49 protein-coding genes and 9 pseudogenes (2 of these 58 only partly in view) are annotated in these 57671 nt (G+C 66.0%); 36 read left to right on the forward strand and 22 right to left on the reverse strand.

From position 1 onward, the window contains the following. The 4 genes and pseudogenes from E5P3_RS32340 to E5P3_RS32355 form a co-directional block, all read right to left on the reverse strand. Positions 1-176 (reverse strand): annotated as a pseudogene (locus E5P3_RS32340) (ATP-binding protein); its annotated part reaches 7 nt to the left of the window's first position; the annotation flags it as partial. Positions 177-312: 136 nt separating this feature from the next. Further along, positions 313-636 (reverse strand): hypothetical protein, encoded by a 324-nt coding sequence (locus E5P3_RS32345; protein WP_162590149.1) that lies wholly within the window; start codon positions 634-636, stop codon positions 313-315. Positions 637-844: 208 nt separating this feature from the next. Then, positions 845-2292: pseudogene (locus tag E5P3_RS32350) on the reverse strand (IS1182 family transposase). Between the two features lie 363 nt (positions 2293-2655). Further along, positions 2656-2961: pseudogene (locus E5P3_RS32355) on the reverse strand (PAS domain S-box protein); the annotation flags it as partial. Between the two features lie 222 nt (positions 2962-3183). Between E5P3_RS32355 and E5P3_RS32360 the strand changes: the two are divergent. The 8 genes from E5P3_RS32360 to E5P3_RS32395 all read left to right on the forward strand — a co-directional run bounded on the left by E5P3_RS32360 (position 3184) and on the right by E5P3_RS32395 (position 10649). Then, positions 3184-4377, forward strand: coding sequence for an MFS transporter (locus E5P3_RS32360; protein WP_269474020.1), 1194 nt, complete (start codon positions 3184-3186; stop codon positions 4375-4377). Positions 4378-4463: 86 nt separating this feature from the next. Beyond that, a complete protein-coding gene (locus E5P3_RS32365) occupies positions 4464-5312 on the forward strand; it encodes a dihydroorotate dehydrogenase electron transfer subunit (RefSeq protein WP_162590287.1) in 849 nt (282 codons plus the stop codon). Then, positions 5305-6255 carry a dihydroorotate dehydrogenase gene (locus E5P3_RS32370; RefSeq protein WP_162590150.1) on the forward strand — a complete coding sequence of 317 codons (951 nt, stop codon included), beginning with the start codon at positions 5305-5307 and terminating at the stop codon, positions 6253-6255. Before E5P3_RS32365 ends, E5P3_RS32370 begins: the two co-directional genes overlap by 8 nt. Positions 6256-6257: 2 nt before the next feature. Further along, on the forward strand, positions 6258-7514 hold the full coding sequence (locus E5P3_RS32375) for a Zn-dependent hydrolase (RefSeq protein WP_162590151.1): 1257 nt from the start codon (positions 6258-6260) through the stop codon (positions 7512-7514). Between the two features lie 10 nt (positions 7515-7524). Then, positions 7525-8586 (forward strand): dihydroorotase, encoded by a 1062-nt coding sequence (gene pyrC, locus E5P3_RS32380; RefSeq protein WP_162590152.1) that lies wholly within the window; start codon positions 7525-7527, stop codon positions 8584-8586. Between the two features lie 109 nt (positions 8587-8695). After that, positions 8696-9601 carry a helix-turn-helix domain-containing protein gene (locus E5P3_RS32385; protein WP_162590288.1) on the forward strand — a complete coding sequence of 302 codons (906 nt, stop codon included), beginning with the start codon at positions 8696-8698 and terminating at the stop codon, positions 9599-9601. A 16-nt stretch (positions 9602-9617) separates the two neighbouring features. Further along, positions 9618-10310 (forward strand): orotate phosphoribosyltransferase, encoded by a 693-nt coding sequence (locus E5P3_RS32390; protein ID WP_232073574.1) that lies wholly within the window; start codon positions 9618-9620, stop codon positions 10308-10310. Positions 10311-10322: 12 nt separating this feature from the next. Next, positions 10323-10649 (forward strand): hypothetical protein, encoded by a 327-nt coding sequence (locus E5P3_RS32395; RefSeq protein ID WP_162590153.1) that lies wholly within the window; start codon positions 10323-10325, stop codon positions 10647-10649. Between the two features lie 59 nt (positions 10650-10708). Here the strand turns inward: E5P3_RS32395 and E5P3_RS36565 are convergent. From E5P3_RS36565 to E5P3_RS32415, 4 genes and pseudogenes are all read right to left on the reverse strand, one after another. Further along, a pseudogene (locus E5P3_RS36565) lies at positions 10709-11757 on the reverse strand (Bug family tripartite tricarboxylate transporter substrate binding protein). Then, complete coding sequence (locus E5P3_RS32405) at positions 11712-12683, reverse strand: PDR/VanB family oxidoreductase (RefSeq protein WP_162590154.1); 972 nt, start codon at positions 12681-12683, stop codon at positions 11712-11714. The pseudogene E5P3_RS36565 and the gene E5P3_RS32405 overlap by 46 nt, the downstream one beginning before the upstream one ends. 24 nt (positions 12684-12707) lie before the next feature. Further along, positions 12708-14246: a molybdopterin-containing oxidoreductase family protein gene (locus E5P3_RS32410; RefSeq protein WP_162590155.1), complete on the reverse strand. Its 1539-nt coding sequence runs from the start codon at positions 14244-14246 to the stop codon at positions 12708-12710. Continuing rightward, on the reverse strand, positions 14129-15052 hold the full coding sequence (locus E5P3_RS32415) for a molybdopterin-dependent oxidoreductase (RefSeq protein ID WP_162590156.1): 924 nt from the start codon (positions 15050-15052) through the stop codon (positions 14129-14131). The genes E5P3_RS32410 and E5P3_RS32415 overlap by 118 nt, the downstream gene beginning before the upstream one ends. 93 nt (positions 15053-15145) lie before the next feature. Between E5P3_RS32415 and E5P3_RS32420 the strand changes: the two genes are divergently transcribed. Together E5P3_RS32420 and E5P3_RS32425 are read left to right on the forward strand one after the other, a co-directional pair. Continuing rightward, positions 15146-15811, forward strand: a complete 666-nt coding sequence (locus E5P3_RS32420; RefSeq protein ID WP_162590157.1) for a GntR family transcriptional regulator — start codon at positions 15146-15148, stop codon at positions 15809-15811. Positions 15812-15821: 10 nt separating this feature from the next. Next, complete coding sequence (locus E5P3_RS32425; protein ID WP_162590158.1) at positions 15822-16382, forward strand: DNA-binding protein; 561 nt, start codon at positions 15822-15824, stop codon at positions 16380-16382. On the opposite strand, the gene E5P3_RS32430 is transcribed toward E5P3_RS32425, so the two are convergent. From E5P3_RS32430 to E5P3_RS32450, 5 genes and pseudogenes are all read right to left on the reverse strand, one after another. Further along, complete coding sequence (locus E5P3_RS32430) at positions 16354-16626, reverse strand: hypothetical protein (RefSeq protein WP_232073577.1); 273 nt, start codon at positions 16624-16626, stop codon at positions 16354-16356. The two genes, E5P3_RS32425 and E5P3_RS32430, sit on opposite strands and share 29 nt — an antisense overlap. A 386-nt stretch (positions 16627-17012) precedes the next feature. Continuing rightward, positions 17013-18047: pseudogene (locus tag E5P3_RS32435) on the reverse strand (IS110 family transposase). A gap of 69 nt (positions 18048-18116) precedes the next feature. Then, positions 18117-18482 carry a hypothetical protein gene (locus E5P3_RS32440; RefSeq protein WP_162590160.1) on the reverse strand — a complete coding sequence of 122 codons (366 nt, stop codon included), beginning with the start codon at positions 18480-18482 and terminating at the stop codon, positions 18117-18119. 226 nt (positions 18483-18708) lie between these two features. Continuing rightward, positions 18709-19275, reverse strand: a pseudogene (locus E5P3_RS32445) (phosphotransferase); the annotation flags it as partial. Between the two features lie 67 nt (positions 19276-19342). Further along, complete coding sequence (locus tag E5P3_RS32450; RefSeq protein WP_162590162.1) at positions 19343-19642, reverse strand: phosphatase PAP2 family protein; 300 nt, start codon at positions 19640-19642, stop codon at positions 19343-19345. 686 nt (positions 19643-20328) lie between these two features. Between E5P3_RS32450 and E5P3_RS32455 the strand changes: the two genes are divergently transcribed. From E5P3_RS32455 to E5P3_RS32490, 8 genes are all read left to right on the forward strand, one after another. After that, a complete protein-coding gene (locus tag E5P3_RS32455; RefSeq protein ID WP_162590163.1) occupies positions 20329-22044 on the forward strand; it encodes an ArnT family glycosyltransferase in 1716 nt (571 codons plus the stop codon). Beyond that, the gene (locus E5P3_RS32460; RefSeq protein ID WP_162590164.1) at positions 22041-22430 is read left to right on the forward strand and encodes a DMT family transporter; all 390 of its coding nucleotides are present in this window, start codon (positions 22041-22043) and stop codon (positions 22428-22430) included. The genes E5P3_RS32455 and E5P3_RS32460 overlap by 4 nt, the downstream gene beginning before the upstream one ends. Positions 22431-22521: 91 nt before the next feature. After that, positions 22522-23652 (forward strand): DegT/DnrJ/EryC1/StrS family aminotransferase, encoded by a 1131-nt coding sequence (locus E5P3_RS32465; protein WP_162590165.1) that lies wholly within the window; start codon positions 22522-22524, stop codon positions 23650-23652. Between the two features lie 18 nt (positions 23653-23670). Beyond that, on the forward strand, positions 23671-24654 hold the full coding sequence (locus E5P3_RS32470; RefSeq protein WP_162590290.1) for a glycosyltransferase: 984 nt from the start codon (positions 23671-23673) through the stop codon (positions 24652-24654). After that, positions 24651-25610: a formyltransferase gene (locus E5P3_RS32475; protein WP_162590166.1), complete on the forward strand. Its 960-nt coding sequence runs from the start codon at positions 24651-24653 to the stop codon at positions 25608-25610. Before E5P3_RS32470 ends, E5P3_RS32475 begins: the two co-directional genes overlap by 4 nt. Positions 25611-25638: 28 nt before the next feature. Next, the gene (locus E5P3_RS32480; RefSeq protein WP_162590167.1) at positions 25639-26682 is read left to right on the forward strand and encodes a bifunctional UDP-4-keto-pentose/UDP-xylose synthase; all 1044 of its coding nucleotides are present in this window, start codon (positions 25639-25641) and stop codon (positions 26680-26682) included. 5 nt (positions 26683-26687) lie between these two features. Further along, the gene (locus tag E5P3_RS32485; protein ID WP_162590168.1) at positions 26688-27599 is read left to right on the forward strand and encodes a 4-deoxy-4-formamido-L-arabinose-phosphoundecaprenol deformylase; all 912 of its coding nucleotides are present in this window, start codon (positions 26688-26690) and stop codon (positions 27597-27599) included. A gap of 96 nt (positions 27600-27695) precedes the next feature. After that, the gene (locus tag E5P3_RS32490; protein WP_162590169.1) at positions 27696-28235 is read left to right on the forward strand and encodes a hypothetical protein; all 540 of its coding nucleotides are present in this window, start codon (positions 27696-27698) and stop codon (positions 28233-28235) included. A gap of 184 nt (positions 28236-28419) precedes the next feature. Here E5P3_RS32490 and E5P3_RS35990 read toward each other — a convergent pair. From E5P3_RS35990 to E5P3_RS32500, 3 genes and pseudogenes are all read right to left on the reverse strand, one after another. Beyond that, positions 28420-28665 (reverse strand): annotated as a pseudogene (locus tag E5P3_RS35990) (phosphatase PAP2 family protein); the annotation flags it as partial. 29 nt (positions 28666-28694) lie between these two features. After that, the gene (locus E5P3_RS32495) at positions 28695-30470 is read right to left on the reverse strand and encodes a phosphoethanolamine transferase (RefSeq protein WP_162590170.1); all 1776 of its coding nucleotides are present in this window, start codon (positions 30468-30470) and stop codon (positions 28695-28697) included. A 46-nt stretch (positions 30471-30516) separates the two neighbouring features. Then, on the reverse strand, positions 30517-31233 hold the full coding sequence (locus E5P3_RS32500) for a phosphatase PAP2 family protein (protein ID WP_162590171.1): 717 nt from the start codon (positions 31231-31233) through the stop codon (positions 30517-30519). Between the two features lie 88 nt (positions 31234-31321). Between E5P3_RS32500 and E5P3_RS32505 the strand changes: the two genes are divergently transcribed. Next, the gene (locus tag E5P3_RS32505; RefSeq protein ID WP_162590172.1) at positions 31322-32002 is read left to right on the forward strand and encodes a response regulator; all 681 of its coding nucleotides are present in this window, start codon (positions 31322-31324) and stop codon (positions 32000-32002) included. A 93-nt stretch (positions 32003-32095) separates the two neighbouring features. On the opposite strand, the pseudogene E5P3_RS32510 reads toward E5P3_RS32505, so the two are convergent. After that, positions 32096-33258: pseudogene (locus E5P3_RS32510) on the reverse strand (IS1182 family transposase); the annotation flags it as partial. 537 nt (positions 33259-33795) lie between these two features. On the opposite strand from E5P3_RS32510, the gene E5P3_RS32515 reads away from it, so the two are divergent. Next, a complete protein-coding gene (locus tag E5P3_RS32515; RefSeq protein ID WP_162590173.1) occupies positions 33796-34176 on the forward strand; it encodes a hypothetical protein in 381 nt (126 codons plus the stop codon). A gap of 65 nt (positions 34177-34241) precedes the next feature. On the opposite strand, the gene E5P3_RS36360 is transcribed toward E5P3_RS32515, so the two are convergent. Then, complete coding sequence (locus tag E5P3_RS36360; RefSeq protein WP_162590174.1) at positions 34242-34646, reverse strand: hypothetical protein; 405 nt, start codon at positions 34644-34646, stop codon at positions 34242-34244. A gap of 7 nt (positions 34647-34653) precedes the next feature. Then, positions 34654-34854, reverse strand: coding sequence for a hypothetical protein (locus tag E5P3_RS32525; protein ID WP_162590175.1), 201 nt, complete (start codon positions 34852-34854; stop codon positions 34654-34656). Positions 34855-35327: 473 nt separating this feature from the next. Here E5P3_RS32525 and E5P3_RS32530 point away from each other — a divergent pair, with 473 nt between their 5' ends. Beyond that, positions 35328-35657, forward strand: coding sequence for a hypothetical protein (locus tag E5P3_RS32530; protein ID WP_162590176.1), 330 nt, complete (start codon positions 35328-35330; stop codon positions 35655-35657). 1322 nt (positions 35658-36979) lie between these two features. Then, entirely contained in the window at positions 36980-37489 is a 510-nt protein-coding gene (locus E5P3_RS32535) for a hypothetical protein (protein ID WP_162590177.1), read from the forward strand. 1109 nt (positions 37490-38598) lie between these two features. Here the strand turns inward: E5P3_RS32535 and E5P3_RS32540 are convergent. Continuing rightward, positions 38599-39633 (reverse strand): annotated as a pseudogene (locus E5P3_RS32540) (IS110 family transposase). Positions 39634-40215: 582 nt separating this feature from the next. On the opposite strand from E5P3_RS32540, the gene E5P3_RS32545 reads away from it, so the two are divergent. The 7 genes from E5P3_RS32545 (at position 40216) to E5P3_RS32575 (ending at position 50489) form a co-directional block, all read left to right on the forward strand. Next, entirely contained in the window at positions 40216-41022 is an 807-nt protein-coding gene (locus tag E5P3_RS32545) for an IclR family transcriptional regulator (protein ID WP_162590178.1), read from the forward strand. A 13-nt stretch (positions 41023-41035) separates the two neighbouring features. Next, positions 41036-42427, forward strand: a complete 1392-nt coding sequence (locus tag E5P3_RS32550) for an amidohydrolase family protein (RefSeq protein ID WP_162590179.1) — start codon at positions 41036-41038, stop codon at positions 42425-42427. 49 nt (positions 42428-42476) lie between these two features. Next, positions 42477-44546, forward strand: coding sequence for a hydantoinase/oxoprolinase family protein (locus E5P3_RS32555; protein ID WP_162590180.1), 2070 nt, complete (start codon positions 42477-42479; stop codon positions 44544-44546). Further along, positions 44543-46606, forward strand: coding sequence for a hydantoinase B/oxoprolinase family protein (locus tag E5P3_RS32560; protein WP_162590181.1), 2064 nt, complete (start codon positions 44543-44545; stop codon positions 46604-46606). Before E5P3_RS32555 ends, E5P3_RS32560 begins: the two co-directional genes overlap by 4 nt. A 10-nt stretch (positions 46607-46616) precedes the next feature. Then, positions 46617-47807 carry a M20 family metallopeptidase gene (locus E5P3_RS32565; protein ID WP_162590182.1) on the forward strand — a complete coding sequence of 397 codons (1191 nt, stop codon included), beginning with the start codon at positions 46617-46619 and terminating at the stop codon, positions 47805-47807. Positions 47808-47820: 13 nt separating this feature from the next. Next, the gene (locus E5P3_RS32570) at positions 47821-48807 is read left to right on the forward strand and encodes a Bug family tripartite tricarboxylate transporter substrate binding protein (RefSeq protein ID WP_162590183.1); all 987 of its coding nucleotides are present in this window, start codon (positions 47821-47823) and stop codon (positions 48805-48807) included. Positions 48808-49637: 830 nt separating this feature from the next. Continuing rightward, positions 49638-50489, forward strand: coding sequence for a tyrosine-type recombinase/integrase (locus E5P3_RS32575; protein WP_232073609.1), 852 nt, complete (start codon positions 49638-49640; stop codon positions 50487-50489). Positions 50490-50549: 60 nt separating this feature from the next. Here E5P3_RS32575 and E5P3_RS32580 read toward each other — a convergent pair whose 3' ends face one another. Both E5P3_RS32580 and E5P3_RS32585 read right to left on the reverse strand, forming a co-directional pair. Continuing rightward, a complete protein-coding gene (locus E5P3_RS32580; RefSeq protein ID WP_162590185.1) occupies positions 50550-51455 on the reverse strand; it encodes a ParB/RepB/Spo0J family partition protein in 906 nt (301 codons plus the stop codon). Continuing rightward, positions 51452-52255, reverse strand: a complete 804-nt coding sequence (locus E5P3_RS32585) for a ParA family protein (RefSeq protein WP_162590186.1) — start codon at positions 52253-52255, stop codon at positions 51452-51454. Before E5P3_RS32585 ends, E5P3_RS32580 begins: the two co-directional genes overlap by 4 nt. A 239-nt stretch (positions 52256-52494) precedes the next feature. Here E5P3_RS32585 and E5P3_RS32590 point away from each other — a divergent pair, with 239 nt between their 5' ends. The 7 genes from E5P3_RS32590 to E5P3_RS32620 all read left to right on the forward strand — a co-directional run. Beyond that, positions 52495-53016 (forward strand): hypothetical protein, encoded by a 522-nt coding sequence (locus E5P3_RS32590; protein ID WP_162590187.1) that lies wholly within the window; start codon positions 52495-52497, stop codon positions 53014-53016. A gap of 163 nt (positions 53017-53179) precedes the next feature. Next, on the forward strand, positions 53180-53476 hold the full coding sequence (locus E5P3_RS32595; protein ID WP_232073578.1) for a TrbC/VirB2 family protein: 297 nt from the start codon (positions 53180-53182) through the stop codon (positions 53474-53476). Positions 53477-53487: 11 nt separating this feature from the next. Continuing rightward, positions 53488-53871 (forward strand): type IV secretion system protein VirB3, encoded by a 384-nt coding sequence (locus tag E5P3_RS32600; RefSeq protein WP_162590188.1) that lies wholly within the window; start codon positions 53488-53490, stop codon positions 53869-53871. A 14-nt stretch (positions 53872-53885) separates the two neighbouring features. Then, on the forward strand, positions 53886-56393 hold the full coding sequence (locus E5P3_RS32605; RefSeq protein ID WP_162590189.1) for a VirB4 family type IV secretion/conjugal transfer ATPase: 2508 nt from the start codon (positions 53886-53888) through the stop codon (positions 56391-56393). Continuing rightward, positions 56386-57120, forward strand: a complete 735-nt coding sequence (locus E5P3_RS32610; protein ID WP_162590190.1) for a type IV secretion system protein — start codon at positions 56386-56388, stop codon at positions 57118-57120. Before E5P3_RS32605 ends, E5P3_RS32610 begins: the two co-directional genes overlap by 8 nt. An 18-nt stretch (positions 57121-57138) precedes the next feature. Next, positions 57139-57381, forward strand: a complete 243-nt coding sequence (locus E5P3_RS32615; protein WP_162590191.1) for a hypothetical protein — start codon at positions 57139-57141, stop codon at positions 57379-57381. A 265-nt stretch (positions 57382-57646) separates the two neighbouring features. Continuing rightward, the gene (locus E5P3_RS32620) for an IS3 family transposase (RefSeq protein ID WP_162584305.1) occupies positions 57647-57671 on the forward strand; it runs 1111 nt beyond the window's last position. Within the gene, positions 57647-57671 belong to an annotated coding region that runs on past the window's edge; the region does not span the whole gene.

Consider the following 57671-nt stretch of genomic DNA (forward strand, 5'->3'; position numbering starts at 1 on the left):
GGGGAGAAGTTCTTGGTTTTCTCCTTCTTTCTGGGTTGGTCTGCCTTAACGGGTTGAGCCGAGCTGTGCTTGAAGCGGAAGCTGTCGTTGCCGGTCTCCAGGATGTGGCAATGATGCGTGAGCCGGTCCAGCAGCGCCGTCGTCATCTTCGCATCGCCGAACACGCTGGCCCACTCGCACGGATACCGCGGAAGTTTTCGATTTTTAGATTGGCTACTCTCATATCGTGCTCAACGATTTGCAACTGGCGCACATAGCCGTCTCGCCCCTTCGCTTCCTCACGCCGCCCAACGTCTCACGGAAGCAGGCTTCTCAGCGGAAAGAGTACTGGGCATAGGGCGAAAGGTCCGGGAAGTCGAACGCGTCTTCGACACTTTCTCGCATGGCGCTCACTACCCGCAACGACATAGCCTTTGGTGCTTCTGGCACGAGCGCGAGCACTTCCGCCTTGCTGCGCCCTTGGGAACGAAGCGCACCTGCAACCAAGGTCGACTTCGCCTGGTCGAGACAGAGGGCGTTGGATGCCTTGACCATCTCGTCCGGGTCCGGCAGCAGCCACCGTTCAAGAGGTTGAGCGTATGACGTAGCCATGACGATGGCGCCGGCTAGAAAGGCGATGGACTTGATGGCTTTCAAGGCTGTGGCATCCAACTAGAAGGAGGAGTGGAAGGTCCGGTTCTGGCCGAGGTCGTGTGCAAACGGCTCTTGACTCGCGAGTATGCCGGCCATGCGGCGCTGTGGTCGTCATCGGCGCCACGGAGTCATCCAGTGGTCCCGTCGCACAGACAGCGGTTTGCCTCGGGGCAGAGTCGCTGCGCAAACTGCGAAGGGCACTTGAAGAGGCTCACGCCCCCACCAGCCTGACCGCCTTCATCGTTCTGGCAATACCCAGGATCGCGATCACCCGCTTCAGGTTGTATGCCAGCACGTGCAGACTCATCTCAGTGTTCACGTGCTCCAGCTTCTTCGTCAGGAAGTGCGTCCAGCCCATCCAGTGCTTGAGTGTTCCGAACACGTGCTCCACGGTGCACCTTCGCAGCGTCATCGCGACGGGCTTGCGATCGAGGCGTTGCTGGACACGCTCGAGGATCTCTTCATGCTCCCATCGGCGGATGCGGCGATAGTCGCCGGTCGTGCACTGCTTTTTCAATGGGCATGAGGGACAGGCACTGGTCCAGTAGAGGCGCGCTTGGAGGCCATTTCTCTCGATCGTGCTGAACCTGTAGATGGCCCGTTCGCCCGCAGGGCACTGATACTCGTCAGCCTTCGCGATGTAGATGAAGTCGCTCTTGTCGAAGCGTCCCTCGGCCTTGGCGCCCGAGGTCATCGGCTTGGGCACGTAGGTCGTGATACCAGCGTCCTCGCAGGCCTTGAGTTCCGTGCCGTTGAAGTAGCCGCGGTCGGCGAGGGCCTGCAGCTTGGTCTTGCCCATCGCCTCGCGCGCGGCCTTGGCCATGTTGCTGAGTTGTGCGCGGTCGTGGCCGGCGTTGATCACCTCGTGGGCCACGATCAGGTGGTGCCTGGCGTCGACCGCCGCCTGCACGTTGTAGCCCACCAGGCCCGAGCCCTTGGCTTGCGAGTTCATCGAACGCGCATCGGGATCGGTGAGCGAGCGTTGCCCATCGGGTTCCTTCTTCAACTCTTCCTTAGTGCGATCGAGCTGCTTCATCTGCTCGCGCAGCTTCTTGATCTTCTCCTGCATCGCTCGGTCTTGGCTTCGACCTCCGCCGGTTGCGTGCGGTCGGCCGTCTCCAGGGCGTCGAGGTATCGCTGGATGCTCTGCTCGATCTGCCGCTGACGCGCGTCGATCTTGCCCGCGGTGAAGTTGCGATCGCGGCTGTTGACCGCTTTGAACTTGCTGCCGTCGATGGCCACGATGGCATGAGAGAACAACTTGAGGTCGCGGCACAGACCGACGAAGCGGCGGCAAACGTTGCGAATACCGGTTCCGTTATCGTGGCGGAAGTCGGCGATGGTCTTGAAGTCCGGGGCGAGCCGGCCGGTGAGCCACATCAGCTCGACGTTGCGCTGCGCCTCGCGCTCCAGGCGCCGGCTCGATTGGATACGGTTCAGGTAGCCGTAGATGTAGAGCTTCAGCAGGACCGAGGGGTGGTACGAAGGTCGGCCGGTGGCTGCCGGATCGACGCCTTCAAAACCCAGTGCATGCAGATCCAGTTCCTCGACGAAGGCATCGACAACCCGCACCGGGTTGTCTTCGCCTATATAGTCGTCAAGGCACTCTGGCAGCAGAGTGACCTGCTGTCGATCCTCGCCTTCGATGAATCGCTTCATGTGGCTGCCCTTCAGTAGCGTTGCCACAATCTAGGCGAGCACCGTCACCTATTCAACCCGTTTTCACACAGGCTCGGCCGACTGTAGCCGGTCGCGGCCTTGTTCTTCTTGGCCGCCTACTCCGAAGCCGACCGTCGACGCCGTCAGGGGGCTGTTCTAGGCTGCGCGAGGGACCTCGATCGGCTGCATACCGCGCTGAGTGCGGAGAGCGCGCGGCGGCGTAGGTTTGAAGCCTAGTTTTCCGGGCGAACAGATTTAAGTGGTCTGCCCTCTCCTGCGCACGAGCGGACATAACGGAGAGACTCAGCGCGAACTCAGCACTGTGCGCCTCTGGGTGGCGTTTACAAGCGTGGCGAAAGACTTCGTCAACGGGTTGCGCAGTTCGTGACCCAACATGGCCAGGAAGGCCGAAATGCGCCGACCTTCATCCTCAAGCGCTGTGACCCGCCGCCGCTCGATCAGGTCGCGGGTCGCCTTGGCGAACCCGCGGTGCTTGCCTGTGTTATCGAAAAGCGCGCTGATCACGACGCTTGCCCAAAAGCGAGTCCCATCCTTGCGCAGGCGCCGACCTTCATCGTCGAAACGGCCTGTTTCCACAGCCGACTTCAGCTCCATGTCGGGGAATCCGGTGGCAACCACCTCCGGCGGATAGAACACGGAGAAGTGCTTGCAGACCGCTGGGTTTACACCTACAACAAAATCTCTTTCATTATCTCTTTTTTGATACTAGTATCGAAACACGAAACAGCTGATGGTCGGCATCGGGCAACCGATCACCCCATCAGCCCTTCAGAAAGCGCAGGAGCTGCGCCCCGCCAAGGAGACAAAGACGTGGAAGCAAGAGTGATCCCTGCGACCGGCGCCGCACACGGCGCAGCAGAGAAGGACAAAGTGACCGGCTACGGCTGGAAGGCCCTTGCCGGGTCCGCAATCGGCTACGCCATGGACGGCTTCGACCTGCTGATCCTGGGCTTCATGCTCACGGCGATCTCGGCCGACCTGCACCTCACGCCGGGTCAGGCGGGATCCCTGGTCACGTGGACGCTGGTCGGCGCGGTGGCCGGCGGCATCATCTTCGGGTCGCTCAGCGACCATTACGGTCGTATCCGCGTATTGACCTGGACGATCATGCTGTTCGCCGTCTTCACGGGCCTGTGCGCCTTCGCGCAAGGATATTGGGACTTGCTGGCCTACAGAACCATTGCTGGCATCGGCCTGGGCGGTGAGTTCGGCATCGGCATGGCGCTCGCCGCGGAGGCTTGGCCTGCGAAGCACCGCGCCCGCGTCTCCTCCTACGTCGCGCTCGGCTGGCAGACCGGCGTGCTGGGCGCCGCGCTGCTGACGCCGCTGCTCTTGCCGCACATCGGTTGGCGCGGCATGTTTCTGGTGGGTGTCGTTCCGGCTATCGTGGCTTGGGTCATCCGCAACAAGCTGCACGAACCCGAAGTGTTCGTTCGAAAGGCCAAGGCCAAGGGCTCCAAGACAAAGGCCTTCAAGCTGCTCGTCAAGGACGCTCGCACCACCCGCACCAGCTTCGGCATCATGATCCTGTGCGCGGTCCAGAACTTCGGCTACTACGGCATCATGATCTGGATGCCCAGCTTTCTCGCCAGCAAGCTCGGCTTCAGCCTGACCAAGTCAGCCATGTGGACTTCGGTCACCATTCTCGGGATGATGGCCGGCATCTTCGTCTTCGGCCAACTTGCGGACCGCATCGGTCGAAGGCCCAGCTTCCTGCTGTTCCAGGCTGGGGCCGTTGCGATGGTGCTGACCTATGCGCAGCTCTCCGATCCGGTCGCGATGCTTTGGGCTGGCGCCGTCCTCGGAATGTTTGTCAACGGCATGCTCGGCGGCTACGGCGCCTTGATATCGGAAGCTTATCCCACCGAAGCTCGCGCTACAGCGCAGAACGTGCTCTTCAACATCGGCCGGGGAGTCGGTGGTTTCGGACCGGTCGTGATCGGAGCGCTGGCCACCGCCTACTCGTTCCAGACCGCGATCGCCTTGTTGGCGGCGATCTACGTGCTGGACATGATCGCCACGCTGTTCCTGATTCCCGAACTCAAGGACAAGGAGCTGGAGTGACGCCGCACGCTGCTTGCGGCGGCATGTCGGCCGCCGCTCCCACCCTCGCCTCTTCCTGCTCCAAGCCCTCGCAGCCGGGACAAGCCATGAACGCCGCCTCCTGTTTCCAGCGCAATGCCGAAAGCGTCGCCTCGCATCGATGCGACGTCGCCGAGCACCGCTGGGTCAACAATCGCTACAAGTACCTGCGCCTGAGCGCCAAGGCCGACCTCGCCGGCACCACCAAGGCCGGCCAGTTCTACCAGCTCAAGTGCCCTGGCACCAGCGATCTGCAGCCCTTTCTGCTGCGCCCCATGAGCGTCTACGGCGTTGGGCCGGAGGCCGGCACGATCGAGTTTCTCTACAACGTGACCGGCCTCGGCACCCATGCGCTGTCCCGGCTCGAGGTGGGCGACTCCATGGACATCGTCGGTCCTCTCGGGAACACCTTCGTGCTGGAAGCCGGCTGCCAACGCATCCTGGTGGTGGCGCGTGGAGTCGGCCTGGCGACGATGGCGCCCTTGTTGCAGCACGCTGCGCGCGCTGGTATCCAGATCACCGCGATCATGTCGGCGCGGGCGCCGAAGGATCTCATGCAAGACGAGTTCCTGCGCGGCGTAGAGGCCGAGGTGCACTGCGTCTACGACAGCGACGGCACTTCCTCGGTGGAGGCGGTTGACGCGCTGGTGCGCCGCCTGCTCGACACCGAGCACCATGACGTCGTCTACACCTGCGGCTCCCACCGCCTCCTCATGCTGCTGCAGCGCTTGCTCGAGGACTATCCAGGCACCCGCGGCGAAGTTGCCATGGAGCAGCGCATGGCCTGCGGAATGGGCGTGTGCCTGTCCTGTGTGCGCCTGTTCCACTCTGGCGGCGACAAGCAATTCCTTCGGGTCTGCCGCGAGGGCCCGGTGTTCCCCATCCGCGACGTCGTCGGGGAGGTGGAATTTGGCTGACCTCAACGTCAAGATCGGCGAACTGAGTCTTCGCAACCCGGTGATGCCCGCCTCGGGCTGCTTCGCTATCGAATACAGCGAGGCGCTGGACCTTCGCAACCTGGGTGCGCTCGTGATCAAGAGCGTGTCGCCTAAGCGCCGCGCCGGCAATCCGACACCACGCGTGAGCGAGACCTGCAGCGGCATGCTCAACTCGATCGGCATCCCAAGCAAGGGGCTGCAGTACTACCGGCAATCCGTGCTGCCGCCCTATACGCAGTTCGACACTCCGGTGGTGGTCTCCATTTCTGCCGACACTGTCGACGAATTCGCTGAAGCCATTGCCGAGATGTCGCTGCCGGAGGTGGCAGTGATCGAGGCCAACATCTCGTGCCCCAACCTCGAGGCAGACGGCATGGCCTTCGCGATGACCCCCGAGACCACCTACAAAGTCGTGAGCGCAATGCGCCGCCGAACAGATCATCCGCTCTGGGCCAAGCTCACGCCCAACGCCTCGCACATTGCAGTTGTCGCCAAGGCCGCCGAAGAGGCTGGAGCAGACGCACTGGTGATGGGCAACACGGTGCTGGGCATGTCGATCGACGTGCGCACGCGCAAGCCCAAGCTCGGCAACGTGATGGGAGGCTTGTCTGGACCCGCCATCAAGCCGATTGCGGTGCGCATGGTGCATCAGTGCTACCGCAGCGTCCGGATCCCGATCATCGGCTGCGGCGGCATCTCCACTGCGGAGGATGCCGTCGAGTTCATGCTCGCCGGCGCGAGCGCCGTTCAAGTCGGCACCGCTTCCTTCCTGGATCCCGGCGCGATGCAAAAGATCATCGATGGGCTGGACACATACTGTCGTGAGATGGACGTGGAGAGCATCCGCGACCTCACGGGCCAGGTCAAGCTGGACAGGCAGCTGTCCGACCGCTGGCTCCGTTTCGCGCAGCAGTCGGGTTGATCATGAGCTTACTGGCACTCAGGCCCGCGGCCGAGAAGCTCTTCCGCGATGTGCGCGAACTGTCCTTCGACGGCATCGGCGTGACGCGCGAGAGCTATGGCCGCGGCGAGTCGGCTGCAGCCGACTACCTGCGGGGATTCGCACTGAGCGAGGGACTTTCCGTCGAGGCCGATCGCGCTGCCAACCTGGTCTTCCGCCTTCCGGACCTGCCGGCGGACGCGCCTGCCGTGTGGATGGGCTCGCACCTCGATTCGGTGCCGCAGGGCGGCAATTTCGACGGGTTGGCCGGCATCGTCGCGGGCCTCCTCTGTCTGGTCGAGCAAAGGCACAACGGCCGCGCCGGCAAGCTGCCGCTGGAGGTCATTGCCTTCCGTGGTGAAGAGAGCGCCTGGTTTGGCAAGGCCTACATGGGCTCGGGTGCCCTGCTCGGCAAGGTGAGCCAGGCAGACCTCGAGCTCAAGCGGCGCGCCACCGACGAGACCTTGGCCGACTGCATGCAGAAGTGCGGCGCTGATGTGGACGCGATCGGCGCCCAGCAAGGGCTGCTCGACAAGTCGCGCGTCAAGGCGTACCTGGAGCTGCATATCGAGCAGGGGCCGGTCATGATCGCGCGGAAGCTGCCGTTGGCTGTCGTCTCGGGCATTCGCGGCAACGTGCGCCACAACCGCATCGTCTGCCGCGGCGACGCGCAGCACTCCGGCGTCGTGCCGCGCTGGCTGCGCCATGACGCGATGTTTGCCGTCGCCGACCTCATCATGCGGCTCGACGAGCACTGGCGCGTGTTGCTTGAGCGTGGCAGCGACCTGGTCGTGACCACGGGCATCGTCTCCACCGATGCCGCAGAGCATTCGATCTCGCGCATTCCGGGGCAGGTCAACTTCAGCCTCGAAGCGCGCAGCAAGAGTACCGACACACTGGACGCTTTCTACCAGCTGATGCGTGCCGAATGCACGGCCATCAGCCGCGAGCGGGGCGTGAGCTTCGAGTTCGATCGACGCCTGCTCAGCGCGCCGGCGACGATGGACGAGAACGTCTGCAACCTGCTGTCGAAGGCCTGCAGTGCGCAAGGCACGCCATTCGAAGTGATCCCTAGCGGAGCCGGCCACGATGCGTCCCTGTTCGCCAATGCCGGCATTCCGAGCGGCATGCTCTTCGTGCGCAATCAGAACGGCTCCCACAACCCGCACGAGGCAATGGACATGGACGACTTCATGCTCGGCGTACAGGCGATGGGCCATGCCGTCGATCAGCTGTCATGAGGCTGCCATCGTGACTCAGACCTTGAGCCTGCGCCGGCCTGACGACTGGCACGTGCACTTGCGCGACGGGGAGACCATGAATGCCGTGCTCCGCTACACGACACGGCAGTTCGCCCGTGCCATCGTGATGCCCAACCTGAAGCCGCCCGTCACCACTGCCGCGCTGGCGCGCGCCTACCGCGAACGCATCATCGCGGCGCTGGAACCGGACGCGCAGTTCACGCCCCTGATGACCGCCTACCTCTGCGACAAGACCCCAGCCGACGAACTGCGCAGGGGGTTCGAAGAAGGCGTCTTCACTGCGGTCAAGTTGTACCCGGCCGGCGCGACCACGCACTCCGAGTTCGGCGTGACATCAACGGCCAAGGTCGGCAAGGCGCTCGAGGCCATGCAGGCGATCGGGATGCCCTTGCTGATCCACGGCGAAAGCACGGACCCGACAGTGGACGTCTTCGACCGCGAGGCGGTGTTCATCGAGACCGTGCTGCAACCCTTGCTGATGGAGTTCCCGGCTCTCAAGGTCGTGATGGAGCACATCACCACAGAGGAGGCTGCCGACTTCGTCTCGGCCGACACCAGCGGCCGGCTCGCTGCCACGGTGACTCCGCAGCACCTCATCTTCAGTCGCAATGCCCTGTTCACGGGAGGCATCCGGCCGCACCACTACTGCCTGCCCGTACTCAAGCGCGAGCGGCACCGGCTGGCACTGCGTCGCGCCGCAACTTCGGGAGACCCGCGCTTTTTTCTCGGTACCGATTCCGCGCCTCACCAGCGCGTGCTCAAAGAGTCGAGCTGCGGCTGCGCGGGGATCTTCAATGCACCTGGCGCTTTGCAGAGCTACCTGATGGTGTTTGACGAAGAGGGCGCTCTCGATCGCTTCGAGGCCTTCGCCAGCGTGAACGGCGCGCGCTTCTATGGTCTTCGACTCAACGAGGGCAGGATCACGCTGCAGCGGCACCCTTCAGAAGTGCCCGAGGACATCTTTCTACCAGGCGGCGGCGCGATTCATCCCTTTCTGGGTGGGACCTTCCTTCCCTGGACGCTCGTCGAGCAGGGTGCCGAGAGCTCCTGAGGCGCTTGTCCATCAACGAAACGCTCGACACAAGGCGTCAAGGTTCCCGATGCAGCATGCCCAGACTTCATCCATGGTATCTTTTTCGATCCAGCCATTGGAAAACGAGATGGACGCTGCCAATCAGACCTTCAAGTCGTCGATCGACTATTCGGCGCTGGGCGATCGCCTCCGCGCCTACCGGATCGGCGCCTCGCTGCTGGCGGAGGATGTGGCCGAGCAACTCGGCGTCTCTCGCGCGGTCGTGTATCGACTCGAAAAGGGCGAGATCGTCAAGATCGAAACCCTGGAGCGCCTGGCCCACCTGCTTGACACATCGGTGGCGTCGTTGCTGGGCGTCGAGGTCGAGTACTACTCGACGGCGCTGGGGTTGTTCGAACGCATGCGCCAATTGGAAGAGTCGTCGGACCGCATCCTCGCGCACTTCGAGCCGATCTCGCTGTTGCTGACCTCCGACGACTACCTGCCCCATCTTCGCTCCATGCTGCTCGAAGCCTCGCCGCGAGGACCCGGTAAAGGCCCCAAGGCGGCGGACATCGACAAGATGCTGCAGATCATGGCCGAGCGCAGAGCCTTCTTCGAGAAACGGCGCCCCCAGATCGTGAGCTTGATCGGCCTGCGCGAGCTCGAGCGCTTTGTGCACACCGGATTGGTCGGCCGGGTGGATTTGCCGGAAGAGGTCCGTGTCGAGCGCGTCCAGGCGGCGCGGCGCGAGGTGGACCGCATCGCGGACCTCATGGAAAGCGAACCGTTCCACGTGCAGATCGGCCTGATCGACGACGCCATGCCGGCATCCACCTTTCAGGTTTTCTCTGGCCCGAAGCACAACGTCCTGGCGGTCAGCCCGTTTCGTCTCGGCGAGCTTCCCAACGTGCGCAATGGCATTGCCACTGTCACCGCGTCGCCCGAGGCCGTCCGCATGCACGAAGAGATGATTGGCAGGCTCTGGAAGGCCGCCTACAAGGGCAAGACGGGTGCGCAGCACCTGCGCAAGCTGCTCGAACGCATTCACTAGGCTGACTGGAGACAACTTGGAATCCTTCCACGCCTCGGCGCCCGCGGCTCACGCAGTGGCGCGACACCTGATCGATTGCGGCTGTGTCGCCGTCCGCACCGACGAGCCGTTTCGCTTGCCTTCGGGCTGGGCCAGTCCTGTCTACATGGATGCACGGCGTCTCATCTCGTTCCCGCGGGAGCGCCGTGACGTGGTCGCGCATGGCATCGGATTGCTCGAGCGACAGGGCTGCCTGGAGGGGCTCGCATCCGTTGCCGCAGGCGAGGCGAGCGGCATCGCACTGGGCGCCTGGATCGCGCAAGCGCTCGACGTGCCGCTTCAATACGTTCGCAAGCGCCCGGTTGGGCAAAGCCAGATAGAAGGCGAGATTCGCCCGGGCGACAAGGTGCTGCTCGTCGACGACATGATGGCAGCAGGTCATTCCAAGGCACGGTTCGGCAAAGCGTTGACGGCGGTAGGTGCGAAAGTCGAGGACGTGTTCGTGGTGTTCGACTACGGCACATTCCCCACCGCAGAGTTGCTTTCGCCGTTGGGTTTGACGGTGCACGCATTGGCCACATGGCACGACGTACTCGCGGTCGCGTGCGAGCGCGGCGACTTCTCGGACCGTGCGCTCAAAGAGCTGCAGGATTTTCTGCACGAACCGCCTGCATGGTCGCAAGCGCACGGCGGGCTCGGTGCTGCTGCACCAGTCTTCTCGACAACGTAGGAAAGGGAACTCATGGATTTCAAGGACATCGCGCAGCGCTTCGAGCGCGCGGAATCGGGGACCGACGCGTTCAAGGCGTTCTACAAAGAGGCCTTTCAGCTCATGAAGACCGATCCGGAGAACGCCAGCTTGTATTTCGTCGTCGGCATTGCGGCGCAATCGTACGTGCGCACATACGAGGACCAGGGCGTCGCGGCCGAGTTCGCGGACCGCGCCAAGGCCACGCTTGTCGGCTTCAACGCGAAGCTCATTGAAGCTCTGGCTTCGGAGCCGGCGATGAGGCTAAAGCTGCTCAGCGAAGTCGCCACCGACTACGAGTGGCACGTGGCAGACTTCTAAGCACCTAGCACGAGGTCCACTTGGCGCGCCCCTCCCCGGACAGGGCAGCGCTGCATCGCTCAGTCCGGCTTGATGCCGGCGTCCTTGATCGTCCTGGCCCAGCGCAGCGTGTCTCGCTTCACGAGCGCGTCGAGATCTCCCGGCGACAGGTAGTGCAGTTCGATGCCGGCTGAAGTCGCCCGTTCCTTCATCTGCGGCGACTCCAGTGCTGTCTTGATGGCGGCACTCAGCTTCTTCACGTTGCCGGCATCCATTGCCGATGGCCCGAAGATCCCGACCCAGGCATCGAGGTCGAGGTCTTTCAGGCCAGCCTCGGTCGTGGTGGGTACATTGGGAAGCGACGGATGGCGCTGCGGGCCCGTGATGGCGAGTGCCCTCAACTTGCCAGACTGGATGAATGACACCACCGATGGCGGCGTCGCAACGAAGATCTGTACCCGGCCCGCCAGCAAGTCCTGCACCACCTGCCCGGACCCGCGGTAGGGAATGTGCACGATGCTGGTCTGGGTGAGACTCTTCAGCATCTCGGTCGCAATGTGGGAGGTGGAGCCATTGCCTTGGGACGCGTAGCTCAGTTTTCCCGGGTTGGCGCGAAGATGCAGGATGAGTTCCTGCAGGGAGTTCGCGGGAACGCTCGGATGCACGACAACGACATGCGGGCCGAGCTCACCAGCGCGATGGGCGTGTAATCGTTTTGCGACCACGGCAAGCTCGCGAAGAGACTTGGGTTCCCGACGTGGAACGCCGACAGAGATCCGAGCAGCGTGTAGCCATCGGCCTTCGATCGTGCAACGTACTGATAGGCGACATTGCCGCTGCCGCCTGCTCGGTTGTCGACCAGGACCGCCTGGCCCAACGCCGGCGCGATCGCGTCCGCCAGTAGCCGAACGGATGTGTCGACGATTCCCCCTGGCGGGTTTGGAACGACGATCGAGATGGCCTTGCCGGGATAGCCCTGTGCATTGGCGGCGTGCGCAAGACAAGCCGAAAGACAAAGAGCCGCGATCCTTCGGAGTAGATCGAGTGACTTCATCGTGGAATATCCAGGTGGGGTTGGAAGGATCAGAGATTGAGGACAAGGCGCGGAGAACAGCTGCGGGAGACGCATGGAAGGATGCGATTGCCTGCCGCGCGTTCGTCCGCGGTGAGGAAGGAATCGCGGTGTTCCGGCCGACCTTCGAGCACCTCCGTCATGCAGGTTCCGCAATGGCCCTCCTCGCACGAGGTTTCGATATGCACGCCATTGGCGCGCAGCGCCTGCACGATGCTCTCGGTGGGCTGCACGTGAAAAGTAACGCCGGAAGCGGCGGCGCAGACTTCGAACGCCGTTTCGCCAGCGGCCGCCGGCGCTTCAATGCGTGCCGCGTCCGCTCCGAAGTACTCGAATCGAACATTGGCGATGGGCCAGTCCGCGGTCGACTGTCGCACGAGTTCCATGAATGGGCGTGGCCCGCAGAGATACAGATATGTCTGCGGAGCGGGCGCACGCGCGATGGACGCGATGATGTCCCCAAGCTCATCCGGCGCGTGCCCCAGGTGATACCGGACCGATGGAGCGAGAGAGCTGGTCTGCAGGCGATCCCGGAACGCCACGTGCTCGGTCGATTGCGCGAAGTAGTGCAGCTCGACATCCTTGCCGGTCCGGATCAGCTGCATCGCCATGCACAGCAGCGGCGTGATGCCGATCCCGCCCGCCAGAAGAATGAAGCGCTGACCTTCCGGTGCGATCGGGAAATGATTCCTCGGCGAACCGATCGAGAGCACATCGCCCTCTTGGAGGTCGGCGTGCATGAACAGCGACCCGCCCCGGGACTTCGGATCGCGCTTCACGCCGATGAGGTAGTGGTTCTCCTCGTAAGGCGTGCACAGAGAGTACTGCCGCACCTCGCCACCCCCGACGTCGACATCGATGTGTGCGCCGGGTTCGTACTGCGGTAGCGTCTGCGGCTCCAGGGGCACCAGTTCGAAGGAGGCGATGTCGATGGCTTCGGCGCTCTTGCGCCGTACTCTGACTTGGATGAGGGGTGATTGCATGAGGTTTGTTCGGCTGGATTGGATTTAGGCTGTGGGCGGATCGGGCGCGATTTCGCAGATGTAGGACCGGTGCGGCGCCGATCCGCTGATGGGATCGAGATCCCCATCGTCGATGAGCAGGTTGAAGTTCGAGCCGTGGGCGGAAAGCGGCGCGTGTCCCGGGAGGTTCAACGGATCGTTGGCTTCCCACCACCCGTACTGCGCGCAGACCACGCGCGGGTCCAGGCCCGGGTCGAGCGTCGCATTGAAACGAACCGAGCCCGTGGGTGTGCTGACCCGCACCCACGTGCCCGCCTTGATGCCGCGCGCGAGTGCAGCCGACGGATGCAGGGCGACCAGCGGCTCGGGCGCCTTGCTGCGAAGCGAGGCGATCTGCCGGTGCTGGCTGTGGCAGTACTGAGGCAGCTTGGCGGAGGTCAGCACCAGCGGATAGCGCGCTGCGGCTTCCTGCTGCCGCAATCGCGGCAACGGCGCCACGTAGACCGGGAGCGGGTCGTAGTGGTGCCGGTGAAGGTGCTCCGAGTAGATCTCGATCTTCCCTGTGTCGGTCGCGAACCTGAACCCCGGCGCACAGTGCTTCTGGTACTGCATCTCCAGCGGATAGCGGACGCCGCCCGGGTTCTGTCTCAGGTCTTCGAGACTGATCCCCAGCGGCTGCAGGATGTAGCGCATGCCATCGTCGATGCTGCCGTTCCAGAACATGTCGGCGAGTCCCAGCCGCTTGGCGAGTTCGAAGACGACCCAGGCATCGGATCGGCTCTCGCCGGCCGCCTGCACCATCTGCGGTCGCAACTGGACGAGTTCTTCAGCCGCCTGAGTCACCTCGAATCCCACCCGCAGCGCCTCGCGTTCCCAAGGCGTGCTGATGGGGAGCACCACATCGGCGTACCGCGCCGTGGGGGTCAGGGTCACGTCGGCGTGCGCGAAGAATTCGAGCTTCTGCAGGGCCTGCTCGCCTCGAAGGGGGTTCGCGTGCGCCAGCACCAGGTTGGCGCCGAAGCCGACGACGCCGCGGATCGCGTAGGGCTCTTCGCCGAGGATGGCGCGATACAGCGCGTCGCTCCCGATGCAGCCCTGCGCGGCCGGCCCGATCGGCAGGTCGCCGATGCCGACGCACTTCTTCAGTTGTTCCTTCGACAGCAGTTCCTTGCCCGAGGCCTTTCTGGCGGGCGGGTGCGCGAAGTCGACGTTTCCGCCCGGGGCGTCGAAGCTACCCGTCAACGCGTAGAGGAGCGCGATGGCCCGGTCGGTCTGCGTCGCATTCGTGTGCTGACCGACCCCCGACCAGGCGTAGTAGCTCACCGGTCGATTCGAGAACAGCAACTGCGCCGTCTCGCGCACCTGCTGAGCGGGCACCCAGCACAGCGCTTCGGCGCGCTCGGGGGGATATTCGCTGCACAGCTCGGCGTACGTCTGGAAGGCCGGCTTGCAATTCACCGTTCCGGTCAGCGTCCTGATGGCTCGTGCGCCGAACAGGGCGAGGGCCCCGCTGTGCTCGTCGTAGGCACCAGTGCCTGGGTCATACACGACGAGCGCGCCCGTGTCCTCATCGATCGCGACCAATCGCTCCGATTCGACGCTCGCGAGATCGCGCCCGTGTCTTCCCGCACCAGCAGCGGCCCGTTGGAAAAGTCGCGAATGAAGGCGTGGTCGTACCAGCCATTGCGGATCATTTCGCCGGCGATCGACAGCGCCAGTGCGCCGTCCGAACCAGGCCGCACGCGCAACCACTGATGCGCCCGCATGGCGAACCCTGCTTTGCGCGGGTCGACGACGACGATCTTCGCGCCGCGTGCGAAGGCCTCGGTGACGCCCGTCGCGTGATCCAGCCAGGTGGCCGAGGGGTTGTGGCCCCACAGCACGATGCACTGCGTGTTCGAAAAATCCGGTGAGGCGATGCCTCTGCCGAACGTGAACGCGTGGGCCACATCCTTGTGCCAATTGCAGATCTCGGTGCCACGACAGAGGTTCGGGCTGCCGAAGGCATTGACCAGTCTTTCGATCCAGGTGACGCCATCCGACAGGGGTGATCCACTGGGCGAGGTGATCGCGAAGGACACCGCCTCCGCTCCGTGCTTGTCGCGGATGCGCCCGATCGAGGTGGAGATCAGGTCCAGCGCTTCTTCCCACGACGCCTGCCGCCAGGCCGGATCGGGCGCGTCCTTGGGCGCAGTCCGGATGAGCGGGTGGAGCAGTCGCTGCGGATTCGCCACCATCTCCGGCGCCGCCCGGCCCTTGACGCACAGGGCCTTGCCCGTCGGGTGATTGGGGTTCGGCTCATGGGCGGTCAGGATGCCGTCTTCGACAACGCTGATCGATCCGCATCTGGAGCGGCAGAGAGCGCAAAACCCGGGGATCTTTTCGACCATAGTAGTAGCTGTCGATGTTCGCGGCAGATCTGCCGCCGAACCTAATAATATATAATCTGTGTGCAGTATATATAATCCTCGCAAAGGCGCAAGATGAATGAAGCCAGCGCGCAAGCGGGCGCCAAATCGGTCTATGAAGTTCTGCGGTCGGAGATCGCCGTGGCCGCGCTGGGACCCGGGGTCGCACTGAAGCAGGACCACTTGGCGGCCCGCTTCGGTGTCAGTCACGTGCCGATTCGCGAGGCGCTCTCCCGCCTCGTGGCCGAAGGACTCGCCATCTCCCGCCCGAACAAGGGGACTTCGGTGTCATCGCTGAGCGCGGCTGCAGCCGCCGAGCTCGTGGAACTCCGCTGGCTTCTCGAGGGCCGCCTCATCGAACTTGCGGTGCCCAATCTGTCGCGCGCGGACATCGGCCGCGCATCGGAGTTGCTGGACCAGTTGGAGCAGGCCGCCGGTATCGAGGACATCGTCCGGCTCAACCACGCCTTTCATACCGCGCTGTATGCCAAAGCGGATCGGCCCGTCCTGCTGCAAACGGTGGAATCAGCCCGGCTCAACCTGGGCCGATACCTGTACCTGCCGTGGCGATCGAAAGGCAACGTGGATCGCTCGGAAGCCGAGCACCGAAAGCTGCTGAAGCTGTGTCTGGCGGGTGATGCCGCGCGAGCCAAAGCGCTGGTGATCGAACACGTCGTCGGCACCGGCCATCGGATCGTGGACACCATCAACGAAGAGCTTGCGCGAAGCGCGGACAACTAGGCGAGGGCCGATGGCAATCGTGGGCGTTATGGGCTCGGGGGTTGACGAATGGGCGGCGCTGGCGACGCCCGTGGGCGTTCTGATCGCCAACAGCCATCACGATCTGCTGACGGGTGCAGGCCGGGGCGTCATGACCTCCGTGGCACGTGCCTTCTGCAGCGTGCCCGGAAGGTGGGGCCGGTCGATCGGCATCGTGCCCACGCAGGAGGACGGCGCTGGTGGGTTTGTTGCCCTGCAGGGCTACCCCAATCCCTTCGTGGATCTGCCGATCCTGACGCCGTTGCCGCGCAAAGATCCACGCTCGCCGCCAGGAACGCTCACACGCAATCACGTCAACGTCCTGAGCAGCGATGTCTTGATCGCCTTGCCGGGCCGCGCCGGTACGTGGGATGAGATTGCACTGTGCCTTCGCTTTCGCAAGCCCCTAGTGTGTTTCGGCGAGGCCGCGGCGTTCGCTGTCGACACGCCGGGCCTCGTGACGACGACCTCGCTGGAAGATGTTGCGGCGTTCCTGAGCGCTCACCTTGCGCCCCGAGCCCCACCTATCGAGCCGCTCCATCCGCATGGATGAGCTCGCGCATCAGCGCAGCGATGAATGCCGCGAGCGCCTGCGCCCCATCCGGCCCCACGCCAGGCGGACTCCCGAAGCTGACCCTCGCGACCAGATCGCGGTAGCGTGGCAGCATCACCTGCAACGTTGCAGCGATGCGCTCCTTGTTGCGTGCCCTTCGGTACAACCGCGTGAGCGGATGCCGCTGTGCATCCGCCGAAATGACGTTGCTCACCAGCGCGGGCACGAACCGCGTTTCAGGCACCAGGCCGACTGTAGCCGGTCGCGGTCTTCGGGGGGGGCCTCGAAGCGGGCGTTAGCTGGTCAGCTCCGAAGCCCGCGCTCGTGCAAAACTGGACGGACGTGACGTAGTTCCGCTTCTCTGATCGGGCCCGTTTGTCAACAGCGGGCTGTCTTTGTGTTGTGGGCATTGTGCTGGAATCGTCTCGGTGCAGGTCACGCTTCTCTACGCAGTCGGATCCGGGCCTTCCGGCACGGCGCTGCACGCATTGGTCAGACGCAGCAGAGAGCCACGCTTTTGGACGCGCTTTCATGCGCAGCAGACATTTGCGGTTCATCCGGACCATCGTCCACACCTTGACGAATCTCTTCACAACAACCATTCAGCAGGGGTTGGTCTCGCTCAGCTATTCATGCGACAGTCTCCTGAGCACCCCAGCGGAACACCGTGCCATCGACCCACATGCGATGCAGGATGATGGCGAGCTTGCGTGCGACGGCAATCACCGCGCGACGATGACCTCGCGTCTTGGCCAGCCGTATGCCCCAGGCCTTCAGCGATGACCACTGTTCGTTGCGCGTGAGCAGCGAGTGCGCCGCCACGTAGAGCGCGGAGCGAACATCGGCGTCGCCGGCGCGCGAGATGTGCCCTGGGTTGTCGCTCTCCCCAGACTGGAAGCGCCTGGGCGTGAGCCCGGAGTGCGCGGCCACGGTGCGAGAAGACGTGAACCGACCCGGGTCGTCCACGCCCGCCTTGAACGACAAGGCGGTGACGGGGCCTACACCGGGCACCGACATGAGCAGCTTGCAGACCGGATCGGCCTCACCAACGCCTTGATCGCGTTGTCGAGCTTCAGGCAGGTCTTGTAGAGCACCGTCCTGGCGTCGAGCAATGGATTTAGCGCGCACGCCAGCATCTCGTCCGCGGCGAAGGTCTGTCGCACCTGGGCGTCGAAGCTGCCATGGCCCACGCGAGGCGGCAGGCAGATCCCGAACACCCCCCGCAGCAGTCCGCGCAGCTCATTCTCCAGGTCCCGCACTTCTTCAGGATCGCCTTGAGGCTGGCCAGCAGTGCTCGCACGCGATGGCTGTGCATGCTCTTGACGCGCACATCGCTGTACCAGCCGGTGCGCAGGATCCGTGCGATGCCGCGCGCGTCGTTGCGGTCGGTCTTGTTGCGCATGGCGGCCAAGGTGTTCTTGACCTGCCTGGCTTCCATGCAGATCACCTCGAAGCCGGCGGCCTGCAAGCCGTAGGCAAGGAACGGGTCAAGGTGCCCGCTTCCAGGCCGACGGACTTCACGTCGGCGCTGAAGCTGCTCAAGCACTGAGCGATCGCCGCCGGCTGAGCTGCCGTCTTGGCTTCGCGGCACACCTCGCCATGCTCATCGACGATGCAGATCGAGACGGAGCGCAGCGACACATCGATTCCGGTGAAGTACGTCATTCGAGCTCTCCTTCGTAAAGGGACTTCGAGTCTAGAGAGACAGCTCCGCGAGGCACTGGGCCCGCCCGATCACCGATGCTTTTGGCCGCATTCTGACCCATTGCCACGCAGCTCAGCGCAAGACCAAAGTGTCATCGACCAAGTCGAACGCTCGCCGTTCACCGCCGTAATCGTCCCCTCAAATAGAAGGTCGAGCTTGTGCTCTGGGTCCCAGTGCGGGTTGACGTATACGCTTGCGACGAGGTCGGCGTCCACCACGAGGGCGACTGAATCCACCTCGCCCATCACCTGGTCTCTAGCCAGACCCGCAGGAACGTCCCAGAAGTTGAGCCATTCATTGGCTTCGGCATACCGGTAGTGCGCATAGATGAGGTCCAGGATGTGCTCGGCGTGCTGCTTCGCATATTCAGCGAGCCTCGACGCCAGTTCAAGCATTGCCGCGCTCGGTCGCCCGCCCGACGGCATCTGGAGCTCGACAGACATGTCGCCGATAGCGGTGTGAACAACCGGATTCGATAACCAAGGGCTCATGGCGCTAGGGAAGAAAGGTGGTTTTGAGCGAGATTCTGAGCGAGGTCGGAAGGTCCGGTATTGGCCGGCCCGGACCTGCCGTTCGACTTCTCCGGAAGCGGTCGTCGAACCAACTGATCAACAAGCCGATTCAGGCCAATAAATCGAGGCAGCGGAGGTCCTCCACCGCGTGCTGAATGCGCGTGAGCTGCGGCCACCAGACGTAAGCCGACATGGTCCGAGCAAATCGCGCGATCGGCGTGCGCATGTGCATAAGCACCGCAAGCCTGTAGTCCTCTTGAAGCGCCTCGCGCGAATAGCCGGTCACGCCGGAAGCGGCGAGCGCTGCGTGATAGCGGTCCAGCAACGGCATCTCGAAGCGCTGGCGTACGCCACGGTCCCATTGCACAGCCATCATGTATGCGAGGTCCCAGACGCCAACCCCCAAATGCCAGCCATCCCAATCGATGAGCTTCGGCGCGTGAGCTGCGCTGTCTCGAGGCAGCATCCAGTTCCAAACGTGCGCATCCCCATGAATGAGCGTCTTCCCCTGAAGTCGCTCGGCCCGTTCGACGAGCGCCGGAAAGCCACGCAGGAAGCGCGCATAGGCACCAGACTCGACAGCAGCGCGTTGAGGTTGGCGCCTTCGTTGAAGTAGGGGATGCCGCAGGAGATGCTGCTGCCGGCCGGCCGGTTGACGCGCTGCTCGCGCACCGGCCCGCCGGCGCTGCTCGGCCCGCTGCTTGCGAGCTCCACCGCAGCACGCGGAGCCTTCAGCAGGCTGTTCAGCTGGCGCTCACCTCAAGGGGCCCGGCGGGCCGGGGCGGGCCGGCCATTGCGCGACGGCCCAGACCGTCGCGCGCAATCAACGGCGCCACATGGCGCCGCACCAGGTGCCGCAGGTCCACGAACAGGCCCGCCAGCGCCAGAGCCAGCAGCAGGCCGGCCAGGATGTCGCCCGGGAAGTGGACGCCGACGTGGATGCGTCCCCAGCCGGTGAGGACGGCGATTGCGAAGATCGCCGCGCCCGCGCCGCGCAGCGCCGGTCGCGCCAGGCAGCGCGACCGTGAACATGACCGCCGCATGCGCGCTCGGCAGCGAGCCGCGCGCGCCGTGGGCGATGTAGGCCGGGCTCAAGCCCAGCATGAAGGGGCGCGGCAGGTTCAGCGCGGCCGCGATGGAATGGGCGAGCAGCGCTGCGAGGACCGCGAAACCCAGGACGGCCATCAGGTAGCTGCGCTGCGAAGGCTGCCGCCAGGCGATCCAGCCCAGCAGGGCCGCGCTGAGCCAGGGGCCGCCGAGCGCGATGGCGGCGGCCCCGGCCACCAGCCAGGGGCGGGGTTCGAAGCCCGCGGCCAGTGAAAAAGAAGCAGGTCGAGTGCCTTCATGCGGGAAGGCGGCCAGGTCGCGCGATCGGTCGCATGGCGGCGACTCTATGGCGCGCCGATGAAGCCAAGCTGAACGGTGCTTTCAGCTTTGGCAACGTCCTGCCGCTGCCCTCCTTAGGTGGCCAGCGTCGCGATCTCGGCCGCGCTCAAAGCGCCAAAGCGCCGCTGTGGGCCGGCCTTCTGTGTCACGCGGATCAATTCGGAAAAGGCCCTTGTGGGCATCATCACGCCCCCGCGACGCCACAAGGTGGCTAGGCGCTCCCACTCCGCGGCGCGTACGTGCACCCTGTAATGCCGCCGCACCAGGGTCCATTCACGTTCGGTTCAGCTGCGTGCGGCAACGTCGGCAGCTGTTCTCCCGGACCCCTTGGTTCCTCAGACCGATGAAGACAGTCGCCAGCCGGCGCCAAGACCACCCCGCCATTGCGCTGGCGCCCGGTCCCTGCACGATGCCGCATGCCGCGGCACGCTCTCGTGCCCTCGCCGCCTGGGCCGCGGCGGCGCTGCTGCTGCTCGGCCTGATCTGGTTCGGCACGCTGGGCACCCGCTCGCTCATCCACCCCGACGAAGGGCGCTACGCCAGCCTGGCGCTGGAGATGGCGCGCAGCGGCGACTGGGTCACTCCGCGCCTGAACGGCCTGCTCTACTTCGAGAAGCCGGCACTGCCGTACTGGATCGGGGCGCTGTCCTTCCTGGGCTTCGGCGTGTCCGAGTTCTCGGCACGCCTGTGGCCGGGCCTGGCGGGCTTCCTGACGCTGCTGGTGGTCGGGTTCACCGCCGCGCGCCTCTGGGGCCGCAAGACCGGGGTCCGGGCGCTGGCGATCGCGGCCTCCATGACCTGGATCCAGGTCAACAGCCACTTCCTCACCCTCGATGCGGGGCTGACGCTGTTCCTCACGCTGGCGCTGTGCGCCGTGCTGCTGGCGAACAACGGCCAACCGGACGCGCGCCAGCGCCGCCGCTGGATCTGGCTCGCCTGGGCGGCCATGGCCGCCGCCGTGCTGAGCAAGGGGCTGGTCGGCATCGTCATCCCCGGCGCGGTGCTGGTGCTGGTCAGCCTGTGGCGGCGCGACGCGTCCTTGTGGCGGGGCCTGCACTGGACCTCGGGGCTGCTCATCTTCCTGGCCATCACGGCGCCCTGGTTCGTGCTGGTGTCGCTGCGCAATCCCGGCTTCGCGAGCTTCTTCTTCATCCACGAGCATTTCGCGCGCTACCTGACCGAGGTGCACCAGCGCGAAGGCGCCTGGTGGTACTACCTGCCCTTCGTGCTGGTCGGCATGCTGCCCTGGACCGGCGCCCTGCCCTGGCTGCTGCGCAAGAACCGCGCCGAGGCCGGAATCGCCCCCCGCCATCTGCTGGCGACCTGGTGCGTCTTCGTGCTCCTCTTCTTCAGCGCGTCGGGCTCCAAGCTGCCGTCGTACATCCTGCCCATGTTCCCGGCGCTGGCCCTGCTGGTCGCGATGCAGCTGCGGGACGTGCAGGCAGACACCCTGCGCCGGCACCTGTTGCTGCCGGCGCTGGTCTGGGGGTTCGCGGCGCTCGCCTCCACGCAGAGCGGCCGCTTCGTCTCGATCCTGTCGCCGGCAGAAGTCCTGGCACCGCTGGCCTCGGCACTGCGCATCGGTGCCGCGGTCATGCTGGCCGGCCTCGCGATTGGCTGGTGGTGCCTGGGGCGACGCCGCATCACTGCTGCGGTGCTGAGCGTGGCGCTCAGCCAGGTGACGGCCACTGCCGTGGTGCTTCAGGCCCACAATGGCTACGGCCAGCTCAAGAGCGCGGCGGCGATCGCGGCCGTCCTGCAGCCGCTCATCACGCCGCAAACCCCCGTCTTTTGCGTGCGCGCCTATGACCAGACCCTGCCCTTCTATCTCCAGCGCGACGTGGTGCTGGTGGACTACGAGGACGAGTTCGCCCTCGGCCAGCAGCACGAGCCCGCGCGGTCGATCTCGACACTCGACGGGTTCGTCGCGCGCTGGAATTCCCTCCCCCATGCGGCGGCCTACATGAGCGTTTTCGCCTGGGTCGAGTTGCACCAGCGCGGCCTGCCGATGCGCATCGTGTTCCAGGACCCGCGGCGCGTCGTCGTCGTCAAGCCATGAAGGCACTCGACTTCTTCTGGGTGCTCGGCGGCGTGCTGCTCAACGCGGCGGCCCAGCTGCTGCTGAAGGCCGGCGCCAACAGCAGCGGCGAGATCGTGCTGTCGGCCGGGGCGCCCGCCCTCTGGCGCACCGCGCTGGGGCTGGCGCAGCACCCCGGCATCCTGGGCGGGCTGGCCTGCTATGCCGTGAGCGTGCTGGTGTGGATCGTCGCGCTGTCGCGCGTCGACGTGAGCATCGCCTATCCCATGCTCTCGATCGGCTACGTCGTCAACGCGGCGCTGGCCTGGTGGCTCTTCGGCGAGGCCGTCAACACGCAACGCTGGCTGGGCATCGGCGTCATCGTCATCGGCGTGCTGCTGGTGGCGAACAGCGGAAGCCGCTCATGAGCGCCGCCCGGTCGCCCGAAAGGGCTCGCACCCTCTTTCAGAAGGGCGTGCGCGAAGTACACGAAGAGACGAGCCTGGCGGAGGTTGCCTTATGACTCCGACGCCCTTCCTGCCCTTCACCCGCCCCTTCATCGATGAGCGCACCATTGCCGAGGTGGGCGAGGTGCTGCGCTCGGGCTGGATCACCACCGGCCCGCGCTGCCAGGAGCTCGAGACCGCCTTGTCGAAACGCCTGGACGGCCGGCCGGTGCGGCTGGTCAACTCGGGCACCGCGGCGCTGGAGCTCGCGCTGCGGCTGTGCGACATCGGCCCGGGCGACGAGGTCATCACCACGCCACTGAGCTGGGTGGCGACGGCCAACGTCGTGCTAGCGGTCGGCGCGACCCCGGTCTTCGTCGACGCGGAGGCTCGCACCCGCAACATCGACCTCAGCCGGATGGAGCGCGCCATCACCGCGCGCACGCGGGCGGTGATCCCGGTCGACCTGGCCGGCCTGCCGGTCGATCGCGACCGGCTCGACGCCATGGCCCGGCGGCACGGGCTGCGGGTGATCGAGGACGCCGCGCAGTCCTTCGGCGCCCGCTGGGGCGGCCGCGAGATCGGCAGCTTCGGCGACCTGGTGTCGTTCAGCTTCCATGCCAACAAGAACCTCACCACCGCCGAGGGCGGCTGCCTGGTGCTCAACAACGAGGTGGAAGCCCGCCGCTTCGAGAAGCTGCGGCTGCAGGGCGTGACCCGCCTGCCCGACGGGACCATGGACGTGGAGGATTGGGGCAGCAAGGCCAACCTGACCGACGTGGCGGCCGCCATCGGGCTCGGACAGCTGCGCCGGATCGACGAATTCACAGCGCGGCGGCGCGCCCTGGCCGAGCGCTACTTCACGCGCTGGGACCGCTCGCTGGGCTTCGAGCTGCCTCCCGAAGACGCCGCCCAGCACAGCAACTGGCACATGTTCCAGCCGCTGCTGCCGCGCCGGCTCGCGCCGCGCCGCGGCGACTTCATCGCCGCGATGCGCGAGCAGGGCATAGGCGTCGGTGTGCACTACCCGGCCATGCACCTGTTCTCGCTGTTCTGCAAGCGCGGCCATGGCCCCGGCGACTTCCCGGTCGCCGAGGACATCAGTACGCGCACCGTCACCCTGCCCCTGTTCCCGGCCATGGCCGATGCTGACGTGGACCGCGTATGCCGCGCGGTCGCCGCCACGGTCGCGGCGCTGCGCTGAGCGAGATCCACGATGAAGATGAATGATGCCCCCTCCCTCGCGAGCGCCCCGCCGCTCGACCAGCCTCAGGGACCCGCCCTCAGCGTCGTGATCCCGGTCTACAACGAGGAGGCCGGGCTGACCGCCCTCTTCGAACGCCTGTACCCGGCCCTCGACGCGCTGGCCCTCGACTACGAGATCGTCTTCATCGACGACGGCAGTCGCGACCGCTCGGCCGCGCTGCTGGCCGGGCAGTTTGAGCGCCGGCCCGACGTCACCCGCGTGATCCTGCTGAACGGCAACTTCGGCCAGCACCGCGCGATCCTCGCCGGCTTCGAGCACTGCCGCGGCGCGCGCGTGGTGACGCTCGACGCCGACCTGCAGAACCCGCCCGAGGACATCGGCTTGCTGATCGAGGCGATGGCCCGCGGGCACGACTACGTGGGCTCGATCCGCCGCGACCGACAGGACGCCGCTTGGCGCCGCTGGGCCTCGCGCGCGATGAACGGCCTGCGCCAGCGCCTGACCGGCATCGTCATGACCGACCACGGCTGCATGATGCGCGCCTACAGCCGCGACATCGTCCGGCTGATCAACCAGTGCAACGAGATGAACACCTTCGTCCCCGCGCTGGCCTACCAGTTCTCGAAGAACCCGACCGAGGTGGTGGTCGGCCACGAGGCCCGACATGCGGGCGAATCCAAGTACTCGCTCTACAGCCTGATCCGGCTCAACTTCGACCTGGTCACCGGCTTCTCGGTGGTGCCGCTGCAGGCTTTCTCGATGCTGGGCATCGTCATCTCGCTGCTGTCCGGCGCACTGTTCGTCCTGCTGGCCGCGCGCCGCCTGGTGCTCGGCCCCGAGGAGGGCGGCCTGTTCACCCTGTTCGCGCTGCTGTTCCTGCTGGTCGGGCTCGCGCTGTTCGGCATCGGCCTGCTCGGCGAGTACGTCGGCCGCATCTACCAGGAAGTGCGGGCGCGGCCACGCTACCAAGTCAGTGCGATCCTGGAGCGCGAGCGGTGAGCGGCGACCGCAGTCGCCCGGCGCGCGCAATCGTCTTCGCGTACCACGACGTGGGCGTGCGCTGCCTGCGCGTGCTGCTCGATGCAGGCGTCGAGGTCCCGCTGGTCGTCACCCATGCCGACGCACCGGGCGAGACGATCTGGTTCCGCAACGTCGCGGCCGTCGCAGCCGAGCATGGGCTGCGCTGCGTCACGCCGGAAGACCCGCACGACCCGGCGCTGCTGGCCGTCGCGCGCGCGGCCGAGCCGGACTTCCTGTTCTCGTTCTACTACCGGCAGATGCTCAAGCCGGACTGGCTACAGCTGCCGCGACGCGGCGCCTACAACATGCACGGCTCGCTGCTGCCGCGCTACCGCGGCAGGGCCCCGGTGAACTGGGCCGTGATCCACGGCGAGCGCGAGACCGGCGCCACCCTGCACCGAATGAACGAGAAGCCCGACAACGGCCCGATCGTCGACCAGTTCGCGGTGCCCATCCTGTCCGACGACACGGCACACGAGGTGTTCGGCAAGGTCACGGTGGCGGCCGAGATCGTGCTCGCGCGCAGCCTGCCCGGGCTGCTCGACGGCAGCGCGGCGGAACGGTCCCAGGACCTCTCGCAGGGCCGCTACTTCGGCGGGCGCAGACCGGAAGACGGGCGCATTCCCGCCGACGCGGGCGCGCGCCAGATCCACGACCTGGTGCGCGCGCTGGCGCCGCCTTATCCGTGCGCCTTTCTGTGCATCGGTGGCGCGCGATTCTTTATCGAGAGGACGCTGCACGCACCGGCGCCTCCCGATGCTCCCGGCAGCGGGCTGCGGATCCTGAGCGATGGCTTCGACCTGTGGCTCATCGCGGCTGACGGCGCAGCGCTGCGCGTGCTCGCCGCACGACGCGATGGAGACGCCACTGCCCTGAGCGCCCGCGGCTTCGTAGCCCTGTTTCCCAGCCGCTGGATCGCAGTTGACGACGATTGATCCTGCTTACCCCGGAACGACCACGACCATGCTCAAAGTCCTCATCCTCGGCGTCAACGGCTTCATCGGCCACCACCTGACGCGTCACATCATGGAGCGCACCGACTGGCAGCTGCACGGCATGGACATGCAGTCCGACCGCGTCGCGCCCTGGCTCGATCACCCGCGCTTCCACTTCTTCGAGGGCGACATCACCATCAACAAGGAGTGGATCGAATACCACGTGAAGAAGTGCGACGTGGTGCTGCCGCTGGTCGCGATCGCGACGCCGGCGACCTACGTGCGCGAGCCGCTGCGCGTGTTCGAGCTCGACTTCGAGGCCAACCTGCCGATCGTTCGCCAGTGCCTGCGCTACGACAAGCGCGTGGTTTTTCCCTCGACCAGCGAGGTCTACGGGATGTGCGCCGACGAGAGCTTCGACCCCGAGGCCTCCAACCTGGTCTACGGCCCGATCAACAAGCCGCGCTGGATCTACGCCTGCGCCAAGCAGTTGATGGACCGGGTGATCCACGCCTACGGCCAGCAGGAGGGTCTGCGCTACACGCTCTTCAGGCCCTTCAACTGGGTCGGCCCCGGGCTGGACAGCCTGCATGCGCCCAAGGAAGGCTCGAGCCGCGTGCTCACCCAGTTCCTCGGCCACATCGTGCGCGGCGAGCCGATTCGGCTGGTCGACGGCGGCCGCCAGCAGCGCACCTTCACCTATGTCGACGACGGCATTTCGGCGCTGGCGAAGATCATCGCGAACGAGGGCGGCATCGCCGACGGCAAGATCTACAACATCGGCAACCCCGACAACAACCTGTCGATCCGCGCGCTCGCCCGGATGATGCTGGCCCTGGCGCGCACGCTGCCCGAGTACCGCGATGCCGCGGCCGCCGTGGCGCTGATCGACGTGACGTCGGCGGATTACTACGGCAGCGGCTACCAGGACGTGCTGTATCGCGTGCCGGACATCCACCGCACCACGGCAGACCTGGACTGGCGGCCCCAGGTCGGAATGGAAGAGGCACTGCGCGAGATGTTCGCCTACTATCGCGACCAGGCCGCGGCCGCCGCCGATCTGGAAGCCTGAGGACGATGGCGCGGATCGTACTGAAAGTCGACGTTGACACCTGGCGCGGCACCCGCGAGGGCGTACCCGCCCTGGTCCGCCTGCTGGCGGCGAAGCGCTGCGGCGCGAGCTTTCTCTTCAGCCTCGGACCGGATCACACCGGCCGCGCTATCTTGCGAGTGCTGCGCCCGGGCTTCCTCGGCAAGGTTTCGCGCACCTCGGTGCTCGAGCACTACGGCCTTCGCACCCTCCTGCACGGCGTGCTGCTGCCCGGGCCGGACATCGGCCGGCGCGAAGCCGCCACGCTGCGCAGCGTTCGCGACGCCGGCTTCGAGGTGGGTGTGCATTGCTGGGACCACGTGCGCTGGCAGGACCGCCTGCTGAGCCGGGACGGCGCCTGGGCCGAGCGCGAGATGCGCCGCGCGCTGCAGTGTCATGCCGAGGTGTTCGGCGCCCCAGCGCGGCTGCACGGCGCCGCGGGCTGGCAGTTCAATCCGGCGGCGGCGCAGGCCGAAGCTGCGCTGGGCATCGAGTTCGCCTCGGACACGCGCGGCAACCATGCCTTCGTCCCGGTAGCGGACGACGGCACGGCCCTCGGGCCGCCGCAGTACCCGACCACCCTGCCGACGCTGGACGAGCTCATCGGCGTGGACGGCCTCACCGCGGACAACGTGCACCGGCACCTGCTGGGGCTGACCGAGCAGACCACGCAGGACCAGGTCTACACGCTGCACGCCGAGCTCGAGGGCATGAAGCTGCGCAGCGTGTTCGAGCGCCTGATCGCCGGCTGGCGGGCCCAGGGGCACGAGCTCGTCGCACTGGGCGCGCTGCACGACGCGTGCATCAGCGTGGCGCTTCCGCGCCATCGCATCGCGCTCGGCAGCGTCCCCGGCCGCTCAGGACTGCTCGCGCTCCAGGGTGCGGCCTGGCGAGGCTGACCCGGGAGCCGCCGTCGAAGCGAACGCGGCGCCGGTCCCCACTGTCGCCCTCGGCCCCGGCGGCCTTATTCAGGCCATCACAAAGAACAGCATTCAATGAAAAGGCTTCTGATGAGACCTTCACCGCCCGCTCGCGTCGCCGGCCTTGTCATTGGCCTCATTGGCCTCATTGGCCTCATTGGCCTATTGGATGCGTCGGCCATCCGCGCAGAGGAATCGAACCTCACCCGGACCGATTCCGCATGGGAAATCACCCTTTCGCCCCATGCATACCACTTCCACAGCGACCCGACGCACAAACCCGTGTGGCTCATCGGACTGGAGCGCCAGCGTGCCGACGGATGGCTTTGGGGCGGCGCTTACTTCAGCAATTCCTTTGGGCAAAAATCGGGCGCCGTCTATGTCGGCTACGTGTGGAACAAGCTGTTCAACGCGCCGATGCTCTATGCCAAGCTGGTGGGCGGCCTCATGTACGGCTACGTGGCACCCTATGAAGACAAGGTTCCGTTTAACCACAACGGGTTTTCGCCCATCATCGTGCCGTCCCTTGGCTACCGATTGACGCCCAAGGACGCCCTGCAGGTCTCGCTGATGGGCAGCGCCGGTGTGCTGCTCTCCTACACTCAACGCTTCTAATCGCCGAGCTCCACAGCGCGACACCCACATGGACGCGGGCGGCACGACCGCGGTCGCCGACCACCTTCGCTAGTTCAGTGCACGCTGCAAGCTCGAGCCGCGGATGAAGACACGCTCCTGCTACGAAGCCAGCTGCGCGGCTGGTGGCTACATCGCTGGCTGGCCATGGACAAGTACCACGGCTCTAACAATGCCAGGCCGTCCAGAGCGCGTGTCATGTAGTGGGCGCCGCGCAGCTGCTGTCTCAGTCCCGGTAGCAGGCCGGCCGCCAGTGCGCAGGCCAGCCATGCTCGCGCTGGCGAGGCGCGCCGCCGCAGCACGAACCAGCCACCCACATGAGCGAAGCCGATGCAGGCATGGCCCGCCGGAAGGCAGCCGCCCTACCCGCCGTCGGATCGTCGCGCAAGCCCCAAGCCCAGTGCGACGCGTAGTCGGTCAGTAGCGCTCCCCGAGTCCCCCTCACCCTGGCCCTCTCACAAGGAGAGCAGCTAAGAGAGCAGGACCGCGGCACGACGCCAGCGCATCCAACCCCGCCTTGTAGGTCGGCGTCCGCACATCCATCACGCCCAGCACCGTGTGATAGAGGTTGTCATGCGTGAGCGGCGCATCGAGCCCCGCCTCCATGCAGGCCAGCGACAGCCCGGCGCGCTCGCGCATGCGCGGCCCGAACCACATCACCATCGGAATGTGCTTCTGCACCTCGGGCGCAAAGCTGTACGGCACGCCGTGCAGGAACAACCCATACTCGCCGAGCGACTCCCCGTGGTCGCTCAGGTAGAGCAAGGCCGTGTCGTAGCGCCCCGACTGGGCCTGCAGCCAATCGATGGTCCTGCCGAGAAAGCGATCGGTGTACGCAATCGAATTGTCGAAGCCGTTCACCAGCTCCGCGTGGCTGCACTCGGCCAACGCATTGGTCTTGCATTCCGGCACGAAGGGCTTGGCATCCGGCGAGGAGCGCTTGTAGTAGGCCGGACCATGACTGCCCATCTGGTGCATCACCAGCACGACACCCTTGGCGCGACGCTCGGCCGGCAGCGCAGCCAGGCGCTCGTCCAGCCCTTGGAGCATGGCGTCGTCGAGGCATTCGTCGCCATCGCAGAGCGCGCTCTTCACATCCGGTGCGAGCTGGTCGAAGGCGAAGGCATGCGGAACACGGTCGCACACGCCCTTGCAGCCGCCGGGCTGGTTGTCGAGCCAGAACACCGCGAGGCCGGCGGCCTGCAGCACGTCCATCAGGTTCTCGTAGTCGTCCTTGCGCGCCTCGAAGGCCGCCTTGCCCAGGGGCGAGAACATGCAGGGCACGGAAGCCAGCGTGTTGGTGCCGCAGGAATGGACGTCGCGCCAGGACAGCACCTTGCGCGCGGCCAGCACCGGCGTGGTGTCGCGGGCATAGCCGTCGAGACCGAAGTGATCGGCCCGCGCCGTCTCGCCGACCACCAGCACGAAGAGCGGCGGCCGGGCTTGCGCCGCGTAGCTGGCGCCCAGCGCAGTGCCGCCGGAGATCGGGATCAGCTTGCGGCTGTGCGCGAACAGCGGCTTGAGCGCCACCGATGACGCCGAATAGAGGCTGGCCAGCGGATTGATCATGTAGCGCAGGTGGACGTTGTTGCGCATCAGTGGCGCGATCTGCCGGTTCATCGCCAGCGCGCCGCCGGCCGCCAGCGCGACGGCTGCGACGAGCAGCAGCGCATTGCGCCATGCCTGCGACAGCAGGCCCATCGGCGCCACGCGCACGCGCCACAACGCCCAGGCCGGCAACGCCGACACCAGCACGACATGGAACAGCAGGCGCCAGCCCATGAGGTCGCGTGCTTCATGGAAGTCGGTCTGCATGGCATTGGCCAGCATGCTGGGGTCCAACACCGCGCGGTAGCTCAGCATGAAGTGCTGTGCCACGGCAGCGACCACCACCACGGCGAACCACAGCGGTCTCATCCAGCGCGACCAGGCGACGAGCGCCAGCAGCGCAGCGGTGCCGCAGACGGTGAGCAGCGCCATCAGCGCGATCTGGGGCAGGTAGATGCTGGGCGCGCCGCCGATGCGGGCCAGCTCTTTCCAGAGAGGCCAGTTGGCGGCCAGCGCGAGATAGAGGCTCAGCCCGAGGACCACGCTGCGTGCGGAACGCGGCTGCGACAGCCGGGCGTCAATGCGCCGCCACGGGGACTCGGAGGCCTCCTCGGCAGGTGTTGGCGCGTTGGGGGAGTGGACGGAATTCCGGACAGTCGAGACAGGCATCCGGCGAGTCTGGAAAGCCAGCCTGAAAACTCACTGAATGCCCTGGTCAGCTTTCGTTCATCTTGGGCGTGGTGCCCGCTGCCGCCCCGCCGGAGCGCCAGGCCCGCGTCCAGTGCAGCAGCGCATCGATGGCGAAGCCCGTGGTCCAGCAGAGCCAGGCGGTCCACAGCGTGTGGCTCATGTAGTGGGCCCCGCGCAACTGCTGCGCCAGGCCCAGCAGCAGCCCGGCCGCCAGCGCACCGGCGAGCCACGCCCGCGCCGCCGACGGCGAGGCGCGCCGCAGCACGAACCAGCCGGCCACGTAGGCGAAACCCGCGGAGGCATGGCCGGCCGGGAAGCAGCCACCCGGCCCGCCGTCGCGCAGGCGCCAGGCCCAGTGCGACACGTAGTCGGCCACACCGCCGAAGGCCTTCAGGTACCAGGGACAGCTGGTCGCGCTCGCCTGCTTGACCAGCGACACCACCAGCACGCCGGCGAGCACGGTGACGGCGAGTTGGGCCCGCTCGCGCCTCTGCAACCGGCGCAGCACGCCCACCGGCCAGCGAACGGCGGCGACGAGCGCAACCAGCAGCAGCCAGCTCAGCGCTCTCGCGCCTTCATGCATCACATGCACCAGGAACCCGTTGTCGCGCAAGGGGAAGCCCGTCGACGTGCCCGCCAGTTGGGCCAGCGCGAAGTCGAGGCCGTTGGCATCCCAGAGCAGGAGCAGGAGCAGGGCCAGAACTGTCCAGGCAAGGGGCCGGGCGAAGATGGAACGGGACATAAACGCCCAAGCCTACGTCCGCCTGCTGAACGCTGGCTGAAGCGCCAGCACACTAGACTTGGTTTCCTTGGACAAGAAGGAAGGCGACGTGCGCATATTGCTGGTCGAGGACGATGCTGCGCTGGCCAGCGCGGTCTGCAGCTACCTCGAGGCCAAGGCTTTCGTGGTCGACGTGACGCCCGGACTGGCGCAGGCGCGCGCCGCGCTGGCGGCGGTGCAATACGCGGCCGTGCTGCTCGACCTGCACCTGCCCGACGGCGAAGGCCTGTCGCTGCTGCCGGACGTGCGCGCGCTGCGCGACCGCCCGATCGTGATCGTGCTCACGGCGCGCGACCAGGTCACCGACCGCATCCGCGGCCTCGACGCCGGCGCCGACGACTACCTCGTCAAGCCCTACGACCCGGCCGAGCTGCTGGCGCGGCTGCGCGCCGTCGAGCGCCGCCGCAGCAGCGCCAGCACGCCGGTGCTGAACTTCGGCACGCTGGAAATCGACCTGGCGCACGACCTGGTGCGCAAGGACGGCATGCCGGTCACGCTCACGCAGAAGGAATGGGCGCTGCTGCGCGTGATGGCGACGCGGCCCGAACGCATCCACACGCGCGACAACCTGGCCGACGCGCTGTACGGCTTCGGCGACGACGCGGACAGCAACACGCTAGAGGTCTTCATCAACCGCCTGCGCCGCAAGCTCGGGCGCAGCCACATCCAGACGCTGCGCGGCCTGGGCTACCGGCTGTCGTTCTCGCCCGAGGAAGAGGACGACGAATAAAGCTCGGTCTGCTGCAGCGGGCAGAGGAGTGGAACAGGTGGGTGCACTCTTCTTATAGCCATTCCACGTCGCCACGCATGGGCTTCGGCTCATCGGTGTGCATTGATCCTTCAAGGGACATCTGGGGCAAGCGCTGGTCCAGTAGAGACGCGTCTTGAGACCGTTCCTCTCGATCGCGCTGAACCTGTAGATGGCCCGCTCGCCCGCAGGGCACTGATACTCATCGTCCTTCGCGACATAGATGAAGTTGCTCTTGTCGAAGCGCCCCTCGGCCTTGGCGCCCGATGTCATGGGCTTCGGCACGAAGGTCGCGATGTCTGCGTCCTCGCAGGCCTTGAGCTCCGTGGCGTTGAAGTACCCGCGGTCGGCAAGAGCTTGCAGCTTGGTCTTGCCCATCGCCTCGCGCGCAGCCTTTGCCATCTTGCTGAGTTGCGCGCGGTCGTGGCCGACGTTGGTGACCTCGTGTGCCACGATCAGGTGGTGCCTGGCATCCACGGCAGTCTGGACGTTGTAGCCCACGATGCCCGTGCTCTTGCCTGACTGAAGCATCGAGCACGCATCGGGATCGGTGAGCGAGCGTTGCTCATCGGGTTCCTTCTTCAGCTGCTCCTTGGTGTCATCGAGCTGCTTCATCTGCTCGCGCAGCTTCTTGATCTTCTCCTGCATCGCTCGGTCTTGGCTTCGACCTCCGCCGGTTGCGTGCGGTCGGCCGTCTCCAGGGCGTCGAGGTAGCGCTGGATGCTCTGCTCGATCTGCTGCTGTCGCTTGTCGATCTTGCCGGGCGTGAAGTTGCGGTCGCGGCTGTTGACCGCCTTGAACTTGCTGCCGTCGATAGCCACGATGGCGTGAGAGAACAGCTTGAGCTCGCGGCACAGGCCGACGAAGCGGCGGCAGACGTTGCGAATGCCCCGGCCGTTGTCGTGACGGAAGTCGGCGATGGTCTTGAAGTCCGGCGCCAGCCGGCCGGTGAGCCACATTAGCTCGACATTGCGCTGCGCTTCGCGCTCCAGGCGGCGGCTGGACTGGATACGGTTCAGGTAGCCGTAGATGTAGAGCTTCAGCAGGACCGAGGGGTGGTACGAGGGTCGACCGGTTGCTGCCGGATCGACGCCTTCAAAACGCAGAGCATGCAGATCCAGTTCCTCGACGAAGGCATCGACAACTCGCACCGGGTTGTCTTCGCCGATATAGTCGTCAAGGCACTCTGGCAGCAGAGTGACCTGATGACGGTCCTCGCCTTCGATGAATCGCTTCATGGGCTACCTCGCTCAGACGGGTTGGCTCAATATAGGCGACGATCAATGGAGTTTCCACACACCCTCGGCCCTAAGCCGAAGTTCGATTTGCTCCGAAGCGGTCGTTCAGCTTGACGTCAGTCGCGTGAGGAAAGCCATCGTTCTGGCTTCGGCGGAGTTCAAGACAGCCGCCACGGCCTCTGTCTGGCCGAGGCACAGGGCTTGGGTCTGGACTAAACACCTGGCGTTCGCGGTCGAGCCGCTCGCGGGTGTAAGCCTGAAGCGCATTGCGCGCTTTCGGCACTACAACGTCCGCGCCGCCGGACTTTTTGAGCATAGGACGGGCGTGGGCTCTCGCGCCCGCTACTGTCGATGCTTTGCGGGCGGAGCCGCCTGGGCGCTGCTGGGCATCTGCTCGTCCGCTTTGATACATGCGGAAGCTGAAGGCGGGTTGGATCGCCTTTCGGCAAGCGCCAGTCCCTGCAGATGATCGATCCATTGCTGGCGCGTCAAAACAGGATGTGACGCGTGATCCGGTGTCGCTTGGACGAGGCGCGAATGAACTCAGTAACGCATTACAGGCATCGGTGGCTCTTCGCCCGGGTCGCCGTGGTCTCGACACTTCTGGTGCTGGGTTTGCTCAGCACGGAGGTCCTCTTTTCGACTGCGCCTGCGGCACCTTTTGAATTAGCGCCGGGTACGGATTTTCAGCGATTGCTACTCCTGATCGCGGTCTTCGTTGCTTTGGCTTCTGTCGCTGGTGCGGGCATCGCGACTGTGCTGGCCTGGGTGGCGAAATGGCAAGAACGGGAAGAAGACCCCACCTCGGCACTCGTCGGGCGATTCCGCTTAGCGGCGGAACCTGCCAATGAGCGTCTGCGAGCACTCAGGGCTGTGACGTTGGAAGAGAGCCAGTTCGACAGTCCTGACCGGTCCTGACTTCTATGCAGCGGGGTGAATCCCCGTGCTCAGGGCCCGGACTTCGCAGATGAAGAGTTCGTCACTCAAAGCTGACGCGCGTGGCGATGAGTACGCCATTCACAACCTGCGAGCCCTCGATATTGACCTTGGCGCCGTTGCGAAGGTTCGCAGCGCTGCCGTTCAGCTGCCGACATCTCCGTGTGTGGCAAAGGCTCGGTTTCGTCGCGCACCTTGGCCGTCACGGCCTTGCGGTTCAAGCCCGTGGTCACCGAAAGCTGGCTGATGTTCGGTTCCGTGCCCTTCAAGCGCCAGGCCCGCCGAGCTTCATCGATCAGGAGCTCGCGCAGCGCGAGCTCGAGATGGGAGTGCTTCAGGCCAAAGGCCAGTGCGAGCCGTACGACCGGTCGCATCACGCGCGCGCAGGCTTCGAGTACCCAGCCGATCTGCCTTCCGGCTTCGTTGCCTGCCTCGCCGGTCGGCGCGGTCATGTCTGCCTCACGCTTGGCGCTTCTCGATCCAATGCGACTGGTACCCAAAGATCCTGTTCCCGGTTGCCGTGGCGTGACTGAGCTTGTCTCTGTTGTGGGGCGTGTCCGGCACCCACAAACCGAGCTCAGGATCGCGTTCCTCATGAGAAACCTTGTCGGACCAGCGCAGCCTGATCTCGAACATCACGCGCAATGTCTTGTACGACACGATGCTTCCTTGGGCTCAAAGTGAAAGACGGCCTGTTACGTGCCAGGGACACCAACATCAGCCGGCGTCTGACAGTGGGACGCTCACGAATATAAGACAACCGCACTACTCGTGTGAATGTTTCCCACGCAGCCGCTCTGATCGGAGAAGAAAGATGTCACGGTTGGTCAATCGCCAGAAGAGGTCAGCGGCACGGCGGAATTGCTGGTCGAAGCGCATGGCGAGGCGCGAAAGCTCATCCAGCAAGGGAGTCTGCGTCAGGAAAGAGCGAGAACGCATCGATCTGGCGTTGGCAGCTCGCGCGAGGCGAGCCGTCCAGCTACGCATCGTTGATGCATTTGGAAGGCATCTGCGCGGCGCAGGGGCGGGGCCCACGTACGAAGATCTCCAGGCCTTCGCGAAGCTGGCCGTTGCAGAGCAGCGCCTTCGGCGCCGGCTTGCACCGACCAGGTCCTCCGGCAAGGAGAGCCGCCGTGAGCTCTAGCATCGTTGTGGGCGAAAGGAATCCGCCGGGCGTGGTCTACGGAAACCTGATGGACCTGGCGCTGCTGCGTACAGGCCTGGGCTCGACGGAGATCTGCGAAGCCTGCAGCACCATCAACCTCGGCTCTGCGCGATTTTGCAAGGGCTGTACGCACAAGCTCCCAGCCTTCTACGACGACGAGCGCGCCTTCGAACCCACGTTCCTGAGCGGGCGTCAACAGCCGGGTTCACTCTTGCCGACGCGAACATTGGATCTGGGCGCATTCTGGCTGGTGGTCAACTTGCTCGCGGGCATCACCGCGCTGGTGCCGATCGCATAGCGCCAGCAACAAGCTGCAAGCCATGACCGAGGCAGCCCGCCAACCTAGATCGGACCCTAGCGAGCCGGTGACGGATTCACCGACGTTGGTCGCTGCAAATGAGCCGCAGCAAGCGTTGAATTCAGCACCATCGGCGGTACCGGCACAGCCCGACTGGACAGACTGGCAGGCGCCGGGCCCGGCGATTCAGCCGCAGCATCTGACTCGCGTCTGCAGCCAGTGCCAGACCCTCAACAGGGACACGGCCCGGTATTGCCGTCATTGCGCCGCAAAGCTTCTGCCGGAGAGCGACGAACCGACGCAGACGCGGACAAATGACACGCCTGCGCCGCAAGGCTCGACCCGATCTCTGGATTCCTGGCCTCCGATGCGCGCCGAGCGCGGGAGCAAGACGCCTCGTCGGGTCTTGGGAATTCCTGTGCCTGCAGGCGTTGATGTGTCGATCGTCTGGCTGTTGATCATCCTGGCGCTGCTGCATGTCGTCTTCGTGCTCTGGTATCTCGGGCGACCCGCCAGGCAGGGACCGCCGATCTCTGGTCCGGCCTCGGTGGCCACGAAGCCGAGCGCGGCACCAGAAGGTCCGACCCCACCAATGTCGCCCCGAGCCGCTGAGCCAGCTGTCGCCATTCAGGCCGAACGCGAGCCCGCTCGGCCGGCCGATCAGATCTCCGCCGAGCCGGTTCCGGCGCCCTCGATGCAAGCGCTGAGCGACCCCCTGCCATCGACGGATGCGGAGGCCAGGACAGAATCAGCGCAGCCTCAGACTCAAGAGCCCCAGCTTGCCCCGGCGCCCACGGGTTATGTTGCCGAAAACGAGGCCACCCCACCCCAGAGGGCATCGGCTAGCGTAGCGGAGCCCATGCGTGTCGCACCGGCGCGCAGGCCCACCAAGTCCGGATCCGTCGGCCTCGCCCGGACTGATAGATCGACGAAACCGCATGAGCGCCAGAGGCTTGTCGAAGCACCCAAAGCCGAGCCAAAGGTGGCCACTGCGCCTGAGAAGGCAGGCGATCTCACGGGCAACGCAGCTCTCAGGGGCCTTGCTCCGCCGGTCGCTGCTCAGCCATCATTGGTTCCCGGTGCGCCGCCCCGCGTGAGCGAGCCGCGTTCCGGCGCGGTGCCGCGCACGCAATACCAGGCCGCGGCCCCTAGGTCGCCCGCGGCTCCCGCCCATTGCGATAGGTACAACCCCTACGGTGAGTCGCCGTGCGTGAACGCTTTCCCATCGACCCGGACGGCGCAGCCATCGCCTGCTGGTCAGCGCCCTGGTGAAACTGGAGTGCCGCCTAAGGGGAAAGGCAGCCTCAATTGGCTCTTTGCAGGTGGCGACGGGTCTGGCGGCGGTGGCGCTGGCGGCTCGGGTGGTAGCGGACCTGGTGGTGGCGCTGGCGGCGGCGGGCCTGGTGGTGGCGCCGGCGGCGGCGGGCCTGGTGGTGGCGCCGGCGGCGGAGGTGGTGGTCCGGGCGCGGGCGCAGGTGGCGGTGTACCTGGTGGCGGTGGCGGGGGTCCTGGCGGCGGTGGCGGGGGTCCTGGCGGCGGTGGCGGGGGTCCTGGCGGCGGTGGCGGGGGTCCTGGCGGCGGTGGCGGTGGTCCTGGCGGTGGTGGCGGTGGTCCTGGCGGTGGTGGCGGTGGTCCTGGCGGTGGTGGCGGTGGTCCTGGCGGTGGTGGCGGTGGTCCTGGCGGTGGTGGCGGTGGTCCTGGGAGGTGACGCAAGCCACGTTCACCGCGTCGCGGATGCACCGTGCTGGCAATGGAGGCGAACATGGCACTCGAAGGCATGCACCGCGAATTACTATGCCATCTGCAAGCGAAGCGAGCCGCACACCTGTTAATCGGTGCTTGGGAGGACGCTTGGCGCGAGGCCCTTGCAGATCCGGCCGAGGCGGTCCCTTGTCCTGAGTGCTTTCTTAAAGGGAGGACGTCAAAGCTCCATGCGCTCTCGAGCTACGGCAATCTTGGGCAAGCGCGGTGCCCGGACTGCCACACCGTTTTCATGTTCGTTAACAACTGACGTCGACTCACCATGCGCGTTAGTCCATCGGGCGCATCTGACTCCGAAGCGTCTGTCTCACTGACATCACGGCGTAGGGGGTGGGGCAGCTTTCCATGGCATCAATCGCTGCGTATATTGGGAAGCTGGTGCCGAGACACCGAAGGGAGCGGCGGGTGAATTTGTATCCTGACGAAGACATCGAAGCTTCGGGAGCGCCTTCTGACTGGACCATGACTATCGTTGCCCAGGGGGAAGGGGAAGGCTCGAGCTACTTTGCAGACATCCAACGCGCCGGCAAACATTTTTGCCGCCTCGTGATCACCGGGCCGAGGTCTGAAGAAGAGGCTCGCCGGCTCTTGGCCGTCAAAGCTCGTCTGTGGATTGATGAGTACTTGAGGCGCCCGCATACGGGGACTACAGGGTTCGGCTCCAGAGCTTGATCGCAGGTGCCACGGCCAGGATCCTTTCAATTTCGTCGAGCGAAACCTGGTGTTCGCGGCGGTCGTAGAGCCCGTTTGTTCTTGATCTCATGGTTGCGATCTGCTGCGCCATGTCGAGCTTGCCACCGTTGCGCAGGCACTAGGTGATACCGGTGGAGCGGACACTGACATGCTTCGCGCCATCAATGTTCGGGTAGGTCTCAGTGCTCTAAAGCGGCCACCGACGAACTTCCGCTTCTCTGATCGGGCCCGTTTGTCAACAGCGGGCTGTCTTTGTGTTGTGGGCATTGTGCTGGAATCGTCTCGGTGCAGGTCACGCTTCTCTACGCAGTCGGATCCGGGCCTTCCGGCACGGCGCTGCACGCATTGGTCAGACGCAGCAGAGAGCCACGCTTTTGGACGCGCTTTCATGCGCAGCAGACATTTGCGGTTCATCCGGACCATCGTCCACACCTTGACGAATCTCTTCACAACAACCATTCAGCAGGGGTTGGTCTCGCTCAGCTATTCATGCGACAGTCTCCTGAGCACCCCAGCGGAACACCGTGCCATCGACCCACATGCGATGCAGGATGATGGCGAGCTTGCGTGCGACGGCAATCACCGCGCGACGATGACCTCGCGTCTTGGCCAGCCGTATGCCCCAGGCCTTCAGCGATGACCACTGTTCGTTGCGCGTGAGCAGCGAGTGCGCCGCCACGTAGAGCGCGGAGCGAACATCGGCGTCGCCGGCGCGCGAGATGTGCCCTGGGTTGTCGCTCTCCCCAGACTGGAAGCGCCTGGGCGTGAGCCCGGAGTGCGCGGCCACGGTGCGAGAAGACGTGAACCGACCCGGGTCGTCCACGCCCGCCTTGAACGACAAGGCGGTGACGGGGCCTACACCGGGCACCGACATGAGCAGCTTGCAGACCGGATCGGCCTCACCAACGCCTTGATCGCGTTGTCGAGCTTCAGGCAGGTCTTGTAGAGCACCGTCCTGGCGTCGAGCAATGGATTTAGCGCGCACGCCAGCATCTCGTCCGCGGCGAAGGTCTGTCGCACCTGGGCGTCGAAGCTGCCATGGCCCACGCGAGGCGGCAGGCAGATCCCGAACACCCCCCGCAGCAGTCCGCGCAGCTCATTCTCCAGGTCCCGCACTTCTTCAGGATCGCCTTGAGGCTGGCCAGCAGTGCTCGCACGCGATGGCTGTGCATGCTCTTGACGCGCACATCGCTGTACCAGCCGGTGCGCAGGATCCGTGCGATGCCGCGCGCGTCGTTGCGGTCGGTCTTGTTGCGCATGGCGGCCAAGGTGTTCTTGACCTGCCTGGCTTCCATGCAGATCACCTCGAAGCCGGCGGCCTGCAAGCCGTAGGCAAGGAACGGGTCAAGGTGCCCGCTTCCAGGCCGACGGACTTCACGTCGGCGCTGAAGCTGCTCAAGCACTGAGCGATCGCCGCCGGCTGAGCTGCCGTCTTGGCTTCGCGGCACACCTCGCCATGCTCATCGACGATGCAGATCGAGACGGAGCGCAGCGACACATCGATTCCGGTGAAGTACGTCATTCGAGCTCTCCTTCGTAAAGGGACTTCGAGTCTAGAGAGACAGCTCCGCGAGGCACTGGGCCCGCCCGATCACCGATGCTTTTGGCCGACTGTAGCCCGTCAGCTACTACGTCTTTCGACCCCGAAGCTGCTGTACAGCTAGTTTTACAGCCGCCCTTGACCACCCAGAAGTTCGGGGCATCTTGGGCGGCCTGACGCCGGCGACTCATTGCCTTAGGTCTACCAGACACCTGCATCAGCGCGGGATGACCTTCGAGCATACGTGTCGACGACTCAGACGTGAATGGCATCGTCCGCGTGCCGATGTGCTGGCGAACCCTGCCAGACAGGGCCACATCGGGATGGGTGTGTTGCCGAAGCAGTACGGAAGGAACCCGGCTCACGCGGCGCAGGACTTTCGGTTCCAAGTCCTACCCATGTTCCGAAGTGTGCAACAAGTCTGCCCACACTCCCGTTTGTTTGGCGTCGATTCGTAACATCGTAGTAACGAACGCGCGCCCATCGCCTAGAGTCGATCCCAAGGTGCTTTCCGCTGCAAGCCTGTTGCAGTCCGTGCACCGAAATCCAGCAAAGCGAGGCAGCATGCAATCCCTCCGAACCGGACTCAGGATCCTTTCCGAATTCTCCCATGTCAACGGCGAGCTGACGGTCACCGAATTGGCGACCCGGCTGAACATGGCGAAAAGCCAGGTTTCACGGATGCTCTCCGCCTTTCGCGAGGAGGGGTGGGTCGTCCACAACCCCCGCACGCGCGGCTACAGCATCGGCATCTCGGCCTACGCCGCCGGGGCCCGCTTCATCAACAGCAATCAGCTCACGAGCGAAGCCCTGCCGGTGATGCGCCAGGTCGTCGACCGCTGCGGCTTCACCACGACCTTGTGCGTCGTGGACAACGCCAAGCCGCTCTACCTGCTCGGCATCGACGGCCCCATCTCGGTCGACTTCGCATCCAAGGTCGGCTCGTACTTTCCGCCGCATGCCACCGCACCCGGCAAGCTGCTGGCGGCCTTCGCCAACGAAACGGTGCGCACATCGATGCTCGACCACGAGCTCGCTTCGCTCACCGCGCGCACCATCGTCGAGACGTCGGTGCTGCGGCGCGAACTGCGCGACATCCAGCAGCGCGGCTTCGCCGTCTCTTCCGGCGAACGGGCGACCGGGATCGGCGGCATTGCGGTGCCGGTGTTCGACGGCACCCAGGCCTGTGTCGCGGCCCTGGGGGTCGCCTATCCGGAAAGCCTGGTACGCGCCGCGGAATTCGACGCCTATGCCGCCATCCTGCAGAAGGCCGCCGGCACGCTGTCGCGCCGCCTGGGCTGCGAAAGCTACCCAATCGAGATCCGAGAAGCGGGCGAGCTCCAGCGGCTCGTGGCCTCGGCGCGGCCATGACGGAGAAGCGGCCATGACGAGAGGGCAGATCCTTTTCAACGCGACCGTGGTGTCGATGAACCCGCGACGCGAGATCTTCGGTGACGGTGCGCTGGCCTGGGAAGGCGGTCGCATCGTCGCGGTGGGCCGCTCCCAGGAGGTCCTGCAGCAGCATCCGGAATTCGACCGCATCGACGGCGAGGCCGGCCTGCTGGCACCCGGATTCATCGACGCGCACAACCACAGCGCGCACTTCCTGACGAAGGGCTTGCTCGACGATGTCGCCGTCGAGGAGCGATGGAAGACGCGGCTCTACCCCTTCGAGCAGGCTGTCTCGGCAGACGAGGCCTACTGGGGCGCGTCCGGCACCTTCGCCGAGCAACTGCTGCACGGAACCACCTGCGTCGGCGATCCCGGGAGCGCCCATCCGCACGCCGTGGCGCGTGCCGCCGAGGACACGGGCATACGCCTGCTGCTGGCCGGATCCACCACCGACAGCTTCGATGCGGCAAGGCCGCTCTCGCCGGAAGGCGGCAGCGACGCGGATGCGGCGGCCGCACGCAACGAGCGCCTGTTCGACGAGCTCGACGGCGCGGCGTCCGGGCGCATCCGGGTGGCCTTCGGCCTGTGGAGCGACAGCACCGTCAGTGACGCGCTATGCAAACGCGTGCGCGACCTGGCGGAGCGTCGCCAGGCCGTCATCCACGGTCACCTGGCAACGCGCGAAGCGGACAACCTGAACTCCCTGCGCCAGCATGGCATGCGGGCAGTGCCGCGCTACCACCAATTGGGCGTGCTCGGGCCTCGCTTCACGGGGGCGCATGCAGGCGCGATCGACGACGCGGAGGTCGAGCTGCTCGCGCGCGCCGGCGCCACCATCACGCACTGCCCTTCTGCCAGCATGCTGGGCGGCTTCGGCTGCATCGCCCACGGCCGCTTTCCGGAACTGGTGGCGGCAGGCGTCAACGTTGCCCTGGGTGCTGACGCCGCCTCGATCAGCCGCTTCCTCGACATGCCACGCCTGATGTATCTCGCGGCGTGCGCGCACAAGGACGTGCGCCGGGATGCCACGGTGCTGGGCGCGCACGCGGCCATGGAGATGGCGACACTCGGCGGCGCGCAGGCGCTGGGGCTGCGCGACACCCTCGGGACGCTCGAGCCCGGCAAGCAGGCCGACTTCGTCCTGCTGCGCACGGATGGCATCGAGTGGCAGCCGCGGCCCCTCCTCAATCCGGTGGCCAATCTCGTCTATTCCAGCGGCGGGCACCGCGTGGACAGTGTGGCCGTGGCGGGCCGCCTGCTCGTGCGCCATGGCCGCCTCATGTCGCGCGACTTCAACGAGCTGATGGAACGCGCCCGCACCGCTTCGCAATCGATCGTTTCCCGCGCGGGACTGCCCGAGCAGCGCACCTGGCCCGTGCTCTGAGCGCGCTGTCCCGCACACCTCCCACACCCTCACCACAGGAGTCACTCGCATGAGTTACCGACTGGGGATAGACATCGGTGGAACCTTCACCGATTTCTCTCTCATGAACGAAAGCACGGGCCAGACGCTGATCGCCAAGGTCCCGTCCACGCCCTCGCACCCGAGCAAGGCAGTCCTCCAGGGCCTGGCCCAGTTCTCCGAGCGCCATGCCGTGCCGCCGTCGGCCGTGGGCTACTTCGTCCACGGCACCACTATCGGCGTGAACACGCTGCTGGAGCGCAAGGGTGCGCGCACCGGGCTGCTGATCACGCGCGGTTTCCGCGACATCCTGTCGCTGGGCCGCTCCCGGCTGCCGGACATCTTCGACCTGCTGGTCGAGAAGCCCGCGCCGCTGATACCCCGCCAGCTTGTGCGCACGATCGACGAACGCATGAGCTACCACGGCGAGGTGCTGCGTCCGCTGGACACCGAGCAGGTGCTTGCCGCCGTCGCGGAACTGGTCGGGCAGGGCGTCGAAGCGCTCGCCATCACCTTTCTCCACTCGTACATGCATCCCGCGCACGAGCGCGCTGCGAAGGAGGCGATCGCGAAAGCCTATCCGGACCTCTTCGTCTGCGTGTCCTCGGACATCTGGCCGCAGATCCGGGAATACGAGCGCACGCTCATCAGCAGCATCAACGCCTTCATCGGCAAGAAGATGAGCAGCTACTTCACCGCGCTTCAGGCGGAGGTGGGCCGCACTGGCCTGTCGAGTACGCTGCTGTCGACAAAGTCGAACGGCGGCGTGATGACGGCACGCTCGGCACAGGAGTCTCCGGTGGAAACGCTCTCCTCCGGCCCGGCGTCGGGGGCGATCGGCGCGCGCTTCGTCGCGCGGCTGTCCGGCTTCACGCGACTCATCCCGCTGGACATGGGCGGCACCAGCACCGAGGTCGCGGTGATTGACGAGGAGCTGCGCTACGCGAATGTCTGCCACATCGGCGACTTCGACATCAGCTTGCCGGCGGTGGACCTGTCCTCCATCGGGGCCGGCGGCGGCTCCATCGCATGGACGGATGCCGCGGGCATTCTCAAGGTTGGCCCCGAGAGTGCCGGCTCCGAGCCCGGGCCCGCCTGCTACGCACGCGGCGGGACGCGCCCGACCATCACCGATGCCTATGTGACCATGGGGATCGTTGACCCGGAACGGTTTCTCGGCGGTGAACTGAAGCTCAGGCCCGACCTGGCGCGGCGTGCCATCGGGGGCGTCGCGCAGGCGCTCGGCATGGAACACGAGGCCTGTGCCGAGGCGATCCTGCGCGTGGCGACCTCGAACATGTACTCGCAACTTGTGCCGCTGATGGCGCGCAAGGGCGTCGACGTGTCGGAGTTCGCCTTGCTCTGCTATGGCGGGGCGGGCGCCACGCACGGCTTCCTGCTGGCGCGTGAAGTGGGCATCCAGACCGTCCTGGTGCCGCCGTCCCCCGGCACGCTGTGCGCGCTGGGCTCGCTCGTGGCCGACGTGAAGAGCGACTTCATCCGCACGGTGCAGGTGATGCTGGACCCGCAGCGCCCCGGCGAAGCTATCGACCGGCTGGCTACTACCTTCGAGGAACTCGAGCGGCAGGCGCTGGGCTGGCTCGCGCGCGAGCGCATCAGCGTGGCAGATAAGCACATCCTGCGCAACGCCGATATCCGCTATGCGGGGCAGTCCTTCGACGTGAGCGTCGACCTGGGCTCGATCGACCTCGGAGCGGCGGACGCCGCGTCCGCACTGCTTGCCGCGTTCAAGGCCGCCTACGCGGCCATCTACGGCGACGCCGATCATGGCTCGGCCATCGAGGTCGTCAACCTGCGCACAACCGCGGTGGGCGTCACGCCCAAGCCGAGCATGCGGACGGTGCGCGACACAGCGCTGCCGTCCGACCTTCGGGAGCCGCCTGTGCGGGCTCGACGCCGGATCTTCATCGACGGCGCCCACCACGACGCCGCCGTGCTCGACCGCAGCGCGCTGACCTGGGGCCACGAGTTCAACGGCCCCGCGGTTGTGGAGCAGTACGACACGACCACCTTCGTGCCCCCCGGCTTCGCATGCCGGGTGGACGGCTACGGAATGATCATCGGAGAGCTTCGTTCATGAACCAGTTGCAAGACCCTCAGCGTGGGCCGGCCGCCCGGCCCCTGCGCACGGACTCGGTGTTTGTCGAGATCCTGAACAACCGCCTCAACGGCATCGTCAGCGAGATGGGACACGTCATCCATAAGGCCTCGTTCACACCCTTCATCAAGGAGGCCTGGGACTTCGGCGAGGCACTCGTCTCGGTCAACGGCGAGATCTTCAGCTACCCGCGCGACATCGGCGTCGCCTTCATGGTCGCGGCGATGATGGAAGACGCCATTGCCGCCTTCGACCACTACGAGCCGGGCGACGTGATCATGGCGAATGATCCGTCGACGACAGGTGGGCTGTGCACGCACCTGCCGGACATCCACCTGCTGAAGCCCTACTTCCACGACGGCGAGCTGGTCTGCTTCACCTGGACCTTCATCCACTCGTCGGACGTGGGCGGCATCGTGCCCGGCAGCATCGCGCTCGCCGCGAGCGACATCTACCAGGAAGGAATTCGGGTGCCAGCCGTGAAGCTCTGCCGGGCCGGCCAGCTGAACACCGAGGTGATGGATACCTTCCTCGCCAATTGCCGCATCCCGTATCACAACCGCGGAGACATCCAGGCGATGCTGTCGGCGATGCAGGCCGCGGAGAAGCGGCTGGACGGCACGATCGACAAGTACGGCCTCGCGGCCTTCCGCGACGGCATCGACGACCTGCTCGACTACGGCGAGGAACGCTCCCGGCAGGTGCTGCGCAAGCTGCCGCGCGGCCGCTACGAGATGACCGACTACCTCGAGCTCGACGGCGACAGCCTGCCGCCTGCGCGCATGAAGCTCGCGATCGAGGTCGAGGAGGACGGCCTGCACCTGGACTTCACCGGCTCCGACGCGCAGCTGCCCTTCGCGCTCAACTTGCCGACCTTCGGCAAGAACCACCATTTCATCAATGCCGGGGTGTTCAACTTCATCTACGCGGTGGACGGGTCGATCCCGATCAACCGCGGCGTGCTGCGGCCCCTGCGCGTGACCATTCCACCCGGCTCGCTGCTCAACCCGGAACCTACCGCGGCCATCGGTGTGCGCTTCGCCACCGTGGTGCGCGTGATGGAAATGGTGTTCGGCGCACTCTCCCAGGCCACCGACGGCAGCCGGCCAGCGCCGCGCGAGATCGCCGGCCGCATTCCTGCCGCAGGTGCCGGCATGCTGGGCGTCGCCCTGCTCTCGCTGGTCGATGCCGCATCAGGCGAACTCAAGGTCAACGTGCTGCAGCCGCTGTGGGGCGGCTCGGGCGCCAGGCCGGTGAAGGACGGCATCGACGGCGCCGACTTCGCAGCCGGCTATCTTCGCAACATCCCGGCCGAGACGAGCGAGGCCGAGATGCCGGTGCTGGTCGAACGCTACCAGCTCAGCGACAGCCCGCCGGCGCCTGGCCAATGGCGCGGTGGGCTCGGCATCGACATGCAGTTCCAGGTCTTCACCCCCAACGCCGTGCTCACGGCACGCGGACTGGAGCGCTACGAGTTCCGGCCATGGGGCCGCAAGGGCGGCCGTGCCGGCACGCTGGGCCAGACGACCCTCAATCCCGGCAGCAACGGCGCGCGCCAGCTTGGCAAGATCGCGAGCCGCCTGGACTTGCAGCCGCACGATGTGGTGCGCATCGTGACGCCGAACGGCGGCGGCTATGGCGATCCGCTGGAACGCGATCCGCAGCGGGTGCTGCGCGACGTGCTCGACGGGTTCCTGGACATAACTACGGCGCGCGAGGACTACGGCGTGTGCATCGCAGACCAGGAGGTCAATGCCAGTGCAACGGCGGCACTCCGGCGCAGCCGGCGAACGGATGACGAGCCCGAGGAGTTCGACTTCGGCGCCGAGCGCCTGGACTTCGAGGCCCGCTTTCCGGCCGCATGGCAGGACGAGCTCGAGCGCGAACTGCGCACCGTGCCTGCATCGTTGCGTCAATACTGGAAAGGCCGGGTCTGGCAGCGCCTGCGAAACGTGCCCCGCGCGGAGCACGCGGGCCTCGGCACGATGAAGGAACTGCTGGCCGAGCTGCGCTCCGAGCTCGGACGGCGCACGATGGGCTGAGGCGGGCTTCATGGACCAGCCTGCATCGGCCGCCGCCCTGCACGCACGGCATGCGGTCGACCCCGTGCTTCTGACCCAGGCGCTCGTGCGCTTGAACTCGGTCAATCCGCCCGGACGCGAGGACGCCTGCGCCCGACTCGTGGGTGAACTGCTCGGCGGGGCCGGCTTCTCGCTGCGCTACGAAAGTCTGTCCGCGGGCCGAACGAGCCTGGTGGCCACGCTGCGCGCCGCGGAGGCCGGCCAGCCCTGCCTGGCCTTCACCGGCCATCTCGACACGGTGCCCCTGGGCACGGCGCAATGGAACGTCGACCCTTTCGCTGCGGAGATCCACGGCGACCGGCTCCATGGCCGCGGCGCCTCGGACATGAAGAGCGGGGTGGCGGCCGCGGTCGCGGCGGCCCTGCGCTGCGCTTCGTGGCTGGGCGACACGGCGGGCGTGGCGTTGATCCTCACGGCTGGCGAGGAAACCGGCTGCGACGGGGCGCGCCACCTCGTGCAGGCCGGTGCGCTCCCGCAGCGTGTCGGTGCTCTGGTGGTGGGCGAACCCACGTCGAACAGACCACGGCTCGGCCACAAGGGCGCGCTCTGGTTCCATGCCTGCTCGCATGGCCGCACTGCCCACGCCTCGATGCCTGAACTGGGCGACAACGCCATCTGCAAGATGGCTCGGCTGGTGCTCGAGCTGCAGGACCTCGACCTGAGCCAGGGCAGCGCCGAAGGGCGGCCCACCCTGAGCGTGGGAACGATCGAGGGCGGCATCAACATCAACTCCGTGCCCGATCGCGCAACGATCGGCATCGACATCCGGACCCCGCCGGGCATGGCGCATGAGGCGTTGGCGTCATCGCTGACAAGGCACTTGCACGGACGCGCCACCCTTCGCAGGCTGCTCGACGCACCCGGCGTGTCCACGGAGCGGCAGCATCCCTGGGTGCAAGAGGTCATGAACCTCGCCGGCCCGGGCAACGGCGGCACGGCAACCGAAGCGCTGCTGGTGCCTTACTTCACCGACGCCTCCGTGCTCAAGGCGGCCCTGGGTAATGTGCCCACGGTGATCCTCGGCCCCGGCGAACCGCAGATGGCCCACCAGACCGACGAGTACGTGCATGTGTCCCGGGTCCGCGAGGCCGCCGAGATCTACGAAGCGCTGATCCGTCGGTGGTGCGGCCGCGCGCAGCAAGCCAGCAATTTCCAAAATTGACTCAGGAGAAATCATGTCCGACGTGAATTCCCGGCGCCGCCTCCTTCTGGGATCGGCCTCGCTCTTTGCACTGTCCGCCTTGTCGTCGCCCGCTAAGTCGCAGCAGGATTCCCGGGCGATCCGGTTCATCATGCCGTATGCCGCCGGCTCGGGAACAGACACGGCCTTCCGGCCGTATATCGAGAGCTTCGCGCGCCATCTCGGGACGCCGGTGTTCATCGACAACCGTGGCGGCGCCAACGGGCTGATCGGCATGGATGCCGCCGCCAAATCGCGCCCGGACGGGCTGACGATGACGCTGGGCACCGCCTCCACCCTGGTGATCAACCGGTTCCTCTACACGCGCCTGCCCTATGACCCGGTGCGCGACTTCGAACTGGTTGGCACCATGCTCGGCACCGCCAACCTGCTGACGGCACGCAAGGAGCTGGAGGTGAACAGCGTCGCGGACCTGGTGGCGCATGCCCGCCGAAATCCGGGGCGGCTCAAGGTCGCGTCAGGGGGGGTCGGAACGACCGGCCACCTGTCGGCGGCGCTGTTCGACGCGATGGCAGGAACGAGCATGGTGCATGTGCCTTACAAGAGCGGCGCCGATGCCTTCAAGGACATGGTGAATGGCGACGTCGACCTGCTGTTCGAGAACGTCGCACTCTCCTCGACCCTGGCCAAGGGCGGGCGGGTCAAATTGCTGGCAGTCACGAGCAAAGAGCGCGTCGCGGTCCTTCCGGACGTGCCCACGCTGGACGAGTCAGGTCTCAAAGGCTACGAGATCCTCGCCTGGGCCGGCTTCGTCGTCCCGAAAGGAACGCCGGCGGAGGTCGTGCAGCGCATGAACCAGGCCATGCGCCAAGCCGTTGCAGACGCGGACGTCCGCAAGGCCACGGAGAGCTTCGCCCTGATCGCCATGCCCGGCTCGCCGCAGCAGTTCCGGCAGTTGATCGAGACGGAGACGCCGAAGTGGGCCGATCTCGTGAAGCGGACCGGCGCTAAGCTGGATTAAAGCCACGCCCGCGAACTGCACCTTCGCGATCGGAAACGGAATGCAGCGGGAAACGGAAGTCCAGTGTTGGCTGAGTTCAGTCCTGACCCCAGCGATGCTGAGGTAGCAAAGACGAACGGCATTTTGAACACTTCTTTGCAAAGAAGAGGATGCCGGTGCTACCCCTCACGCTGCTGGACGGATGGGCGCCACACTTTGGGCATCGATAGAGCAGCGCAACGTACAAGAAGAGGGAAAGCAAGCATGTTGCCGCCGCCGCGGCATAGACCAGCTGGACGTCGAATCAGACTTGGGCAAGAGGTAGATGAAGCCGAAAAACCCTAATCCAGGCAGCAAGGCTATCCAAAGGCCCAGAGCATGCCTTCGTGCGAATCGCTCGGGCACCTCGTCATCTGAAACACTTGGATCGGTCAACCAGCCGACTTTGGCTGCGACCATCTGAGCCACGGCCCTGTTCGCATCTCAGGGGGCGCCGATTTGCTTTCGCCCCTCTCCCCGCGGTTTAGACACCGCTGCGAACTCCTGCGAAATGGCCGTGGTTTGCTAAATATACTAACGGCAGCACTTCCTGCCTCCGAAGGGTACCCCATTCACTCGGTTTTACCAAACCTAGCCCCAGCAAGCAAAACAACCCCGCTGCCGTTAGTACATTTTCTATGCCGTCGCTTTCTCTTTTCGAAGAACCGCCAGCCGCCATCCATCGCCTCGCATTCAAGCGATGGCTGCAGCAACAGCGCACAGCTGGATTCCTGCGCCAGCCCTCGTCCATCCAGGTCTACCGGGACATGTGGGGCAGTTTCGAGAGCTGGTGTCTGGGCCAGTCCCCGGCGGTGACATTGACCTCACTCGATGGACGGGACCTGTCGGCGTTCCAGGCCGCTCGCTTCGGCATGAAAAGCGCCGACCTGTCGCTCTCTCCGCGCCATGCGCTACGCCTGCTGCGTCTGATCGATCGCGTGCTGCGCCACCATGCCGCCGAGACCGGCGCTGCGGTCAACACGGCCGCGAGCGACTGGATCGACGCCCACCCGGAGATCCGCTACGCGGAAGCCGCGCATGCCGATCCCTTGCCGGAATTCCTGTCCGTGGCAGAGGCCAGGCACCTGATCACCTTCCTGTCGCATGCGCGACCGCGCCAGGGCGCCTCGGAGGCCCGGCGCAACAGCCACGCCGCCTTCACCTGGCAGCAGCTGCGCAACCGCAGCGCCGTCGCGCTGCAGCTGGGCGCCGGACTCACCCCGGGGGACGTGCGGCTGCTGCGCCTCGATGCGCCCACCGTGCGCGGCGGCCGCCTGCGCGAGCGACCGTGGAAGGTGGCTGTGCCTGGCAACGGCAACTCGCCCGCTCGCGAGACGCCGGTCGCACCATGGGCCGGCGAATTGCTGCACCACTGGCTGCAGGTGCGCGCCGACGCCGGCATCGCCGGCGAATTCCTGTTTCCGTCCACCCGCAGCGGCAAGCCGTGGAGCAAGCAGTCGCAGTACAACGCCGCGCGCGAGGTCCTCGTGGAAGCAGGCCTGGATAGCACCGAAGGAGGCTCCTTTCGCCTGCGGCACACGTTCGCTCTGCGACAGCTGCGCCGGGGCTCGTCCCCCGCAGACGTCGCAAGGTGGCTCGGCGTCGAGATCGAAGCGATGACGAAGTACGAGCGCGTGCTGACGGCACCGGTGGACGTGATCTAGCCGAGCCGGCAACCGCTGCCTTGCAGAGACGCCGCAGCGGCCTTCTGACCGGCAGCGCTCCTAGTCCTCCGATGCCCAGCAGACCGGCCGCAGCTCCATCAGCGGCAGCAGGCGGCACGTGCCATCGCCGAACCGGACCTCCCCGACGTCACTGTCGCGCGCCTTGAGCCGCAGCGATCCGCGCCGACCGGCGTGCTCGACGATGAGCACGGTGCGCCCGCCGCTCGAGACCCTGGCAGGCCCGCTGCCACGCTGCATCCGAGCCTCGCCTGCACGTGCGGACGCGGCGCTGCGGCCCAGCAGCTCGTCGAGCGCGGCACGGCGCAACGCACCACCGCCGGAAAGCAGTGCTTCCACATCGTCCGGCCGCGAACGGGCCACAGCCACCAGGCGGTACAGCACCCGCATGTCCCCGCCTATTCTTCCCTCCTCGATCGCCCGCCGAAGCGACGCCGGCGCCTCGACCAGGCTCGCCGCCTCGGTGACGAAGGAGCGCGACTTGCCCAGGCGCCGGGCGATCTCCGCACGCGCATGCCCCTCGGCCTCCCGTTCCGCGATGAACGCCGCCAGATCCAACGGCGACATGTCCTCGCGGTGCAGGTTCTCCGCCGCCTGCGCGAACGGATCGAGACGTTCATCGAGGAAGGCCGGTATCGCACCCAGCCCTGCCAGGCGCGCCGCACGCACCCGGCGCTCCCCGCGGTTGACGATGAACCGCCCTTCTCGCTTCGTGTCCAGCCTCAGCGACACGGGCTCGAGCACGCCATGCTGGCGAATCGATTCGGCAAGTTCCTCGATGCTGCGCCCCCGCAGCCGGCGGCGCGGCTGCAAGGGATCGAAGTCGATCCGATGCAATGCCACCTGCATCGGCGAGCCCCCGTTCGCGGCTGACGCGCCTTCCGCCAGCAGGTCCGCCGCCCTGAACTGCGAGAGCGCACTCAGGTCCAGCTCGGGGCCAGGGGTCATGCGAGGGGCTCCGCTCGCCGCGGGATCGCATCCGGGGCGACCACGCGTTGGTGGAGCAGCTCGAACGCAGCCATCACCTCCAGGCTCGCCTCGCGCGCTGCAGTCCTCGGCAGGCGCCAGACGGGCACGCCCGAGGCGAGCGCCTCGGGAATCGCTGATCGCGTCGAGATGCGTGCCGGGATGACGAACTCCGCGAAGCCCAGCGCAAGATGCTGGAGCGCGGCCTTCTGCCGCTGCGAATGGGCATTGAAGCGGTTCAGAAGAATGCCCCCCAGCCGAAGCCGAGGGTTGTAGCGTTTGCGAACACCGAAGATGGTCTTGAGCATGTCCGCCATTCCGTCGATGCTGTACGCCTCCAGCTCAATCGGGCAGGCGACCGCGTCTGCGCCGATCAACGCCGCACTCATGCGCAGGCCCAATGCGGGAGGGGTGTCCACCACCACCGCATCGAAGCGCTGCACCGCCTCCAGCAGACAGCCGCGGAATGCAGGAATCACCTTGTCGGGTGGCCCAAGCTCGATCTCAGCCAGGTGCCTGCTGCCGGGCACCAGCACGATCCGCTGAGCGTCCTCCGTCGCGCCTGGGACTTGCGGCGCACGCGCCTGCGGGTGGAACAACTGGGCTGACTCGATGCCGGTCGCGAACCTCGCGAGCGACTTGGAACTGTTGGCCTGGGCATCGAGGTCGATCACGCACACGGACTGCTGCTGCAGGTCCGCCAGCCAGTAGGCGTAGAGGACCGCCAGCGTCGACTTCCCGACGCCGCCCTTGTGGTTGCCGAAGACGATCACCTTGCCCATCCACTGCTCCTTGCCCGCAGCACCAGAGATATCACCACGATCCTGCCCGGTGCATGCCCGCAGGGTGCAATGGCTTTGCCGCGGTGCGCGCCGAGGTGCTATGTAACCGCAGGTCCACCATCCGGCCGACCGCTTCGCGACCTGATGCAGGGTATCCCGGCGAATCGCGGGCGCCACTGTCAGGACTGACAGGCCAGCTCGATTGACCGCCGCCGCCGCCGAGGACGACAGTGCAAGCCATGTCAGCAAGCCGCCTCCATCGAAACACGCTCGGGCAAGGCAGCCGCAGCCCGGGCGTGTGGCTGGCGTGGTTGCTCGGCACCTGCGTCGCCGCGGCCGGACCCACCCAAGCGCAGGAGCCCCTGCGCAGGGTGGTCGCCCGGTCCGAGCAGCTGGCCCGAGACAACGACCGGATCCTGATCCTGCGCCAGGAGCTGGCAAGGTCACAAGCCCGGCTCCAGACACTCGCACGTCGCGAAACCGAGCGCTCGGCCGTCGCGCACGAGGATCTCGTCGACGACGTCGAGGAGCAGCGCCGACGAACCCTCGAAGATATCGCAGGACTCAGGCGCGAGCTGGCGTCGGCCTCGCGGGCCGCCGAACCGGCCCGGCGCCCCCGGCCTGCTGCACCGAACGTGCCCGCGCCCGCACCGGCCTGGTGGGACGTGTACGGCAGAGCTCCAAGCCCCGCCCCGTCTGCGCCGCTTCGCGCCGGCCTCGCGCCGGAGACGGCGCAGCCTGTTTCAGGTCAAGTGGAGTAGCTCCATGCACGTACGTACTCGTATCGATCTTCACGCAGGGGGCGGCGCGAAGCGCCTGCAATCCTTCCACTTCTGCGATTGCAGCAGCCAAGCCCGGACCCGGCCGCGCCACGCCTGGCACCGACGCGCCTGCCCTGACCGCGCCGGAGCGGTCCGGAGGCCGGTGCAATGGTCCCGCGGCCGCGAGCGCTGCAGGCTGTGGCTGGTCGCAGCGTCCGCCGCGCTCCTGCCAGCCCTTGCGGCAGCGGGAAGCCCGTTCGCCACCGGGGCCAACGCCACCCAGCAGCAGCTCGTGGCCATTCTCACGCCCATCGCGGCGGTCGCCGTGATGGTCTCGGGCGCAATGGCCTGGTTCGGGCGACTGAGCTGGTGGTGGATGGTGGCGGTCGTGATCGGTACCGTTCTGGTCTTCGGCGGCCCGCAGATCGTGTCCTGGATCCGGGGCCTGTTCGGCGTTTGAGAGGCACGCAGATGAACCGCAACCAGGGCATCGTCGCCGACCCGCTCTTCGTCGGGATGACCCGGCCTTCGATGGTCTGGGGCGTCACGTACCCGGCCATGATGTTCAACATCGTCATCACCACCGAGTCGTTCATCGTCACGAAGAACCTCGCTTGGGTGCTGGCCTTCGTGCCGATTCACGGGCTGCTCCACCTGGTGTGCCTTTACGAGCCTCGCTTCTTCGATCTGCTGCGGCTCTGGGGTCGCACGCGGCTGCCCGCCTTGCTCGGCGGCAACCTTCGGCACTGGGGCGCCAGCTCGTACAGCCCGTTGGCGCTGGACTTGCCTGACGCCAGGGGACGCCGGCGCGTGCGGACGGCGCGCGTGCGGACGGCGCCCGTGGCGGTGATCTGAGACGAGAGGACGCCATGCAGCTGCTCTCCCGCGCCGAGAAGACGCTGCGCCGCGAGGTCGGCGCCGCCGCCATGATCCCGCTCACCGTGCACGTGGACCAGCACGTGGCCCGCACGCGCGCTGGCGACTACGTGCAGACCCTGCGGCTGGCCGGCGCGAGCTTCGAAAGCGCAGACGACGAGGACATCAACAGCTGGCACGAGCGCCTGAACGTCCTGCTGCGCAACATCGCGTCGCCCAACCTGGCACTTTGGACCCACGTGATCCGGCGCCGGGAGACCGGCTACCCCGCCGGCCGCACCATCCCCGGTTTCGCCGATGAAATCGAGCAGCGCTACCGCCGCAAGATGGCCGGCGAGCGGCTGATGGTCAACGAGCTGTACCTGTCGATCGTCTTTCGCCCACAGCCCACCCCGATCGGCAACGCCGCACTGCGCCTGCTCAGGCGCACGGACCCGGAAGGTGCGCAGACCGAGCTGCGCGATTCCCTCGATGCCTGCACCAAATTGCGCCAGGAGCTGCTCGCCGCGCTGGAGCGCTACGACCCCGAGGCACTGGGCGTCTACCGGCTGGAGGGAAAAGCCCTGCTCTTTTCCTCCCTGCTGGAATTTCATGGCCTGCTGGTCAACGGCGAATGGCAGCGCATGCCGCTGCCGCGCTCGCCCCTGAACGAGGTCCTGGCCACCAGCCGCCCCTTCTTCGGCCAAGAAGCGATGGAGTACCGCACCGGCACCCAGACGCGCATCGGTGCATTCCTCGGCATCAAGGAGTACCCGACGCCCACGGCGCCGGGCATGTTCGGCGCGCTCCTCACCGCGCCCTTTCCTTTCGTGCTGACCCAGAGCTTCACCTTCCTGGCCAAGAGCACGGCCACCGACATGATGAGCCGGCAGCACCACAGGATGGCGGCCGCCGGAGATCTGGCGGTGTCCCAGGCCGCGGAGCTCGAGGACGCGCTGGACGACCTGATGAGCAACCGCTTCGTGGTCGGTGATCACCATTTCAGCCTTCAGGTGCTCGACGATGCCGGCGAGGCCGTTGCCGAGGTTGAAGGCCGGCGCCGCTTGAAGCAGCTCAACGACCACGTGGCACGCGCGCGCTACCTACTGGGCGACACCGGGATGGTGGTGGCGCGCGAGGACCTGGCGCTGGAGGCGGCCTTCTGGGCGCAGCTGCCGGGGAATTTTGGCTACCGCAGCCGCAAGGCCCCCATCACCAGTCGCAACTTCGCGGCCATGTCCCCCTTCCACAATTTCCCGACGGGGCGGGCGGCGGGCAACTACTGGGGCAAGGCCCTGACGATGTTCATCACGCGCGCGGGCTCGCCCTACTACTTCTCGCTGCACGCGAGCGATCCACGCAGCCCGGACGGAGGCAGCCGCCGGGACGTCGGGCACATCACCGGTGTTGGGCCCGTCGGCACCGGCAAGACAACCCTCCTGGGCTTCTGCATGCTGGCCATCTGCAACCGGATGGACGCGACCCAGGTCATCTTCGACAAGGACGAAGGGCTGCACATCCTGGTGCGCGCGCTGGGCGGCCGGTACCTCCCTCTCAAGAACGGGATTCCCACCGGCTGCAACCCCCTGCAGCTCGACGAGTCGATCGCCGACAACGTCGAGTTCATGCGGCACTGGCTGAGGCGCCTGGTGATGCGCACGCCGGGCGACACCCTGACCGTGCGCCAGGAAGACGACCTCGAACAGGCACTGCGCGGCACCCTGAAGCTCGATCTGTCCTTCAGGCGCTTGTCGCGCCTCGCCGCCTTTCTGGACATCACGGACCCCGAAGGAATGTACGCGCGCCTTCGTAAATGGTGCGCGTCGGAGCGCGGCGACTACGCCTGGGTCTTCGACAACGACCACGACGAAGTGGCACCCCTGCTTGCCCACCACTCCCTGGTCGGCTTCGATGTCACGGACTTCCTGGACAACGAGGTGGTCCGCGCACCACTCACCATGTACCTCTTCCACCTGGTCAACCGGATGGTGGATGGCCGCCCCCTGGTGTGCTGGATGGACGAGTTTGCCAAGCTCCTGAGTGACCCCGCCTTCGCGAAGTTCGCCAGGAACGGACTGGAGACCTGGCGCAAGAAGAACGCCAACATCGCCACGTTCACCCAGAGCACCAGCCACGTGCTCGATTCCGGCATCGCGCGGGCGATCGTCGAGCAGACGCCGACGAAGATCCTGTTCCCGAATCCGGAGGCGGACTACGACGAGTACACCCAGGGCTTCAGCCTGACGGAGCGCGAGTTCGCGCTCATCAAGCAGGAACTCGAGCCCGGCTCGCGCCAGTTCCTGATCAAGCAGAACCATGTGAGCGTGGTGGCGCAACTCGATCTCCAAGGTTTCGATGACGCCTTGCATGTCATCTCGGGGCGCACCAGCAACGTCCGCCTCATGCGCTATCTCATCGAAACGCATGGGCCGCATCCCGATCAATGGCTGAGCCCCTTCCGGGCGGCCCTGGCCGGTCGCTCGCCAAGTTCAACTCTGCCCCAGGAGGTCTCCCATGCGTAGGCGCCTTCTCGCCTTCTTCCTAGCCACGGCGGCCTTCCTGGCGCCGCTGCACGCAAACGCCGGCATCCCGGTGATCGACATCACGGCCGTCGCGAATCTCATGCAGCAGGTCATGTACTGGCAGCAGCAGATCTCGGCGATGCAGAGGCAGTACGACCAGCTCAGGCAGTCGAAGGACCAGCTGGCTCTGACCTATGGCGCCATGACGGGGACCCGCGGCATGGAGCAGCTGCTCCCGACCTCGGACCAGGCGCGCAACTACCTGCCACCGAGCTACGGCGAACTGATGAACACGCTCAACGGCTCATCGGCGAGCTACACCGGGCTGGCCAGCCACGTGCAATCGATCATGAAGGCCAACAGTGTCCTCTCAGGCAGCCAGCTGGAGGCCCTGACCCCGGAGATGCGCCAGATCGTCCAGCAAGGCCGGCAGTCCTCGGCCATGCTGAACGGATTGACCCAGAGCGCGTATCAGAACACCAGCCAGCGCTTCTCGGCGCTGCAGCAGCTGATCAGCCGTATTGCCACGGCCCACGATCCCAAGGCGATCCAGGATCTGCAGGCAAGGATCCAGGCCGAGCAGAACATGCTCACCAATGAGCAGACGAAGCTGCAGAGCCTTTATCAGATGGCGCAAGCCGAGGAAGCTGCCCAGCAGCAGCGCTTCCGAGAGCGCGCTATCACTGACGTTGGTAGCGTTCGATCCATGTCAGCTGTGAGCTACTAGAACGCTGAAGAGAACAAGATGATCAGAAGCCCGTGGACACTTTTTGCGCTGGGCGTCATCGTCGCCGTCTCGGGTGGAGGTGCTTACTACTACGTCACTCATGCCGCGATCCACCAAAAAATGCCGTCGAGCGCGGCCGATTCTCTTCCCGTAGAGCCCTTCGCTCTGCAGGACGATGACGTAAGCCGTAAGACCTTGGAGAGCATTGGTAGCGTCAGGAAGCTGAAGCCCGTTCCGCTTCAGCCTGCTCCGCAGCGGTAGGCGAAATGGGGGGCGCATGGGCTTCTTCGAGCAGTTCTTCACCTGGCTAAACGGGCAGTTAGCCACTTATGTGAGTGCGAATGCGTCACGGGTGGCATCTTCACTCGAGCCGGCAGCGGTAACGCTCGCAACCATTTACGTGATGATTTGGGGCTATCTCTCGCTTACTGGTCGGATCCAAGAACCCATCTGGGAGTGCGCTGCCCCCGGAAATTCGTAGAGCTTAGGTCTAGAGTCCGATCAACCCGAAATGGAGATCGGACCGATGAAGAAGCGATACACCGAGGAAC

The organism is Variovorax sp. RA8, from assembly GCF_901827175.1.
In the GTDB taxonomy this organism is placed as follows: domain Bacteria; phylum Pseudomonadota; class Gammaproteobacteria; order Burkholderiales; family Burkholderiaceae_C; genus Variovorax.

Coding starts and splice junctions, on each gene's coding strand:
- E5P3_RS32365 (WP_162590287.1), top strand. CDS start 4,464: ATGAACGCCGCCTCCTGTTTCCAGCGCAATGCCGAAAGCGTCGCCTCG.
- E5P3_RS32375 (WP_162590151.1), top strand. CDS start 6,258: ATGAGCTTACTGGCACTCAGGCCCGCGGCCGAGAAGCTCTTCCGCGAT.
- E5P3_RS32385 (WP_162590288.1), top strand. CDS start 8,696: ATGGACGCTGCCAATCAGACCTTCAAGTCGTCGATCGACTATTCGGCG.
- E5P3_RS32395 (WP_162590153.1), top strand. CDS start 10,323: ATGGATTTCAAGGACATCGCGCAGCGCTTCGAGCGCGCGGAATCGGGG.
- E5P3_RS32405 (WP_162590154.1), bottom strand. CDS start 12,683: ATGCAATCACCCCTCATCCAAGTCAGAGTACGGCGCAAGAGCGCCGAA.
- E5P3_RS32415 (WP_162590156.1), bottom strand. CDS start 15,052: ATGGTCGAAAAGATCCCCGGGTTTTGCGCTCTCTGCCGCTCCAGATGC.
- E5P3_RS32420 (WP_162590157.1), top strand. CDS start 15,146: ATGAATGAAGCCAGCGCGCAAGCGGGCGCCAAATCGGTCTATGAAGTT.
- E5P3_RS32425 (WP_162590158.1), top strand. CDS start 15,822: ATGGCAATCGTGGGCGTTATGGGCTCGGGGGTTGACGAATGGGCGGCG.
- E5P3_RS32440 (WP_162590160.1), bottom strand. CDS start 18,482: ATGCTTGAACTGGCGTCGAGGCTCGCTGAATATGCGAAGCAGCACGCC.
- E5P3_RS32450 (WP_162590162.1), bottom strand. CDS start 19,642: ATGCGGCGGTCATGTTCACGGTCGCGCTGCCTGGCGCGACCGGCGCTG.
- E5P3_RS32455 (WP_162590163.1), top strand. CDS start 20,329: ATGAAGACAGTCGCCAGCCGGCGCCAAGACCACCCCGCCATTGCGCTG.
- E5P3_RS32460 (WP_162590164.1), top strand. CDS start 22,041: ATGAAGGCACTCGACTTCTTCTGGGTGCTCGGCGGCGTGCTGCTCAAC.
- E5P3_RS32465 (WP_162590165.1), top strand. CDS start 22,522: ATGACTCCGACGCCCTTCCTGCCCTTCACCCGCCCCTTCATCGATGAG.
- E5P3_RS32470 (WP_162590290.1), top strand. CDS start 23,671: ATGAATGATGCCCCCTCCCTCGCGAGCGCCCCGCCGCTCGACCAGCCT.
- E5P3_RS32480 (WP_162590167.1), top strand. CDS start 25,639: ATGCTCAAAGTCCTCATCCTCGGCGTCAACGGCTTCATCGGCCACCAC.
- E5P3_RS32485 (WP_162590168.1), top strand. CDS start 26,688: ATGGCGCGGATCGTACTGAAAGTCGACGTTGACACCTGGCGCGGCACC.
- E5P3_RS32490 (WP_162590169.1), top strand. CDS start 27,696: ATGAAAAGGCTTCTGATGAGACCTTCACCGCCCGCTCGCGTCGCCGGC.
- E5P3_RS32495 (WP_162590170.1), bottom strand. CDS start 30,470: ATGCCTGTCTCGACTGTCCGGAATTCCGTCCACTCCCCCAACGCGCCA.
- E5P3_RS32500 (WP_162590171.1), bottom strand. CDS start 31,233: ATGTCCCGTTCCATCTTCGCCCGGCCCCTTGCCTGGACAGTTCTGGCC.
- E5P3_RS32515 (WP_162590173.1), top strand. CDS start 33,796: ATGAACTCAGTAACGCATTACAGGCATCGGTGGCTCTTCGCCCGGGTC.
- E5P3_RS36360 (WP_162590174.1), bottom strand. CDS start 34,646: ATGACCGCGCCGACCGGCGAGGCAGGCAACGAAGCCGGAAGGCAGATC.
- E5P3_RS32545 (WP_162590178.1), top strand. CDS start 40,216: ATGCAATCCCTCCGAACCGGACTCAGGATCCTTTCCGAATTCTCCCAT.
- E5P3_RS32550 (WP_162590179.1), top strand. CDS start 41,036: ATGACGAGAGGGCAGATCCTTTTCAACGCGACCGTGGTGTCGATGAAC.
- E5P3_RS32555 (WP_162590180.1), top strand. CDS start 42,477: ATGAGTTACCGACTGGGGATAGACATCGGTGGAACCTTCACCGATTTC.
- E5P3_RS32560 (WP_162590181.1), top strand. CDS start 44,543: ATGAACCAGTTGCAAGACCCTCAGCGTGGGCCGGCCGCCCGGCCCCTG.
- E5P3_RS32565 (WP_162590182.1), top strand. CDS start 46,617: ATGGACCAGCCTGCATCGGCCGCCGCCCTGCACGCACGGCATGCGGTC.
- E5P3_RS32570 (WP_162590183.1), top strand. CDS start 47,821: ATGTCCGACGTGAATTCCCGGCGCCGCCTCCTTCTGGGATCGGCCTCG.
- E5P3_RS32580 (WP_162590185.1), bottom strand. CDS start 51,455: ATGACCCCTGGCCCCGAGCTGGACCTGAGTGCGCTCTCGCAGTTCAGG.
- E5P3_RS32585 (WP_162590186.1), bottom strand. CDS start 52,255: ATGGGCAAGGTGATCGTCTTCGGCAACCACAAGGGCGGCGTCGGGAAG.
- E5P3_RS32590 (WP_162590187.1), top strand. CDS start 52,495: ATGTCAGCAAGCCGCCTCCATCGAAACACGCTCGGGCAAGGCAGCCGC.
- E5P3_RS32600 (WP_162590188.1), top strand. CDS start 53,488: ATGAACCGCAACCAGGGCATCGTCGCCGACCCGCTCTTCGTCGGGATG.
- E5P3_RS32605 (WP_162590189.1), top strand. CDS start 53,886: ATGCAGCTGCTCTCCCGCGCCGAGAAGACGCTGCGCCGCGAGGTCGGC.
- E5P3_RS32610 (WP_162590190.1), top strand. CDS start 56,386: ATGCGTAGGCGCCTTCTCGCCTTCTTCCTAGCCACGGCGGCCTTCCTG.
- E5P3_RS32615 (WP_162590191.1), top strand. CDS start 57,139: ATGATCAGAAGCCCGTGGACACTTTTTGCGCTGGGCGTCATCGTCGCC.